Source organism: Paenibacillus piscarius (assembly GCF_022234545.1).
Classification (GTDB): Bacteria; Bacillota; Bacilli; order Paenibacillales; family Paenibacillaceae; genus Paenibacillus_AQ; species Paenibacillus_AQ piscarius.
This window is the reverse complement of the sequence record NZ_JAIEUI010000008.1, coordinates 172,162-229,229: the sequence shown is the minus strand read 5'-3', so window position 1 is coordinate 229,229 and position 57,068 is coordinate 172,162. Positions and strand designations below refer to the sequence as shown.

At 53.5% G+C, this 57,068-nt stretch carries 57 protein-coding genes and 5 tRNA genes (2 of these 62 only partly in view); 10 read left to right on the top strand and 52 right to left on the bottom strand.

The window, feature by feature from the left end; all coding sequences use genetic code 11:
- Nucleotides 1-395, top strand: the 3' end of a protein-coding gene (locus K1558_RS15655) for an ABC transporter permease (RefSeq protein ID WP_238652530.1). The gene continues 436 nt to the left of window position 1, outside the view; the window shows 395 of its 831 coding nt (coding positions 437-831); its start codon lies off the left edge, out of view; its stop codon occupies nt 393-395.
- 9 nt (nt 396-404) lie between these two features.
- Complete coding sequence (locus K1558_RS15650; protein WP_238652529.1) at nt 405-1,196, top strand: ABC transporter permease; 792 nt, start codon at nt 405-407, stop codon at nt 1,194-1,196.
- Nucleotides 1,197-1,265: 69 nt separating this feature from the next.
- Here K1558_RS15650 and ppnP read toward each other — a convergent pair whose 3' ends face one another.
- Entirely contained in the window at nt 1,266-1,583 is a 318-nt protein-coding gene (gene ppnP, locus K1558_RS15645; protein WP_238652528.1) for a pyrimidine/purine nucleoside phosphorylase, read from the bottom strand.
- Between the two features lie 35 nt (nt 1,584-1,618).
- The gene (gene tkt, locus K1558_RS15640) at nt 1,619-3,667 is read right to left on the bottom strand and encodes a transketolase (protein WP_238652527.1); all 2,049 of its coding nucleotides are present in this window, start codon (nt 3,665-3,667) and stop codon (nt 1,619-1,621) included.
- 238 nt (nt 3,668-3,905) lie between these two features.
- Here tkt and K1558_RS15635 point away from each other — a divergent pair, with 238 nt between their 5' ends.
- Nucleotides 3,906-4,547: a hypothetical protein gene (locus K1558_RS15635; RefSeq protein ID WP_238652526.1), complete on the top strand. Its 642-nt coding sequence runs from the start codon at nt 3,906-3,908 to the stop codon at nt 4,545-4,547.
- Nucleotides 4,548-4,570: 23 nt separating this feature from the next.
- Here K1558_RS15635 and K1558_RS15630 read toward each other — a convergent pair whose 3' ends face one another.
- The 14 genes from K1558_RS15630 to K1558_RS15565 all read right to left on the bottom strand — a co-directional run bounded on the left by K1558_RS15630 (nt 4,571) and on the right by K1558_RS15565 (nt 20,421).
- Nucleotides 4,571-7,723, bottom strand: a complete 3,153-nt coding sequence (locus K1558_RS15630; RefSeq protein ID WP_238652525.1) for a hypothetical protein — start codon at nt 7,721-7,723, stop codon at nt 4,571-4,573.
- A 745-nt stretch (nt 7,724-8,468) separates the two neighbouring features.
- Complete coding sequence (locus tag K1558_RS15625) at nt 8,469-10,127, bottom strand: hypothetical protein (protein WP_238652524.1); 1,659 nt, start codon at nt 10,125-10,127, stop codon at nt 8,469-8,471.
- A gap of 636 nt (nt 10,128-10,763) precedes the next feature.
- Nucleotides 10,764-11,420: a hypothetical protein gene (locus K1558_RS15620; protein WP_238652523.1), complete on the bottom strand. Its 657-nt coding sequence runs from the start codon at nt 11,418-11,420 to the stop codon at nt 10,764-10,766.
- 87 nt (nt 11,421-11,507) lie between these two features.
- Entirely contained in the window at nt 11,508-12,005 is a 498-nt protein-coding gene (locus tag K1558_RS15615; RefSeq protein WP_238652522.1) for a hypothetical protein, read from the bottom strand.
- 20 nt (nt 12,006-12,025) lie between these two features.
- On the bottom strand, nt 12,026-12,406 hold the full coding sequence (locus K1558_RS15610; RefSeq protein ID WP_238652521.1) for a hypothetical protein: 381 nt from the start codon (nt 12,404-12,406) through the stop codon (nt 12,026-12,028).
- A gap of 15 nt (nt 12,407-12,421) precedes the next feature.
- Complete coding sequence (locus K1558_RS15605) at nt 12,422-12,565, bottom strand: hypothetical protein (RefSeq protein ID WP_238652520.1); 144 nt, start codon at nt 12,563-12,565, stop codon at nt 12,422-12,424.
- A 5-nt stretch (nt 12,566-12,570) separates the two neighbouring features.
- Nucleotides 12,571-12,780, bottom strand: coding sequence for a hypothetical protein (locus tag K1558_RS15600; protein ID WP_238652519.1), 210 nt, complete (start codon nt 12,778-12,780; stop codon nt 12,571-12,573).
- A 100-nt stretch (nt 12,781-12,880) separates the two neighbouring features.
- Nucleotides 12,881-13,750 carry a hypothetical protein gene (locus tag K1558_RS15595; protein WP_238652518.1) on the bottom strand — a complete coding sequence of 290 codons (870 nt, stop codon included), beginning with the start codon at nt 13,748-13,750 and terminating at the stop codon, nt 12,881-12,883.
- Nucleotides 13,751-13,761: 11 nt separating this feature from the next.
- The gene (locus K1558_RS15590) at nt 13,762-14,811 is read right to left on the bottom strand and encodes a hypothetical protein (RefSeq protein WP_238652517.1); all 1,050 of its coding nucleotides are present in this window, start codon (nt 14,809-14,811) and stop codon (nt 13,762-13,764) included.
- 15 nt (nt 14,812-14,826) lie between these two features.
- Nucleotides 14,827-16,290 carry a P-loop NTPase family protein gene (locus tag K1558_RS15585; protein ID WP_238652516.1) on the bottom strand — a complete coding sequence of 488 codons (1,464 nt, stop codon included), beginning with the start codon at nt 16,288-16,290 and terminating at the stop codon, nt 14,827-14,829.
- Nucleotides 16,287-17,351, bottom strand: a complete 1,065-nt coding sequence (locus K1558_RS15580) for a CpaE/TadZ family protein (protein ID WP_238652515.1) — start codon at nt 17,349-17,351, stop codon at nt 16,287-16,289. Before K1558_RS15580 ends, K1558_RS15585 begins: the two co-directional genes overlap by 4 nt.
- Before the next feature lie 29 nt (nt 17,352-17,380).
- The gene (locus K1558_RS15575; protein WP_238652514.1) at nt 17,381-18,094 is read right to left on the bottom strand and encodes an SAF domain-containing protein; all 714 of its coding nucleotides are present in this window, start codon (nt 18,092-18,094) and stop codon (nt 17,381-17,383) included.
- Nucleotides 18,095-18,344: 250 nt separating this feature from the next.
- A complete protein-coding gene (gene purU, locus K1558_RS15570) occupies nt 18,345-19,241 on the bottom strand; it encodes a formyltetrahydrofolate deformylase (RefSeq protein WP_238652513.1) in 897 nt (298 codons plus the stop codon).
- A 52-nt stretch (nt 19,242-19,293) separates the two neighbouring features.
- Nucleotides 19,294-20,421 (bottom strand): deoxyribonuclease IV, encoded by a 1,128-nt coding sequence (locus K1558_RS15565; RefSeq protein ID WP_238652512.1) that lies wholly within the window; start codon nt 20,419-20,421, stop codon nt 19,294-19,296.
- A gap of 171 nt (nt 20,422-20,592) precedes the next feature.
- Between K1558_RS15565 and K1558_RS15560 the strand changes: the two genes are divergently transcribed.
- Together K1558_RS15560 and K1558_RS15555 are read left to right on the top strand one after the other, a co-directional pair.
- Complete coding sequence (locus K1558_RS15560) at nt 20,593-21,057, top strand: DUF2621 domain-containing protein (RefSeq protein ID WP_238652574.1); 465 nt, start codon at nt 20,593-20,595, stop codon at nt 21,055-21,057.
- Nucleotides 21,058-21,106: 49 nt separating this feature from the next.
- Entirely contained in the window at nt 21,107-22,009 is a 903-nt protein-coding gene (locus K1558_RS15555; protein WP_238652511.1) for a TIGR01777 family oxidoreductase, read from the top strand.
- Between the two features lies 1 nt (nt 22,010).
- Here the strand turns inward: K1558_RS15555 and K1558_RS15550 are convergent, their stop codons facing one another.
- From K1558_RS15550 to K1558_RS15490, 13 genes are all read right to left on the bottom strand, one after another.
- Nucleotides 22,011-23,735: a DUF6382 domain-containing protein gene (locus K1558_RS15550; protein WP_238652510.1), complete on the bottom strand. Its 1,725-nt coding sequence runs from the start codon at nt 23,733-23,735 to the stop codon at nt 22,011-22,013.
- Nucleotides 23,736-23,774: 39 nt separating this feature from the next.
- Nucleotides 23,775-24,287, bottom strand: coding sequence for an A24 family peptidase (locus K1558_RS15545; protein WP_238652509.1), 513 nt, complete (start codon nt 24,285-24,287; stop codon nt 23,775-23,777).
- Between the two features lie 24 nt (nt 24,288-24,311).
- Nucleotides 24,312-25,301: a TadE/TadG family type IV pilus assembly protein gene (locus tag K1558_RS15540; protein ID WP_238652508.1), complete on the bottom strand. Its 990-nt coding sequence runs from the start codon at nt 25,299-25,301 to the stop codon at nt 24,312-24,314.
- A 12-nt stretch (nt 25,302-25,313) separates the two neighbouring features.
- Complete coding sequence (locus K1558_RS15535; RefSeq protein ID WP_238652507.1) at nt 25,314-27,569, bottom strand: hypothetical protein; 2,256 nt, start codon at nt 27,567-27,569, stop codon at nt 25,314-25,316.
- An 81-nt stretch (nt 27,570-27,650) separates the two neighbouring features.
- Nucleotides 27,651-28,316, bottom strand: a complete 666-nt coding sequence (locus K1558_RS15530) for a TadE/TadG family type IV pilus assembly protein (RefSeq protein WP_238652506.1) — start codon at nt 28,314-28,316, stop codon at nt 27,651-27,653.
- Nucleotides 28,313-28,501, bottom strand: a complete 189-nt coding sequence (locus tag K1558_RS15525) for a Flp1 family type IVb pilin (protein WP_238652505.1) — start codon at nt 28,499-28,501, stop codon at nt 28,313-28,315. The genes K1558_RS15530 and K1558_RS15525 overlap by 4 nt, the downstream gene beginning before the upstream one ends.
- Nucleotides 28,502-28,513: 12 nt before the next feature.
- Nucleotides 28,514-29,386 carry a type II secretion system F family protein gene (locus K1558_RS15520; RefSeq protein WP_238652504.1) on the bottom strand — a complete coding sequence of 291 codons (873 nt, stop codon included), beginning with the start codon at nt 29,384-29,386 and terminating at the stop codon, nt 28,514-28,516.
- Nucleotides 29,387-29,407: 21 nt separating this feature from the next.
- On the bottom strand, nt 29,408-30,259 hold the full coding sequence (locus K1558_RS15515) for a type II secretion system F family protein (RefSeq protein WP_420800438.1): 852 nt from the start codon (nt 30,257-30,259) through the stop codon (nt 29,408-29,410).
- Nucleotides 30,260-30,264: 5 nt separating this feature from the next.
- Nucleotides 30,265-31,536: a TadA family conjugal transfer-associated ATPase gene (locus K1558_RS15510; RefSeq protein WP_238652503.1), complete on the bottom strand. Its 1,272-nt coding sequence runs from the start codon at nt 31,534-31,536 to the stop codon at nt 30,265-30,267.
- On the bottom strand, nt 31,533-32,690 hold the full coding sequence (locus K1558_RS15505) for a P-loop NTPase family protein (protein WP_238652502.1): 1,158 nt from the start codon (nt 32,688-32,690) through the stop codon (nt 31,533-31,535). Before K1558_RS15505 ends, K1558_RS15510 begins: the two co-directional genes overlap by 4 nt.
- Nucleotides 32,691-32,888: 198 nt before the next feature.
- Entirely contained in the window at nt 32,889-33,308 is a 420-nt protein-coding gene (locus K1558_RS15500; protein ID WP_238652501.1) for a thiol-disulfide oxidoreductase DCC family protein, read from the bottom strand.
- A 119-nt stretch (nt 33,309-33,427) separates the two neighbouring features.
- On the bottom strand, nt 33,428-33,706 hold the full coding sequence (locus K1558_RS15495) for a hypothetical protein (RefSeq protein ID WP_238652500.1): 279 nt from the start codon (nt 33,704-33,706) through the stop codon (nt 33,428-33,430).
- Between the two features lie 168 nt (nt 33,707-33,874).
- A complete protein-coding gene (locus K1558_RS15490; RefSeq protein ID WP_274528602.1) occupies nt 33,875-34,294 on the bottom strand; it encodes an organic hydroperoxide resistance protein in 420 nt (139 codons plus the stop codon).
- 186 nt (nt 34,295-34,480) lie between these two features.
- Between K1558_RS15490 and K1558_RS15485 the strand changes: the two genes are divergently transcribed.
- On the top strand, nt 34,481-34,960 hold the full coding sequence (locus K1558_RS15485; protein WP_238652498.1) for a glutathione peroxidase: 480 nt from the start codon (nt 34,481-34,483) through the stop codon (nt 34,958-34,960).
- Nucleotides 34,961-35,092: 132 nt separating this feature from the next.
- Here the strand turns inward: K1558_RS15485 and K1558_RS15480 are convergent.
- The 3 genes from K1558_RS15480 to K1558_RS15470 form a co-directional block, all read right to left on the bottom strand.
- Nucleotides 35,093-35,175, bottom strand: a tRNA-Leu gene (locus K1558_RS15480).
- Between the two features lie 83 nt (nt 35,176-35,258).
- Nucleotides 35,259-35,675 carry a helix-turn-helix domain-containing protein gene (locus tag K1558_RS15475; RefSeq protein ID WP_238652497.1) on the bottom strand — a complete coding sequence of 139 codons (417 nt, stop codon included), beginning with the start codon at nt 35,673-35,675 and terminating at the stop codon, nt 35,259-35,261.
- 28 nt (nt 35,676-35,703) lie between these two features.
- The gene (locus tag K1558_RS15470) at nt 35,704-36,102 is read right to left on the bottom strand and encodes a helix-turn-helix domain-containing protein (RefSeq protein ID WP_238652496.1); all 399 of its coding nucleotides are present in this window, start codon (nt 36,100-36,102) and stop codon (nt 35,704-35,706) included.
- Between the two features lie 146 nt (nt 36,103-36,248).
- Between K1558_RS15470 and K1558_RS15465 the strand changes: the two genes are divergently transcribed.
- Entirely contained in the window at nt 36,249-36,446 is a 198-nt protein-coding gene (locus K1558_RS15465; RefSeq protein ID WP_238652572.1) for an XRE family transcriptional regulator, read from the top strand.
- A gap of 199 nt (nt 36,447-36,645) precedes the next feature.
- On the opposite strand, the gene K1558_RS15460 is transcribed toward K1558_RS15465, so the two are convergent.
- The 14 genes from K1558_RS15460 to K1558_RS15395 form a co-directional block, all read right to left on the bottom strand.
- A complete protein-coding gene (locus tag K1558_RS15460) occupies nt 36,646-37,458 on the bottom strand; it encodes a carbohydrate ABC transporter permease (protein WP_238652495.1) in 813 nt (270 codons plus the stop codon).
- Entirely contained in the window at nt 37,455-38,387 is a 933-nt protein-coding gene (locus K1558_RS15455) for a carbohydrate ABC transporter permease (RefSeq protein ID WP_238652494.1), read from the bottom strand. The genes K1558_RS15460 and K1558_RS15455 overlap by 4 nt, the downstream gene beginning before the upstream one ends.
- On the bottom strand, nt 38,387-39,736 hold the full coding sequence (locus K1558_RS15450) for an ABC transporter substrate-binding protein (RefSeq protein WP_238652493.1): 1,350 nt from the start codon (nt 39,734-39,736) through the stop codon (nt 38,387-38,389). The genes K1558_RS15455 and K1558_RS15450 overlap by 1 nt, the downstream gene beginning before the upstream one ends.
- Nucleotides 39,737-39,879: 143 nt before the next feature.
- Nucleotides 39,880-41,610, bottom strand: a complete 1,731-nt coding sequence (locus K1558_RS15445) for a cache domain-containing sensor histidine kinase (RefSeq protein WP_238652492.1) — start codon at nt 41,608-41,610, stop codon at nt 39,880-39,882.
- Between the two features lie 2 nt (nt 41,611-41,612).
- Nucleotides 41,613-43,157, bottom strand: a complete 1,545-nt coding sequence (locus tag K1558_RS15440; RefSeq protein WP_238652491.1) for a response regulator — start codon at nt 43,155-43,157, stop codon at nt 41,613-41,615.
- A gap of 133 nt (nt 43,158-43,290) precedes the next feature.
- On the bottom strand, nt 43,291-43,563 hold the full coding sequence (locus tag K1558_RS15435) for a hypothetical protein (protein WP_238652490.1): 273 nt from the start codon (nt 43,561-43,563) through the stop codon (nt 43,291-43,293).
- 297 nt (nt 43,564-43,860) lie between these two features.
- A tRNA-Leu gene (locus K1558_RS15430) sits at nt 43,861-43,943 on the bottom strand.
- Between the two features lie 4 nt (nt 43,944-43,947).
- Nucleotides 43,948-44,022, bottom strand: a tRNA-Glu gene (locus K1558_RS15425).
- Nucleotides 44,023-44,179: 157 nt separating this feature from the next.
- Nucleotides 44,180-45,319 (bottom strand): alanine dehydrogenase, encoded by a 1,140-nt coding sequence (ald, locus tag K1558_RS15420; RefSeq protein ID WP_238652489.1) that lies wholly within the window; start codon nt 45,317-45,319, stop codon nt 44,180-44,182.
- Between the two features lie 51 nt (nt 45,320-45,370).
- Nucleotides 45,371-46,567, bottom strand: coding sequence for an ABC transporter substrate-binding protein (locus K1558_RS15415; protein WP_238652488.1), 1,197 nt, complete (start codon nt 46,565-46,567; stop codon nt 45,371-45,373).
- 80 nt (nt 46,568-46,647) lie between these two features.
- Nucleotides 46,648-47,349 (bottom strand): ABC transporter ATP-binding protein, encoded by a 702-nt coding sequence (locus tag K1558_RS15410; protein WP_238652487.1) that lies wholly within the window; start codon nt 47,347-47,349, stop codon nt 46,648-46,650.
- Between the two features lie 4 nt (nt 47,350-47,353).
- A complete protein-coding gene (locus K1558_RS15405; protein WP_238652486.1) occupies nt 47,354-48,136 on the bottom strand; it encodes an ABC transporter ATP-binding protein in 783 nt (260 codons plus the stop codon).
- A complete protein-coding gene (locus tag K1558_RS15400) occupies nt 48,105-49,076 on the bottom strand; it encodes a branched-chain amino acid ABC transporter permease (RefSeq protein WP_238652485.1) in 972 nt (323 codons plus the stop codon). Before K1558_RS15400 ends, K1558_RS15405 begins: the two co-directional genes overlap by 32 nt.
- A 12-nt stretch (nt 49,077-49,088) precedes the next feature.
- Nucleotides 49,089-49,994 (bottom strand): branched-chain amino acid ABC transporter permease, encoded by a 906-nt coding sequence (locus K1558_RS15395; RefSeq protein ID WP_238652571.1) that lies wholly within the window; start codon nt 49,992-49,994, stop codon nt 49,089-49,091.
- Nucleotides 49,995-50,542: 548 nt separating this feature from the next.
- Here K1558_RS15395 and K1558_RS15390 point away from each other — a divergent pair.
- A complete protein-coding gene (locus K1558_RS15390; RefSeq protein WP_238652484.1) occupies nt 50,543-51,373 on the top strand; it encodes a type II CAAX endopeptidase family protein in 831 nt (276 codons plus the stop codon).
- Nucleotides 51,374-51,636: 263 nt separating this feature from the next.
- On the opposite strand, the gene K1558_RS15385 is transcribed toward K1558_RS15390, so the two are convergent.
- The 6 genes from K1558_RS15385 to K1558_RS15360 form a co-directional block, all read right to left on the bottom strand.
- Nucleotides 51,637-52,719 carry a Gfo/Idh/MocA family protein gene (locus tag K1558_RS15385; protein WP_238652483.1) on the bottom strand — a complete coding sequence of 361 codons (1,083 nt, stop codon included), beginning with the start codon at nt 52,717-52,719 and terminating at the stop codon, nt 51,637-51,639.
- Nucleotides 52,720-52,732: 13 nt separating this feature from the next.
- Nucleotides 52,733-53,656, bottom strand: a complete 924-nt coding sequence (locus K1558_RS15380) for a helix-turn-helix domain-containing protein (protein WP_238652482.1) — start codon at nt 53,654-53,656, stop codon at nt 52,733-52,735.
- Between the two features lie 47 nt (nt 53,657-53,703).
- Nucleotides 53,704-54,708 carry a Gfo/Idh/MocA family protein gene (locus tag K1558_RS15375; protein WP_238652481.1) on the bottom strand — a complete coding sequence of 335 codons (1,005 nt, stop codon included), beginning with the start codon at nt 54,706-54,708 and terminating at the stop codon, nt 53,704-53,706.
- Between the two features lie 768 nt (nt 54,709-55,476).
- Nucleotides 55,477-55,565, bottom strand: a tRNA-Ser gene (locus K1558_RS15370).
- 6 nt (nt 55,566-55,571) lie between these two features.
- Nucleotides 55,572-55,647, bottom strand: a tRNA-Asn gene (locus K1558_RS15365).
- Nucleotides 55,648-55,732: 85 nt separating this feature from the next.
- Nucleotides 55,733-56,485, bottom strand: a complete 753-nt coding sequence (locus K1558_RS15360) for an MBL fold metallo-hydrolase (protein ID WP_238652570.1) — start codon at nt 56,483-56,485, stop codon at nt 55,733-55,735.
- Between the two features lie 138 nt (nt 56,486-56,623).
- Here K1558_RS15360 and K1558_RS15355 point away from each other — a divergent pair, with 138 nt between their 5' ends.
- Together K1558_RS15355 and K1558_RS15350 are read left to right on the top strand one after the other, a co-directional pair.
- Nucleotides 56,624-57,052, top strand: coding sequence for an Lrp/AsnC family transcriptional regulator (locus tag K1558_RS15355; protein ID WP_238652480.1), 429 nt, complete (start codon nt 56,624-56,626; stop codon nt 57,050-57,052).
- A gap of 10 nt (nt 57,053-57,062) precedes the next feature.
- A protein-coding gene (locus tag K1558_RS15350) for a pentapeptide repeat-containing protein (protein ID WP_238652479.1) crosses the window boundary here: on the top strand, nt 57,063-57,068 show its 5' portion. The gene runs 633 nt beyond the window's last position; only the first 6 of its 639 coding nucleotides appear in the window; it begins with the start codon at nt 57,063-57,065; its stop codon lies beyond the right edge, outside the window.

Below are 57,068 nucleotides of genomic sequence, written 5' to 3'. Positions count from 1 at the left end.
GCGGGCCGGCCTCCCTGCCGGCACTGTTTTGTTTTCTGCTGTCAGTGGTTATGGCGTTTGTGCTGTGCTCGGCCTTCGCCATGCTTGTGACCGCGATCCGCCTGAACATCACATGGGGTGACGGGCCAACCTATATGCTGCTGCTGGTGAGCGGGGTGTTGTCCGGCACCTATCTTCCCCTGAGGCTCTGGCCTGAATCCATGCAGACCTTCCTGTACCTGCAGCCGTTTGGCGGATTCGCCGACATCCCCCTGCAGCTCTATATAGGAAGCGTCGCTCCTGCCGCGGCACTTCCAGGTATAGGCATGCAGCTTCTCTGGAGCCTTATCTTCATCGCGGCGGGACGGATGATTATGAAACGCAGACTGCACAGCATTATCGTCCAGGGAGGGTGAGACTAGCGAATGCTCGCTGAAGGTAAAATCTATTGCAAATATATACGGATGCATCTGCTGTCCGGCATGGAGTATAAAGGCTGGTGGCTGATGCTGATTCAGGTGCTGACCGTAGTGGTCTCCGATCCCATAGCCACAGTCCTGTTATTCTCACGCTTCGGCAATGTCGGCGAATGGACCGTCGCTCATATCATTCTGGTCTACTCGCTGGCGGTGGCCTCCTTCGGACTCGCCGAGAGCTTATGCCGCGGCTTCGATTATTTCCCGTGGCATCTGCTGCGCTCCGGCGATTTCGACCGCCTGCTGCTCCGCCCGCGTTCCCTGTTCGTCCAGGTGGCCGCCTCCAGATTTCATCTGCACCGGCTGGTCCGGCCGGTTACCGGAATCTGTGCTGCGGGCTGGGCGCTGGGACAGCTCGGCGTCCCCCTGACGCCCGGCAGGCTCGGCATTCTGGGCATGGCGCTGGCCGGAGGCTGCCTGATGTACTGCGGAGTGTTTGTGCTGACCTCCGGTCTTGCTTTTTTCACCATCAAAGGGCTGGACTGGATCTTTCTGTTCACCAACGCCAGCTACCAGATCACCCGCTGCCCGGAGCCTTATATGCCCCGTGCCCTGAAATCTGTATTCAGCTTCGTGCTCCCGATGATGTTCATCAGCTTCTATCCGGCGGCCGCCGTCTGCGGCTGGGATTACCCCCGGTGGCTGGGCTTTCTCTCCCTTCCCGCCGGAGCGGGCTTCCTCGGGGTCTCCCTATTGATCTGGCGCATCGGCGTAAGGCATTATAAGAGCACCGGAAGCTGACTCCCGTTCACACAAATATCCCGTCAGCACAGGCTGACGGGATATTTGCATTGCGATAACCTTGCTATATTACAGCTTCGGGTAAGAACAGCAATAATCAGTTAAGGCGAAGACCTCCAGCGCAAACTTGGAGTTGCCGGGAACATGGAAGGTGTCGGCTCCATCAATATCCTTCCATACCTCAGTGCCGGGCAGCAGCACCTTGAGCTTACCGGAGAGAATTTCCATTGTCTCCGGGCCGTCTGTGCCGAATTCGTATACTCCAGGCAGCATAATACCCAGTGTCACCTTCGTGCCGTCCTCCAAAATAACGGTACGGCTGGTTACTTTTCCATCGTAATAGATGTTTGCTGCTTTTTGAACGGTTGCGTTGGTGAACTGACTCATTTGCTTATTCTCCCCTTTGTTCGTCGATCCGTCTATTATAGCAGCGCTTTAACGCGCTTGACTACATTTTCTACGGTGAAGCCATATTCTCTGATTACGGTGTCGCCAGGGGCGGATGCACCGAACGTAGTGATTCCGAGAATATCGCCCTGATCGCCGGTATAACGTTCCCAGCCGAAGGTCTGGGCCATTTCAATCGCCAGGCGGGCCTTCACCTCAGGCAGGATGACGGAATCGCGGTAAGCCTTGTCCTGCTTCTCGAACAGATCCCAGCTTGGCAAGCTGATAACACGAACATCGATACCTTCTTCAGCAAGTGCAGCCTGAGCCTTCACCGCGAGCTGAACTTCAGAGCCGGTAGCGATGATCTGAGCCTGCGGAGTACCATTCTTGGCATCGGAGATAACATAACCGCCGCGCTTGATGTTCTCGCGCACACCTTCCACGGTTCCGGCCAGGATCGGCAGATTCTGGCGGGTCAGCACCAGCGCTACCGGATTTGAGGTGTTCTCCATCGCATAAGCCCAGGCAGCCGAAGTCTCGTTAGCATCTGCCGGACGGATTACAGTAAGCCCTGGAATGATCCGCAGGGAAGCCAGCTGTTCAATCGGCTCATGGGTAGGACCGTCTTCACCAACTGCGATACTGTCGTGGGTCAGGACGTAAGTCACCGGAAGCTTCATGATCGAAGCCAGACGGACAGCCGGACGCAGGTAGTCGGTGAACACGAAGAATGTACCGCCGAATACCTTCAGACCGCTATGCAGGGCAATCCCGTTCATGGCAGCAGCCATACCGAATTCACGGACACCGAAATAAATATTGCGGCCGTCATAAGAATCAGGCGTGAACTGGGCCAGGCCGTTCAGGTGAGTCATGGTCGAGCTCTCCAGGTCAGCAGAACCCCCTACCAGCTGAGGAACACCGGCAGTCAGGCCGTTCAGCGCGTTACCGGAAGCTACACGGGTGGACACTGCTTTGTCTTCTGCTTTGTAGAATGGCAGATTAGCATCCCAGCCGGCAGGAAGCTCGCCGTTCAGTGCAGTTTCGAGCTGGGCAGCCAGCTCAGGGTAAGCTTGCTTGTAGACAGCGAATTTCTCATCCCAGGCTTTGTTGGCTGCGATCCCTTTAGCCTTCACTTCAGCGAAGCTGGCGCGGACTTCATCCGGCACATAGAAATCCTCTTCGTATACCCACTTGTAATATTCCTTCGTCAGCTTGGTTTCATCGGCACCCAGCGGGGAGCCGTGAGTACCGCCGTGGCCGCCTTTCCCCTGCTTGTTCGGGCTGCCGTAGCCGATCACAGTCTTCACTTCGATCAGTGTCGGCTTGCTGCTGTCAGCTTGTGCTTCCTCCAGCGCCTTAGCCAGAGCAGGAAGATCATTACCGTCTTCAACACGCAGTACCTGCCAGCCATACGCTTCAAAACGCTTCGCTACATTCTCGGAGAACGCCAGATTCAGCTTGCCGTCCAGGGAGATATCGTTGGAATCGTACATTACAATCAGTTTGCCGAGCTTCAGGTGACCGGCCAGCGAAGCGGATTCCGAGGAGATCCCTTCCATCAAGTCGCCATCGCCGCAGATCGCGTACGTATAGTGGTCAATCACGTTATGTCCGTCTTTATTGTAAGTGGCACCCAGCTGAGCTTCAGCCATTGCCATCCCTACCGCCATTCCGATCCCCTGTCCCAGCGGACCCGTAGTCGCATCTACACCGGCAGTGTGGCCGAATTCCGGGTGTCCCGGTGTCAGGCTGCCCCATTGGCGGAATTGCTTCAATTCTTCCATCGGAAGATCATAGCCGCTCAGGTGCAGCAGGCTGTAGAGCAGCATCGAGCCGTGTCCGGCAGACAATACGAAGCGGTCACGGTTAATCCAGGTCGGATGGTCCGGGTTATGAGTCATTGTCTTGGCGAACAGCTGGTAACCCATTGGAGCAGAGCCCATCGGCATCCCCGGGTGTCCGGAGTTCGCTTTTTCAATGGCATCGATGGCAAGTGTGCGGATGGTTGTGATGGCCAGGTTGTCCACCGTGGAGTTTTCTTCTTTATGAATGGCTTGATCTTTTGCTTGTTCAGTCATTACAATAATCCTCCTCAAATCAAGAATGTCATTTTGACTATTATTGTATCACGGAAGTGGAAGCATTTCCAATTGTTTTTGCAGGAAGCCTTGGAAGACGCGAAACTTAGCCTTAAGTCTAGTTTTTATTTAAGACTAAAGTTTGTTTTACGAACCGGTTTTATACAGTAAGATGAGATTATCTCAACAAGCGGCAACCGGATGATCCCATAACTTCCAGCAGAGAGGACAATGGAAGATGACTGCAAACAAAGATATTTATATTGTGCTGACCGGGACAGGCACGGCCTTCAGCGGACTGATTAAGTGGTTCACCAAGGCGGAGCTGAATCATGCCTCCATCGCCTTTGACTGTGAACTGCGTGAGGTCTACAGCTTCGGACGCAAAAAAGTACACAACCCTTTTATCGCCGGCCTCATCCATGAGAACTTTATTCATCCCTTCTACCGCAGCGCAGACTGTGCGATCTATCAGCTTAGAGTAACTACGGAACAGTATGAGAAGATGTATAACCATGTTCAGGGCATGATGCAGAATCAGGAGCGCTACAAATATCACCTGCTCGGCCTGATCGGTGTACTGCTGAATATCCGGTTCGACCGGGAAAATGCCTTCTTCTGCTCCCATTTCGTCGCCTCTGTGCTGGAGGAAACAGCGGTGCAGCCGGTCGCCAAGCCCTCCTGCTTCGTCACCCCGGAGGATTTCGCTTCATCCCTGTGCGCCCACAAAATCTTCAGCGGCAAGCTTTCCTATTATATGCGCCGGAGTCATCGTGCAGCCGCCTTCAGCTCAGGTCTACATAACACTGCTTCTCCAGTGCCTGCGGCCATTGCCGCCAGAAGGCATCTGATGGAAGAGCGGGCTGAGGGAGTCGTGTGACCGGCTGCCCCCGCCCTTGAACTTTATTTTACACGGTGATTCTGATAATACTCGGACCAGTCTCCCGCAATCGTGACCGTAACGGTATCCGTCTTGGTGTGGTACGCATTCGTAGCAGTAAAAGTGAAGCTCACCGGCCCGTCCGCCAGGTGCTCGAAGGAAGGATCGGACAGCTCACCGGTCCACTGCGTCTTGTCGCTTCCGGTTGGGCTAAGCTGCGCCGTGTACCCTCCGGTCATCGTAACCTGGACAGTATCCGGTAACCCGGTCGCTTTTCCCTTAAGCACGAACTTCTCGCCAGCCCAATACACATGGTACCCCCGGGGAGTCTCCGGGTCCCCGCTCTGCTTCAGATTGTAGGCCTGGCGGCTCTGGTTCCACTCCTCCGTATGCTGCACCGCCCCTTTGATTGACAGCAGATTAACCATCATGAATTTCCTTGGAGACACATTACTCCAGTCAAATCCGTCATAAGCCTCCACTTCGACAACATACTTTACGTTCTCCACAAGCCTGCCCGCCGGAACTTGCCATTGATGATTGCCTGAGTATTGCTCCCCAGAGCCAATCACCTGACCATTGGTCGAGTCGATGATCCGAACCTTAAAGCGTTGCTGCTCATCCCCGTCCCCATCCTGATAATCCCATTTGATAACAGGCGTCAACGTGCTCACAATGGTCGGATTGGCGGACACACTACTTGCCGGGTAAGTGATGTTCACAACAGGAAGCCGGTTTACGACCGTAATGTTCTGAATAAGCTCCCGGTATAAGCCCAAGGAGTCGGTGACGACCTGCCGCAGTGCGAAGGTGCCGTTAGTATTGAACTGTTTGGTGAACTCGCTTTGCATGTTGAGGAGCGCCTCTGCCCCGCCCGCCGGCTTCAAGTAATACTGATGGCTGATATTGTCCCCTTTCGGGATATCCTCATCCGTTGCCGTGCTGGCGATGTTCAAAACGTCCGTCCGGTAGACGGGCTGTTTAGCGGCATCTTTTCCAGTGTCGGTGGTTATAGTGAATCCTGGCTTCGGCGGATTGTCGATGATGAACAGCTTTCCATTGGAAATGTCAGACCAGGAGCCTTTGGAATAAGCACGCCCCAGTACGGTGAAATACTCGAAGCGTTTGAAGGTCAGATTGGGCACTTGATACTGGCGGATTGATCCGCTGCTGTCTGCATTCTCTGCCGTTTGCTCCAATAGCCCTTCTTTGGTGAAAAATTCAAGCCTGTACTTTTCCTGAGGATCATTCTCCGGATCGGAGTAGGTCCACTGAATCAAAGGGTCCCCCTGCTTCTCGGCATCAAGGACCGTAGGGCTCGCGGCTGTACCCGGAGGAGAAGTGATCGTCATGGACGGGGCTTCGTTTTGGATTACATTAACTTTTAACGTGTCGATGTTGGACTTCGCGCCGATCTGGTCCACCGCCCAGTGTTCCAGAGTGTATACTCCCGGTTCCGGGAAGCTGATTTCAATGCCCGGCGTCTTATATAATTTGGTGGTGCTGTCGCTGTCCGTCACCTTCCAAAAGTATTGCAGACTGGTCATGTCCGATGGATCTTCATCATAGTCAGACGATGTGTACTGCTTCGTATCAAATTGATACACCGCCCCTGGCCCGTTAATAGCCGCCGTTGGGACATGGTTCAGGACCTTGAACGTCCGTGTAGCGTTGGAGGATAGCGATCCATCCGAAGCGGTAAGGCGCATTTCCCAGCCATCTGAGATGGCTTGCTGTGGTGAAATACCGCTGCGCGCAATCAGGTCCCGGATGGTCATCACCTGGTTGCGGTTGCTGCCGGCATAATAATACGGGCTGCTATTGATCCGGGCGTTCCAGGCATAGCTTAGCCAATCTCCGTCCTCATCCGGGTCCGGTGTCAGATTTTCCATCGTAATGACCGTATCCCGGTACACTTCCACCGGCATATTAAAGGCGGCTGCCGGCGGGTGATTCAAGACCTGCACCGTTTGGCTGTAAGGCTGTGACCATAACCCCCGGTTATCATGGACCTGAAGGGTTAATTGATACGTCCCTACGCCGTAGGCTGCGATGTTTGGAGGCACCGCCGCTCCGCCCCAGTGGCTCCACACCTGCTGCCAGCCATCCTTAACCACCGTCCAGCTGTACAAATCGAGCGGATCATTGTCAGGGTCGTAAGATTTGTCCGTGATAACGGTGGCCTTGCGGTACGATACGATGTTTGGCTCTACGGTGAACAGAGCTACCGGCGGCAGGTTCACGGCCGCACCCACTGTCTGCTGTGACCAATCACTCCAGACACCGACACCGTTCTCGCCATCGATGTCCCGCACTCTCAGCCGGATATCATACTGGTCACTTGTCGGCAGCTGCGCCGGCGGATATCCATCCGTCCAGACTTGCCCTTCCGACTTTTTATATTGCCATTGCCAATCCATGATCCCTTTATTGGAGGCGGTGACATGATCCAGATCGTAGGAGCTGTCGGTGATTTGCAGCCATCCGCCTGACAGCCTGGCACTGAACAGGGCAATCGGCTTGCGGTGTACATGGAAGGTCATCGAAGACAGGTTATTACGGCTCCATTTCCGGTACACATCGAACCGGTCGTCATCCTTGGGATTGTCGCGGCCTTGGAACGTAGCTACATAGGTGCCGCTATACGGGAATGAGCTGTAAGGCGTGTTGCGCCATAAACCGGAATCCCAAATAATGCCCATCGAATTATCAAAAAAGTACGGATCATGATCGAACCGGTACCGTTCTTCCCGCCTTGGGTCACCTTCAGAGTCAAAGAATTTCGTTCTGGTTTCCACCGGTGTATTGACCAGGACAAACGACTTGTTCCTCATCTGCTGTCTGACATTGATCGTAAGCGCGGCCTTCGCCGTCATTCCCGAGGGGTCAGATGCTGTGATGCTCACAGTGTAGGTTCCCGGCGGGATCGAGTCTTGCAGTACATCCAGCGGGATACTGAATGGTTTGGACAGCTTGGCTTGAGGCACAACCGTCTTCTTGTAAAAGACACCAGGAATCTCGGCGGTTACAGTAACGTCCTCGTTATCGGGATCGCTGACATATCCCTCGATATTGATTCCGCTGAGGCCAGGAGCATTAACAAGGGTAATTCCATTTGCTGTTCCTACCGATAGGCTAGGGGCATAATTGGGTATCAATTGAGCTACTCTAGTCATGTAAGGCGACCACCAATAGGTTTTTGTCCAAGCCAACACTCGAATGCGGAACATTTCTGGATTTTTATCTAGTCCTGGAGTATATTCACTTGGCTGATAATAGTTATATCCTTGTGCATATTCATTAGGAGGGGTGTTCGCCATTAAGTTCCGTATGTTGGACATATCTAAATCAAGAACTGCGGGCATGTAAAATCCCGGAGAGGCTACTGCATTGATGTGTAACTTTCCCCAATCTGCTGACCAGTTATAATACTGACCATAATAATCAGGTGTTCTAGGATCATTACAGCTCCAGTTATTATCATCACCATAAGCATTTCTGTTTAATTCATACTGGTACGCCTCTTTGGTATAAATGGAACTACACATTTCGATTTCCATGGGCTCAGTATATCCGCCACCGTCAGGTCTTCCCGTTGTATAGGTGACATGTAAGTTGGATCCTGGAACAATATCATAGGTCATTCGTTTGGTAGTTTTATTAAATTTAAGATTGGTCACCTTCAAAGCTGGGAAATCAATCACAACCCTATCTTGTTGATTGGCATGTCCCCCTCGCCCAGCTTCAAAAACAATATCCCGGTAATAAATGAAATTGTCCTCTGCCGCCTGCACTGTACTGGCCAGTCTTGTCACTTCGACAACTGGCTGCGGCAGTGCGGGAATGAGCAGCAAATAGGCCATAAGCAAAATGATACTTCTCTGAAAAAGGCGGATTCTCTTCATGTTCTGCGTGCCTCCCTTACAAATCCCAATCGACTTCTGGCGCGCGGTTATCGATCTCTACCGTCCGCTCCACCAACGCTTGTTTGATGGGATCGGTATATGAATCTGCAGAACGCCGGTCCGCCTCCGTCACGTAATCCTCAATGGTCGGTTGGCCAAACTCTTCAAAGACTGTCAACCGGATCTCATATCTCCCCACCTGGTTTAACTCCAGTTTAGGAGCAATCTCATTTTCATTACTGAAGATCTCCCATCTCTCATCGGTAAACCGCCCGTCATTGTTGGAGTCATACCGGTACTCCCAGATCCGCCGGTTCAGAACGTCCTTGTCTGTGGAGAAGGATCTGTCCATAATTTGCAGGATTGCTTTGTTCCCCTTCTCCGGGTCACGGTACATTTTTTGGGGAATGTCAAAATACACACTTGGCACTTCATCCGGTGCAATATCGAACGTAATCTCCCCATCTGCAGCGTAACCGGCTGTATTCTCTACATGAATGGTCGCTCTATATTTGCCAGGCTTCCGGAAAAGAACATCCTTGCTCTCCAGCTCGGCCAGGCTGCCGCTGTACTTGATATCCGCGTTAGTTCCGCCGCTGACCGCGCTGATCGTGACCTGAGTCTTGGACTTAATGATTGGGAACCGGTTCGGACTTGTACTGCTGTTGGTGAGCGTGGTTTTCCGGTTCTGCTTCAGCGACCCGCTGATCTCCAGGCTGGCAGATGGGGTAGGCTCAATGACCGTTACCTCGATGCTGGTGCTCCCGGTCAGCCCGTCATTATCGACAACGGTCAGCATTATAGGATACGTCTGTCCCACCTGCTCCCGGGTATACCATATATAGCCTCTGGCTGTATTCCCAATCTCCCCTTGCGCTCCAGGGGTTCCCCAGGCATAGTCGGTGATATATCCGTCCGGATCGGAGGAAGCTCCTCCGTAGACCATCATGTCTGAACCGGCTTTGACGTATTTGGGTGCGCTGATCCGGGCAATCGGTGGCTTGCCTTCCGGCTTGGTTGGCGTGCCCGGTATGGAGGGATAAGTGATGGGATTGGTGGTCTTGTACACCCCGGCCGAGAGGTCCATCTTCTGTTCCAGAGAGGTTATCGGGCCGGCCTTAGTAATGACCGGATTCTTGAACCGGATGATTACCGTCAGCGCGTAATCCTGTTTGAAGCTGTCACTGGTCACCCGGCTGGCCGGGATTTGGAAGTCAAAGCTTTTCGTTGCAGTGAGCATTTTGCCGTATTCTTTCTTCATGTCAGCCTTGGCTGACCCATCCTTTTCGCGGACATAAAACACCCATTCTTCGATGTTAGAGGAATTGGTGTAACCAAGCAGCTCGCCTTTGACGTTGATCTTCACATCGACCTTGCTGCCCTCCAGCTTAATCGGGTTCGGGCTTGGCTTCTCCAGTGTAGCCGTTCCGTTCAGTGTAGGTTGGTCGGGTGGAGCGTAGTCGAAGGTGACCGTACCGGCGTAGCTGTAGGATGTAAGTTTGGCTTCGGCAGTGAAGTAGTATGGGAGGGTAATATAGTAAAGCCACCCCTTTGCATGACCACCTTTTCCAAACCCTTCTGATACTTCCTCTGGTACTCTATACTTGGACGGCACGGTGTACGTTATTATAAATTTACCGTTTTTAATGCTGACTGCTCCCGGATCATCTTTCAATTTCCCCGGATTAAGGCGAATACTCGATTGAATCACGCTGCTATATGAAACCGGAGTTTGATCCAGCTTATACCAAGTTGCTGAACTAGGATTCTTGGGATCTGACTTTGTTGAAACCGTAGTTTTAGGCGGCACTTCAGATGGCATTCCGTAATCTTCCGCATTCTTGTTGGAGCTTTCGTTATACCCCTTATCCTCTTTATAATCATTGATCTGCCATCGCCGCCCGTCTGAATAGCGCCAGATGGAATTGCCAGGAGTAGTCTCAAACGGATCTTCAAATCCACTCTTTGTCCCCTTCACAGGAAAGGTCTCATCCTTCACGTTACCCTTCAGCGTAACTTTGATCTTCCCATTCTCTACAGTGATGGCCCCTACAACACTGTTGTTTCCTGAATATTTCAGTGTCCCTGCCTTAATCGCGGGGCCAGTGACCCCGCTAGGCAGATATAGATTAAACGTCTTAGCACTATTTTCTGAGCCCGTTAACCCGGTTGTTACCGGTATGCTGATGCTGCCTTGCTTAGCCTGTGTACTCTCTGCAGAATAGGTTAAGGTTGGCCGAAGCAATCCAAAAACCAAGAGAGCAGCAATTGTGCCAATCCAAAATTGTTTAGTTTTCATCTGCTTGGTCACTTACACTCCCGGCTCTACGATATATTTTGAGACAAATTGACCTTTGCAATCTACACTCAGCTTAAAGTAATTAAGAGTGCCGGTGTAACGAAATCCTTGGTATGTACTGAGTTTTTCTCCAGGCTTCAAAACCCATGTCCACAAAGCACTTTTATTATTCACAGAATCATCCAACTTACCAGGCATTGCTGCAGAAGCTTCCCCCATATTTAAATCTCCGAAATTCAGACGCCACTTGTTACTCAAATCTTTAATATTCCTCTGTACAATGTTCCCCCCCTTATTTTCCACAGTAATCTTCGTCCATATAAAATACTCAGCACCATCCAGATCATAACCATATTGCTTAGCCAGCGCTAAAGCATCCTTCGACTTCACATCATAAATCATTATCTTCTCCAGCGTATAGCTCAGCCCCCCGGCCTCAACGGTGACCGGCAGCTCCACATCCTTCACCAATCCATACTTGGAGAGATTATCTCTCATAATCGGGGCAGAAGCTGCCTTCACTGTAGGAGCAGGCTGAGCAGACGGTGCTCCCGCCGCACTAACCGCCCCGCCACCCTGAACAATCGAACCCATGAGCAGAGCCCCCGTCAAAAAGAATTTCACTCCTGTTCTCCCCACTGTTGCCTTGCTTATCTTCCTATTCATCATAATCAACCTCTCCCTTTGTTTTAGTAGTCATATTCCCTCGCCATTGTACTTCCTCGCTATTGTAATTCACTCGCCTTCGCCGATCCCTCAGCGATTCAGCTTATACTCCTGAACCGCCGGGACCGTAATGGCTTCTTGTACCTTGTCTCTGGAGATGAGAACCGGATGCTGTGTCTGAATGACCGCAATGACCGATGGGCCTTGTATGTATTTGGTGATGCCGTAAGCACGGTCTTCATAGAGCATGGGAAAAGTAGCCCCCTTGCCCTCGTCCACAATATCGAACTTGACGATCTTCACTTGCGCCTGAAGGCGGCTCCCCGCTATGGGGGATAAGCCGTCATCCAGTCCAAGATTATTCTGCAGGGCTTGGCGGAAGGTAGCATATGCTAGAGCGGAGTCAATAACCAGACGGCCCTGTGCCCGCGCAGCTTCGTTCAATTCCTGAGACGCATCATGGACAGCCATATTATTGGCATCCTTAAGCATACTGCGCACCGTGTCCCACTCCTGATTCTGAATCTGAAAAAACCACGAATAGATAAAAATCAGCAGCACAAACGCCAGTTTAATCACATAATCCATAGGTTACCTTCATTCCTTAATCAATCGAGATATTCACTCATGATCGAGCTATGTCCATAGTACTGGGTTGGCTGGGATACGCCGGAGAAATTATAGGGAAACAGATTCACCCGGGGCGCAGTCACGTACACATCAATACGCTGCTTGCGCTCCAGAATCATTTCTGTTCCGCTTGTTATTTTAATCGAGTTCTCCGGGAAACCGACGGCCTTCAGGTTGGCAACGACTTCAGCTTTCATGGAGGCTGTGACTCTGCCTTCTGTCGCTGCCTTTTGTGTGATATAGGAGGTATTGGCTTTGACCTGCAGATCGAGCAAATAATCGATATACGAAAAAATCGGCTGCAGAATAATGAACAGCACCAGCCACATGAACAAGGCCCGGAGGACGGTTGCCTTCAAGCGCAGCGCCTCCTTTTAGTACTGCTCAACCGCTTTGACATGGGTAATGATCTCATCCTGGCTGCCGCCGATGATGCTCACAGCCCCAGCGATAAAAATCCCCGCAATCACAAAGCCAATCGCCAGAAACAGCGCAACGGAAATCGAATCCTTCTTCATCTCTGTTAGACCAGAGGCTGAACAAGAGTATCGTTTAATTCCGCTTCTCCAGAAGTCCCAGGCTGCACATAGCTCACTTTAGGAATCTCCGGTCTGTTGTCATCCGCCTTGTCAATCACGTCCCGCACCACAGGAATCAGGATCGCAATGACGATAGCCACACACAGGAATCCGATCGCGATGAACAAACCAGTCGAAATAGCATCTTTTTTCATTGTTAATATCTCCCTTTTGATTGTATATTTTAAAAGCCTGCTTGAATATAACAAAAATTTCACTTCCGGCACTTTCTTGCTGCTAAAGCGTATAACCCGCTCACTGAAACATGCCGACGCCGTTGAAATTGCCTTTGATCAGCATAATGTACTGCATTGCCAGCGAGACGATCATCAGGAAGGTAGCGATGGAGGGAATTACATTGATGATCGTCGAAATATCCCCGATAAAAGACCATTTCTTCAGATATTGGTCGCTTGAAATCTTAGTGATGATCTTGCCCTGCTCCCGCAAATATTTCGCCGCCTCATAGTCATCATCCATCCCTTCGGTTGCAAGCAGAATGGAGCGGATGTCGTTAATGAACGCATGATTCCCGGGGAATCTGCCGCAGAACCATTCAATCGCCCGCTCCGTCCCCTCATCCACCGCCCGTTCAGAGAGCTCATACAGATCCTGGCGGATATAATTGAAATGACTGGCGGTCCCGGCGCAAAAAGCTCCAAACTCCACATACCCGCGCTTGCGCAGCCGATTATTCTCGTAAAGGCGGATGAAGGAGATCAGCTCCCCGTCCTGTTGAATCAGCGTCCTCTGATGCAGCCAGGCCAGCAGCCAGCCTAGCGGCAGCACACGCTGTGGACTGGTAATCAGCAGGATCAGCAGGGCAATCAGCGGATCGTAGACCGACACAGGCTCAGAACGGATAAAGTCACCCGTTACCTGAACAACCAGATAGAGCAGCGCGGCTGCATAGCGGAAAAGTGTGATTTTGCCGGCCGAGACCGGTAGTCCGCTCCGGTTCAGCAGCTGCTGCAGCCGTTCATTGTGCAGACGCTCGCCGAAGGCTCTCCATGTGACACCAAGACGAAGCATATAGCGTTCCTGCCGGCTGCTGCTGCTTACGAACACCAGTAGGGCAAGATGTACAATCCCTGCAACAGCAATCAATAGTAGTACCCGGTTCATAAGTCATCACCTTAGTGGTAGTCCAGCTTAGGCCTGGCCAGGATGGTGCTGATCATGAACGAGATGAACAAGCCCGCAATGATCACCATCATGAACGCAAGTCCGATGGACGTCTCGAATTGTAGTTTGAAATAAACATCAGGCTTCAGCATGTACATGAATGTTCCCACCGAAGACACCAGCACAATCAGATTTCCGTACAGCCCCAGGCTGATCGCATCCCGGCTGCTTGCCTTAACCGTCAGAATCGTCTCCCGTTGCAGCTCCATGGTACGGCTCAGCGTCATGAGCGAGCTTTTGAGATAACGTGTCCCCTCCTTCTCGCAATACAGAAGATCCGAGACGAATTCAACGGCAAACGTCGTTCCAATCGCTCCGGCAAAACGCTCCGCTTCCCCATTCAGCTCCCGCTCATGGCTGTAATTGGCGAATGCCGCCCCAAGCAGCTTCAGAGGGGTCTTCAGCACATTGTCTGCGGGCAGCAAGTCACTGGTTCTCTGCAAAATCGAATCTGCGGACAGATGCGTAAATTTGGTGGCAATCTGAATCACATCGAGCAAATCGTAGCTCCCCCGCACCTTGCGCTGGGCATAGCTATATCTCATCCGCAGATAAGGGATACACGCCGCGAGAACCGCCAGGAACAGCGGAAGCCGCCAAGCGTGCTGAACCGGTGCGCCATCGTTTAACACCATTCCCTCCAAAAAAGGATTGCTGAAATTAAGCTGCCCCGGCAGCTCTTTGAGCGTTAACAGACATGACAGAAACACCCCCAGGAACAGCATTCCCGAACGGGAGGCGAAACGCAGTACACTGATTCCCGGCTCATATCGCTTCGCGGCAAAGTACAGCAGATTATCCAGATGACGGTACAGCCACATCGTTTGCCTGACCGTACTGACCTTCTGGCCAAACCGGCTCCTCCGCAGATTCCTCTGCGCATCCAGCTTGCGGCCCCATTGCTGCAAATGCCGTTCAATCAGCGGCCGCACCAGCAGCCACAGTCCACCGGCAACGAGTAAATGAAGAATTAACCGGATCATATACAGCAGCAGCTCCACAGGCTTCCCCTCCTCTTATTCGTTCAAGACCATTTTCGATTTCAGACTTTCCTTAAGCGGATCGGTCATCGGCTTCTGTGCGGCGAGATGGCCAAGCTCCTGCAGGAACATCCTTGCGGCTCTGGTGTTCTTTTTCTTCATCTTCAGCAACAGCCCTTCGGTCAGCTTGTCATTATAGCTCCAGCGCGATTGCTCCGCTTCCCAGCGCATTAGATCATTAGCAAATACCGAGTTGCCGGCTTCATCGTAAAAGACCTCGGAAATCCGCGTAAGCCGCTTTTTGCCCTCCGGCACACTCTCCAGAATGAATACCAGCTCGCATGATTTCAGTGCCGAGACCAAGTGCCCCTTCAGGCTGCCGCCGATCCGCGTGGATACCGCAAACGCCCCCTGATAAGGAATATCCTCCGCATCCACCGTATGAAAGGTTCCGGTAATGCCGTCATATCCCTTCTCGCCGCTCCACAGGTAGAATTCCCATTCGTGATAGCGCATCTCGGTCATATAGAGAATGTTCGGATCATGCCGCAGCGATTCCACCCCAACCTCCATTAACTCCTCATTAGAGGCCTGGATCGGGATGATCCGGTGACCTTTGATCTGATAGGGCAGAATCGACTCCGGGTGCTTCTCGATCATGACAACACCCATACAGGAGGACGAGCCGAGCAGCTGCTCCCCTACAATGGTATTGGCGAACGTAGTTTTGCCCGAGCCTACGGCGCCGGCAATAACCGTATTGCGGAATGTCCCGGTCAGCGCACGGATCAGATCAATCGCTTCCGCAGGAATGCATTCGGTACCCGCCTGGTCATCCAGATCCAGAAACTCAACAACCTGCCGCCGCAGCGAGATGGTGGTGAAGCCGGCCCAGACCCGCGGAGAGACCCAGATCGCCAGACGGATGAAGCGGCCCGGCCACAGGGGATCATCCATTTTGAATTCTACCGAAGGATTGTCCTTGTTCAGCTTCTTGCCCGGATCACTCTTCAGAAGCGAGCGCTTCAGCTGCTCCACCCGGTCCAGTGAGGGCATCTCATACGGATAAGCCACAAACCTGCCTTGATGGTTGTAGAAAATCTGCCGCCCGATAATCTGCATCCCGGTGGATTCACTGTAAGCCCGGTCTGTGAACCAGCGGTAGGCGGGACCAAAGCCCTTCCATTCGTGGAACAGCGCTTCGGCTGCTGTCCGGTAAGCCTCCGGCACTTGCCCGGTGAACGGGGTGCGGCGTAAGTACTTGTCAATCTCGTTCATGAAATAGCTGACCGCTTGCGGGTCTCCTATAAGCGCCTTTGCATTCAACTCAAAATAGCTGTCGTCCTCACGCTCCAGCCCGGTATTCATTTCACTTTTCATTTTGTTCAGGAAGCTGTAGAAATCCTCCTTCCCCGGCTTGCGGGTACGCAGTACGCTATCCTTGAGCGAGAACAGGCGGATAGCCGCCGCTTCACTCTTCTCCGCTGGAATACTCATCATTGAAAAATTCCCTTCTTTCGGACTTCCAGGGCCAGTCCCAGTGATACCAGCAGCGCGTGAACTTTGCTGTCCACCATCTGAAGCTCCTTTTTGCCCAGCGGGAGGCTCTCCGGGAATGACGGATAGTACGGAAGCTCCAGCAGCAGCTCGCTGCCAAAGCGCAGGGCCAGATTCTTCGGTGAAGTCAGCTCCTCCACATTGCTGCGGTTAATGATCCACTGGAAATCCTGCGGCTGCAGATCCATATGTCCGGCCAGCTCCATCAGGGGCTGGAGCCGGTACTCATGCCTTGGATGAGTGACCATCATACGCAGCGCGGATCTCTGCATGCCTACATACCAGGCGGCGCTCTCGGGAACCGATCCGAAGTCTGCGATCACTACATCGGCACTGCCGCCTGCTCTGTCCAGCAGGTATTCAATCTCCTCTTCCTGATAATCCTGAGCGCCCAGAATGTCGAAGTTACCGGGCAGATAAGTATAACCATCCTGCTTGATCCAACCGTCAAAATCCTCATCATGCAGCATCTTGCCGGTGATCCGCGGACGCAGCTTGTCCAGACTAACCGCCGCCCGCCGGTCATAACCGGGATCGTACAGATCAAGCCCCAGCAGAATTACCCGCAGCCCTGAAGCGGCTATTCTCCTGGCGAACAGCTTGGCTACACTGGTGCAGCCGATCCCCGGCCCGGAGCCAAAGAAGCCGACCAGATTGCTGCTCTCTTTATGCTCGTCCTCCAGCATATAGCGCAGCTTGTCTACGATAGCCGCTGAGGTGGAACGCGGGGGCATGAAGAAGATGCCCAGGCTCTCGCATTTCATATGAACGGCCTGGTACCCCCTCACTCCTTTGTGCAGATAGATATACAGGATCTGGGAATCAGGGTACCGCCTGCGCAGCTCATTTAAATCCTGCACCGGGACCTGCTCACTGGTAACCATCAGGAGATGTTCTCCGGCATGCTCAGGCTCCGGCAGCACATGTTGGGCAATCACGGTGAAGCCGGCAAGCTTAATCTCATTATTCGTCAGCTGATCCACACCCAGGCTGAATATTTTCATGCTTATCCTTCCTCCTTTCATCAGATCTTCTATTCAACCCGGACAATCCACAGCTTTTTGCCCTGCTCCAGGTATACTCCCAGCAGCTCGCCGTCGCTTTTCTTCAGCTTCAGCTCGGGGGCGGCCACTTTCCCGGTCGAAGTAAACCGGTTATTGTTGTTGCCGTTCTCTGAATCCAGCACATCGTTGTTATCTTCAGTACGCACATAGTTCACCGTTACGGCACTTAAGAAGACCTTACGGGCCGGAAGCTCCTGCGGAGTCCCCTCATCTGCCGGGGCTGCAGGCGCTGAACCAGCCGGCTCATCGACCAGATAAATATCGACCTTATCCCTGCTGCGCAGAGAGCCGTTAATGGCATAGATGGCATCCTTGGGAATGGGGAAAATCCCTTCATCCTGCTGCGGCTCCAGCTCATTGACATCGACCAGTGCTTCCGTCAGAATACTGCCATCCGTCAGGTTGACATTCGTTATCTTCCGCTCTACCTGATCCAGGCTGCGGATGTACCCTGCCGGAACATCCTTGGTCTGCACGGAATCCAGATAAAGATTATTCGCACTCAGCTCATGATTCTTCGGCAGAATGCCGCCGCCCTCCACCTTGATTTTGACCACAGTCTGCGACAGCACATAGGGCTTGAAATACAGATCATAACCGAGCAGCCCGCCGAAGCCGATGATCAGGATGAGAAAAGCAAAGATATAATTGCGTTTTAACAGTCGTCCGCGTTGCGTTGCCAAGCCTTTTACCCCCTTTGAATGTGATTTCTGCACATAGCAAAATACATCTTGGCGTCAGAGCCAAAATGTCCGGTAAAATGCTTTTTTACCTGTAGTGTTGAGAAGTGTATTAGATTATCATTGTGAGGTTGTCTTGCTTGAGGCTGCGGGAGGTGCTCCCGGCTGAAGTAGGGTTCCGGTAAAAGCCAGGCCGGCAGGCTGCTGTTAGCATCTGCATATGCCCTGGTTCCTGACTTCTACCGGAGTGGTATTAATTAAATACAACCGTCTTATTATGGTGGACGAGGATACGGTCCTCGATATGCCATTTCACGGCCCGGGCCAGAACCACCCGTTCAATCGTACGACCGATGCGCTTCAGTTCATTCACATCATCGCTGTGGCTTACACGCTGAACGTCCTGCTCGATAATCGGGCCGCCGTCCAGTTCCTCGGTCACATAGTGGGCGGTCGCGCCAATGATCTTGACCCCGCGCTGATACGCTTGGGCATAAGGCTTGCCGCCGACGAATGCGGGCAGGAACGAATGGTGGATATTGATGATCCGGTGACGGTAATGCTCAATGAACGATGGAGAGATAATCTGCATGTACCGGGCCAGAATGATGACATCAATGTCATCACCGATCACCGCGAGCTGGCGCGCTTCCGCTTCAGCCTTCGTCTCTGCTGTAACCGGAATATGGTGGAATGGAATCCCGAAAGACTCCACATAAGCCTTCATATCGATATGGTTGCTGACCACAAGAGCGATGTCCGCATCCAGATCTCCGGCCTGCCACTGCCAGAGCAGTTCGACCAGGCAATGATCCTCCTTGGAGACAAAGATCGCCAGCCGTTTCTTGTGGCTTACGCTGAAGATCTGCCATTCCATCTTGAAGCGTTCGGCAACCCCGCCGAAGATGGAACGCACTTCTTCAATCCGTTGATCCAAATTAGGCAGGTCAAACTCTACCCGCATGAAGAACATGCCGCCGTCCGGGTCCATGGTGTATTGATCAGACTGTACAATATTGGCTCCGTGCTGGTACAAAAAATGCGATACTGCCGCTACAATCCCCGGGCCGTCAGGACAGGAAATGAGCATACGCGCCCGGTCCGGATAATGGGTGCCTGTTGAATGATCCCTTTTTACATGTAATTCCATAATTCTCTGTCCATCCTCTCATCTGCTTAAGCAATCGGTTATCGGGTCAGTGCTACGCGTTCTGGAGCAGCTGCTTGCCTGCCAGCCAGGCGATCAGCCGTTGGTTAACGGCTTCCTCGCTAAGCTGAGGGAACAATCCGGCAGCCATCACCTGATCATACAGGCGCTCCAGGGGTTCGCGGGGATCTGCTTTTTTGGCCTTGGCGTCATTCTTCAGCAGCTCCCATACATCCAGCACATAACGGCGGGAATCCAGCTCCTGCTTGTCCATGAAGGAATGAAGCTCTTCCAGCTCCTGCAGGAATTCCGCTCCGAAGCGTTCCGCTACATTGCCGCGCAGCAGCGCAATCTCCACCTCGTACATCGGACGAAGCTTCTTGGCATCCTTGCCGATCCACGGGGTCTCCAGGATGAACGGCAAGCCCGCAAGCGCCTCATGGTGCACGACATTATGGATCGCCTCGTATCCAATATAGCCTGAACCAATCGGGGTATGACGGTCCTTGCCTGCCCCGCGCGGATTCTTGCTGTCATTGATATGAATAACGCCCAGCCGCTTAAGCCCGATGATATCATCGAATTGCTGAAGCACCCCGTCCAGATCATTTACAATGTCATAGCCCGCATCATGGATATGGCAGGTATCGAGGCAAACGGACAGCCGTTCATTAAATTCAACCTTATCTATAATAGCGGCAATCTCCTCAAAGCTCCGGCCTACCTCCGTTCCCTTGCCGGCCATCGTCTCCAGCGCAATATGCACTTCCGTCTCGCCGGTACCGCCCAGCACCTCGTTCAAGCCATCTGCAATCCGCTGAATGCCGAATGCAGCATCCTTATCGGTGTAAGCACCCGGATGGAGAACGATATGCTTCACCTCCAGCGCATGGGTGCGGCGGATCTCCTCCTGCAGGAAGTCTACAGCGAGCTGGTACGTGTTCTCCTTGTAGGAGCCCAGGTTAATAATGTATGGAGCGTGCACCACAATCTCTCTGACGCCGTTCTCCCGCATCGCCTGCTTCCCCTCCTCGGGGAACATCGATTGAATCGGCTTCCGGCGCGTATTCTGCGGCGCTCCCGTATATATCATAAACGAGGTAGATCCGTACTCATTGGCTTCATTAGCTGCGCTCAGCAGACCCTTGTCCGCACAGGACACATGAGAACCTATCTTCAGCATGTTTATTTCCCTCTTTCCCTCACGAATTAACCCTTATTCTACCGTGATCGGGAGAATAAATCTAGGCAGGTCCGGGAGGCCCGCTTCCGCTTCGCAAAACCGGGGAAATACGCTATACTCAAGAGGAGCAACAGGAACGTGACAATCATCATTGTCAAAGGCGGTGTATCTATGCATTACCATTTATCCTTAAGCTTATTATCCGCTTCGCCAAGCAACTGGTTTATGAATTCGATTGCATTCTGGACGTTTGTCCTGCTGGGCTGCATGTGCATCGGCGGCTTTTTCATGTTCCGCAAATTCCTGAAGGTGCTGCCCAAGGCAGACGGCAAATCCAAGCTGGACTGGCAGAACTACTGGGTCGAGCGGAGCCGTCCGCTGTGGAGCGATGAAATGAAGGCCTTCCTGGACCAGCTTGTCCAGCCGGTGCCCGGCCCCTTCCGTGATATCGCCAAGCATTCCATTGCTGCCGAGATCGGCAAGCTCGCTGTGGAGAGTGGGGCCACAGAGGTCACCCGTGAGCATTGCATCCAAGGATATATTCTCGCCACGCCCCGGCGCGACAACCGCTTCCTGGTCAATTTTCTGGAGAAGAACGGCATTGACTATACACCCTACAAACATCTGGTTAAATAATATAATATCTTCATTCGAATAAAAGTCATTCCAGAACAGGAGCATCCCTATGAAATATATCATTTGCGGGGGCAGCGGATTCATCGGCAAGGAGCTGACCGGATATTGGCTGCGCAGCGGCCACCAGGTGATCAGTGTCGGGCGGAAGCTCCCCGAAGGCAAGCCGGCGCACCCGAATCTTAGTTACCTTACTTGGGACAGCCTCGAAGATAACCCCGGAGCTGCCGAGGGCGCAGACGCGCTGGTTAATCTGGCCGGAGCCTCCCTCAGCCAGCGCTGGACGCCCGAGGGCAAGCGGGCCATTATGGAATCCCGGCTGGAGACGGTTGAAGCTGCCGGGAAGCTGCTGAATTCTCTTCAGCGTAAGCCTCCTGTTGTCGTCCAGTCTTCCGCTGTCGCCATCTATGGTACTTCTGAGCAGGATACGTATGACGAGAGCTCTCCTACCCGGGTAGTTGACTTCCCTTCAGAGGTCGTCAAAACCTGGGAAGAGGCGGCCGATGAGGCTTATCCGGGCATCCGGCTGATCAAGCTGCGCACAGGTGTGGTACTGGGTAATGAGAGCGGCGCTTTTCCCAAAATGAAGCTGCCTTATTCGCTTGGCTTCGGCGGCAGAATCGGCAGCGGGAAGCAGTGGCTGTCCTGGATTCACCTTACGGATATCGTCCGGCTGATCGAATTCTGTGTTCTGCATCCTGAGGTCGAAGGCCCTGTCAATGCCACGGCCCCGCAGCCGGTCACGAATGAACAATTCGGGAAGATGGTCGGCAAGGTCTACCACCGGCCGCACTGGTTTCCTGTTCCGGCATTTGTGCTGAAGACTGCTGTAGGCGAGCTATCTGAAATCCTGCTTAAGGGGCAGCGCGTACTTCCCTCCAAAGCGGTCAACCATGGCTTCATTTTCACCTACCCTACCTTACAGCCGGCGCTGGAACAGCTGAAGTCGGAGTAGCCTAAGCGCTGCGGAAGGTATAAGTACCCTTAACAATCTTGAACACAGCTCCTTCAGTTAAGGGATACTCTTTGTAAGGAACCATAGCCTCACCCGCAAAAAGTGTACCATTTCTGGAATCCAGGTCCTTCAGAATGTATCCGCCTGAGATTCTGGAGATTTCAACATGCACCCGTGAGGCTCCTTCGGAAGCCTCAACATACTGGGCCACCTCAGCAGAGCGTCCGATAATGAAGCTGGGGCGGTTCAGCTCGATCCGCTCAAAGGCTCCGCCCTCATCCGGGCTGGTTCGCTCCAGATAAGGCGTAGTCCGCCCGGGTTCAGACAATCTTCCTCCTGAATCCTGTACCGGCTCCCTTGTAAGCAGCGCTGTAGGCTTGACCGGCTCCATCGTCTGCGGGGTACTTACATCCAGGCTTATAGGTGCCTGTGTTCTCTTGGCAGGTCCCCCCGGGAAACCGCCCCCACCAAATGAAGCTTCTTGCTCTGAAGGTGCCGGCCGGGACGCAACCACCGGATTCCTGCCGAAATCCCATTCGGCTTCACTTCTAAGCCTCCGGTTCCAGGCTGTATTCCCCCGGTCCGCGATCTCATCTTCCAGTACTTCCCCCTCGTCCTCAGCTTCGCTGTGAAACAGCCTTCCGCTCCAGACCAGCCAGCTTAAGAATGCAAGCCCAACGGTAAGGGCTGCACAGACCACAAGCCTTATCAGCTTAGGCTCATCTAAATAAAGAAACTTCCACAGTAAGGCATCGCACAGCAGCGCACCAAGTAATACATAAATACGATACGGACCTGGCTCGTCCGCAGTCTGTATAGTTCTGTGCGGCATGTCCGACGTAGAAGGCTGTAGACCTGCCATCCCGTCTGTCAGCTTCTGCCCAAGTGTGGCCTTCATCCAAGGGGCCTTATCAAGGATAGAACCGTGAGGCTCTGACTCCCGCTCTCCCTGGCCCCAGGGGCGGGCTGCGTCCGGCGTGGGCCTTAATGCAGGTTCAGCCGCATCGCGGAGCGGAGGCGGCGCCTGACCTGTCCAAGAAGTCCGGATGGCCCGCTGATCCGGTGTAACCGCAGGGAATGCTGCTCCGGCCAATCGGCTGATTCCGGTATGCTCTGTATCATGAGCTTCTGTGAAGGCCCTCTGACTCTCACCACCCGTCAGCAATTCGGCCAGCAGCTCCTTCAGCCCGGCAGGACTGAAGGTCTCCTCATCGCAATACTGCAACAGCCTCTGTATCCCGTCCCCCGACAATTCACGGATTGCAGCCATGAAGACCATGATCAGCGATTTCATCGGCTCACCGGGTTTAAGGGCAGGTTCAAGGCCTTGCAGCGGAATGCAGGTCAGGAACACCCTGCCGCTGCCAAGCGGACCTTCAATGAAGATATAATCCTGATGCAGCGCATACTGCTCGGGACGCAGCATATACAGACGTCCTTCCTCCATACCCGCAGCAATCTGCAGCAGCAGACCGAAGAATTCCGTCATGCTCAGCCTCCCGCTTTTGAGCAGCGTCCCCAGCATTTTGCGCTTAGAAACCGTATATTCCAGTGTTACCTGCATATCTATCTCTCTGAGCAGCAAACGCAGATGATGCGGAATTCCGCTGTTCATCAGCATCCGGGCCTGTACCATATTCAGGTCCCCTGTGCTTAATCCTCCGGTTCTGCCCAGCAGCATCGTTATACCGTCCTGCTGAATGAAATCACGTTCTAGTCCAAACAAATCTCTCACCTCCTGAGCTGCATTGCAATAAGCTTCATATCAGAAATAGTAATAAGCACAGAGGAATCCCGGGAACACTGCCAGCATAAAAGGAAACCGCAGCAGCTCACCGTTCTGCCTGACAGCCGATAGCCCTATCTTGCGGAGCAGCAGGAAGCCTGCAGTTCTGCTGATCACGCTGCGCAGCCTGCGGCCAGTATCCCGCCGGGAGAGGATAAGCACCAAGCCTACTGCCGCTCCTAACAATACTGAATACACAATCACCTGAAGGGAGAAAAGCACTCCGGTCCAGGCTCCAATGGCGGCAAACAGCTTCACATCACCAGCCCCTACCGCTCCGATAAAATACATAATCAGCAGCAGCAGAAATCCCGCTCCGCTGCCGTACAGCGAGAACAAAAGCCCCTGCCAGCCATTGATGACAGCTTGTACAATTATTCCTGCAAGGAATGCAGGCAGTGTAATCCAGTTGGGGATCCGCATCCAGCGTATATCTGTGATTAATGCCGCCGTCAGAAACAGCAGGCATCCCCACAAGGCCCATTCTGTCATCTATGCCCCTCCTTCTCCGGCCTGTTATTTTTTCACTACAGTAAAGGTTGCCTCCATCGAAGTGCCATCCGCCAGAGCAACAACAAACGGCCAGGTTCCCGGGGTGGTATTGACCCCGATTTTCCATTCCCATTCAATAAACCCGTTCTCATCCGCCTGCTTCCAGCCCAGATACTTGGCCGTGCTCTGGCCGGTCTTGTAGAAAACCGACAGATTCGCCGAGGCTCCGGGAGGCACCTTGACCTTGATAACGCCCTGGCGGTTCGCTACCCCGGGGTTTGGCTTCTCCAGGATCAAGATCGCCCCGTCCTCCTCACCTGTTTCACCCGGATTTCCTTTCCCGGATTCATCAGTGTTGCCGATCCATAAGCGTTCAACCGCACTGGCTTCCAGTACAATCTTTTGATTCAGAAACGGGACACGCATTGGCAGATCATAGCTGACGACCAGGCCGAAATAAGGATGTTCCCCTTTCTTCAGGTCCGGCACCGTCACGTTGGATACATGAATCCGGCTATACTCAAGCCAGTCCGAGGATACATACGGACGCAGCATCGGCTTAAGCACCAGATCCAGCGCAGCTTCGGAAGCTTCCGCCTGAAGCTTCTGCAAAGGCCCTTCTCCCTCGCGGACTGCAGATTTGACCCAGGTGTCTATCGGCTGCGGAAGCTTCTCCACATAAGCCTCGCTCCATTCGGCCAGCGACAGCCTGGGAATACTCCATACGCTGCGCGAAGCAGAGTTCCCGGCGCTATCCGCCCCCTCAGCTTGTCCATCGCCCCCGCCAGCGGCATCCCGCTGCTGTGCAGCCAGAGCCGCCGGATACATATGGGTGGAGATCATTTTGACGGCGTCTGAAGCTGTGCTCTGGAGCGCTGTAGAATACAGTGTCATCTGAACAATGAAGATGAGGAACAAGATAAATAACAGGAACATAGGCAGGATCAGAGCTGCTTCCACCACCATGCTACCCTCATCCCGCTTGCCCGGCGGTGTCCGCGGCCAGCACTTCATTCTCCTGCCTCCTTAATAAGCAAAGTCAGCCCCGACTTGTCTAAAATAAAATTTGCCGCGAACATCGCCGGAGAGCCCAGCGCTGTAATCCACCAGCTTCACGACACCTGGGAGGAACCATAGCGGCATCCCCACCGTAAGCTCCGCAGAAGCGTATGTATATTGCTCCGCCGGATTACTTCCGGTATTCAGGCGGATCAGCGCCAGCATCCGGGCCAGCTGCTCATCACCCGCCCCATGAAGCAGAAGGAAGAGCCGCAGAAAGTCACGGTAGGTAAGCTGCGCCGTCATATACTTGGATAAGGGAATCTCCCCCTTCGTGCAGAGCAGGATCATGTCCTGCACCGCCTGCTCAATTCCGTACAGCAAGCCAGCTGCCAGAACAGCGAGCGGATTGCCAAGGCCGGACTTCTCAATCATGCCTTCCATCGTCCGCACAGCCAGCCGTATGCCAAAAATCTCCCCGTAAGCCGCGGCTACATTCCCGGCCGGATTATTAAATCCGTACAGAATATATTCCAGCTCTTGGGCCTGCGGCTGGAGCTGCTCTCCAAGCTGAGCTCCGGCTCCCTCACCACTTCCCGATACAATGGACGCCAGCGCGGACAGATCAAAATGCCGGAAATACATGGCTGAATACTCTGTCTGGTACATCCGGTCTCTGGCCCCTTCCAGCACACTGCCCACCGCCGCGTAGATGCCGTCCATACTCTTCATTGAAGATTTCCCGGCAGTATACTGGTTGTCTTCCATTTCGGCAGCCGGAGCTTCCTGTTCTGCACCTTCATTGAAAGAGACATTCTCCCGGTAGTATTGGCGCAGGATACGGTACTGCTCCATCGCCTCCTGCGCACTGCTTCCTAACTCGCGGATCTGATCCAGCAGCTTCATTGCATCGCCAAGTTTTGCCTTGGCCTGCTGTTCCGTCCGCCTGCGCCCGCTGTCAGCGGCACGGCGGTCCTCAATCTGTGCAGCTTCCACCGCTATCACACTGCCCTGCTGACCATAGTCCCTTATGTAGCCTGCAACGGTCCGGGAAGCGTTAAGCACACCGCTGCTCATTACAGAGTAAGATGCGTTCAGCCCGGTCGCCGTGATTAATAGAGCCGGAAGACCGGAGACCAGCGGGTCCACAGAGAGCGCAGCAGTCCGTTGTCCACTGATGTGATTTGCCATTTCATCAAGCTCTGCCTCAGGGAGGATAAGTCCCTCTACCTGCTCCCGCAGCTTCTTCAGAGGCTCAGAGCTGAGCTCACCCGCTGTCTCCGGGATATCCCAGCGGCTTGCCGGGTCACTCTCCGCTCCATCCGCTTCCGCCGCAGCCTGGTCAAGCACACTCCTCATCTGGAGATTCAATACCTTGGCTTCTTCAAGTGCTGACGCTGCTTCGTCCAATAGACGCCTATTCCCGGCCTCAAATTCCGCGAGAGCAGCCGGAATCCGGCCTGTCAAATCCTCGGTCTGATTCCTGTAACGTGATAGAGCAGTTGTGTACCTGGGCCAGCTCTTGGGATCACGGTAATAATCTTCATAGTATTTGTCCAAATAATCCGCGTACATCGCCGGAATATCTGCACTGGAGCTAAGCGTGCCAAGCGTAAGCGAAGGGATATAATCCGCAGGCGGATTCATCAGAAGCTGCCCCAGCTTCTGAGCACCTTCAGCAGCGTCCTTCCGCTTCTTCAGCATCAGGTCCAGCGCTTCCTCGCGCTGATCATATAAGGGCTGAAGATCTCCCAATATTTCCGTAGTCCGCGAGGCCTCGCCCATCGCTGCCGATAACGGCTTAAGCTTGCCTGCCAGCTCCAGCGCGAAATCAACCGGTGCTTTGTATTTCATCTCTTCAATAATCTGCCGCCGGAAGATATCATATCTGCCCAGCGGACGGCTCCAGCTAAGGGAAGAAGCATCGATCTTCAAGGGCAGCAGATTAAAAGCATCCACCCGCCCGCTCTCGTACAGATTATCATTCAGCACCTTCGATAACAGTTGGTTTCCGTCACCGCCGCCGTAGGCGAATAATCCGTAGTTCTCCCGCAGCTCAATATCATAAGCTGACATGACAGAGCGGATAGCAGTCCTCACCAGCCGTTCCTCCTGTACATTCACTGCGGCAATTCTTGCATAATCAATCAGCACAGACGTAAACAGAAAGACGAAGGCCAACACCATAATCAGAAAAATAGAAACTGAACCTTCGGCATAATCCTTGCAGATCCGGCAGCTCCGGGCAAGCCGCCTCCATAAGAACGCGCGGTGCTTGAACATACGTATCTGAACTCCCTCTTCCTGCGTGATCCCTGACAGTCTGTACCGGCCGGATCTGTTGCTGCCGGCTGCCGGCAGCCCTCAGCGCAGCTTCTCCAGCATATACGCTGCATCCTTCTTCTCCATGCCCGCGCCTTCCTTGTTGCCGGTTGAACTCTGCTTGAACCTGGCCCCATAATACCGCATCAGATCCACTGTCCTTATGAATTCAACCGGCTCTGTAACGAAAGAGCGGGCCAATACATCAGGAGCTGCACCATCGGCAAGAAAATGATCCAGTACAGGCAAGCGCAGCATTTTCTCCAGCTCCATACTGATCTTGCGGCCTGTGAGCCCATAGGCATAACGCATCTCGCCCTGAAGCCCAGCCGGGACCATCTGTGCTGCACGATGCAGCTTCACCACCGGCAATGGCCCTCCGCCGTTGGCATCACCGGGTAAGGCGACTCTTGTACTTCCATCCTCTGCCCCTACTCCAAAGAGTGAAGACAGCAAACCATCCTCACTGATTCTCCAGTACAGCGGATCATAGTTCCCCGCCTGGAACGCTCCGTCTGTTGCCCGGTTGCTATTCTCCCAATTGTAGGCGGCACGCTCCGTGGCAGCCGAGGCAATCTGCAGCAGCATCGACTTCTGGTAGGTGTACAGGGAGAAAAACAGCAGCAGCATGATAATGCCCATAATAATCGGCAGCAGAAGCGAAGCCTCCACCGTGAAGCTGCCCTCATCCTTCCCCAGCGGAATCACTCAAAAACTTCCTGGCTCTTATCTCCGGCAGTGCTGATCAGGCTCTTGACCACCTTCACAATCTCCTCGCGGAATACAAGAACTACTGCAATCAGCACAGCGATGATCAGGATCATCTCCAGTGTGCCGAGCCCCTCCTCATCCTTCCACAAGCCTCTTACCCCTTCTGTAATCTGTGTCAGCATAACAATCTCCTCCTACATTTTTAGCATCATAAGCGCCGGTGTGCCCACCAGCACAATCACAATCAGAAAGATGACAACCATCGGAAAAACCAGCTTCGACGATGCCTGTTCCCCGCGTGTGCGGCTGATCGCCTTCCGCTTCTCCCAGAGCATCCGTGACAAGTCGCGCAAAGACAGAACAAAGTCGGCTCCGCCTCTGCGGTAATTAAGCAGTACTGTCGTTGTGAAAATAGACACCTCCTGCACCGCACAGCGCTTACTGAAGTTCTCAAAGGCCTGCTGGAAGGAGTAGCCCCCTTCCCATTCCGCTGTCATCTTCCGCAGCTCAGCATACAGCGGATGAGAAGCATCCCCTTGGCGGCTGTTCACACAGCGGATAATGGCCCGCTGCACCGTCTCACCCGCCCCAACCAGCAGCACGATACTGTTCAGCAGCTCAGGCAGCTCAAGCATGATATTCTGCTCCCGCAGCCGCACCTTCTTGTGCAGATCACTGACCATTGCCACCGGAATAGCCACTGCAAGGCCAACGCCGATGATGATGCCAGCCTGCTCTCCCGTAAGCAGTGTCAATGCGCTTCCGCCTGTAATCAGCAGCCAGCTGAAGGCGAGCATCTCTCCCATGAAGAGCAGGGTGCGCTCCGCACTGTAGCGCATTCCATAGAGCCGCTGCACCGAGCGCTGAATTCTGAACATCACCGCCGGAAGGCAGCTGGCGATTCTGCCCCTCTCTGCGAGCAGCAGCAAGGGCTCACCCAGCCGCCGCAGCCGTAATCCTTCCATAGGCAGCTCCCGCAGTGCAGTATAGCGGCCGCCGCATCTGATACGCAGAAATAGCCAGAACCCGCTGCACAGGAGCAGAATGGCCCCGCAGATGAACAACATCTTTCCCTCACTCCTCTTCCGTCACAGCGGAATATCCATGATCTTGTTGGTCCAGAGGTAGCAGAGGAACAGAGCAATCAACGCCAGTGTAGAGACCGCGATGCCTGCCCCAGTGTACATTGGCTGCATGTAGTCCCCGGCGCTCAGGCTCATGAACATCACCATCATCAGCGGGGAGACCAGCAGCGCCTTGGCCTCGAATTTCTTCTGGGCAATGCTGACTGCTATATCCTGCTGGATATCCAGCTTCTCGCCGATAATGGACGACGTGCGGCGTACGATCTCCACCAGATCGCCGCCCGTCCGCTTGCAGACCATGAACACATCTGCGAAGCGCTCCACATCCTCCATCCCTGCCCTCTTGCTGAATTCATACAGCGCATCTTCTATGGGTTCGCCATTCTCCATCCGGGCACAGATAATATTCAGCTCAGAGATCATGTCACCAGCCCCCTCCGGGTCTAACATCCGCAGATCCTGTACAGCCTCCCGAAAGGCATTCTCCACCGAACGGCCGGCTGAGAGCGATGAGGAGAGCGAGAACAGCATTTGCTTGAACTGCAGATTCAGCGAGGCCCGGCGGCGCTGCAGCAGATACCGCCGCAGCAGCCGCGGACCATAGGCGCTGCCGGGGACCAGTAATACGGCCAGCAGCAGCCGGTGGTAGAACAAGTAACCGATCCCCAGCAATACAATTCCCGCGCAGAGGGTAACTGCCACTCTCTGGAGTGAGGTTAATTCGTATACGGTATAATCCGGCAAAAGCACTTGTTCTCCCGCTACGGCTGTCCCGGCCGTCTGAACCGGCGGTGATCTCTTTACAGAGCCACTTCCCCGCTGTTCTGCCTGAGAACGCGCCCCCCTCTTCTTCACAATGCTCAAGGTACAATCACCTCCTTCCGGGCACTGGTCTGATCATACCTGCGCAGCGGATAGTCACCGATAGCAGCCATGCGCAGCTTGTCCGTATGCAGAAGCGGGTTGCCGCAGGCCGTAAGCCTCCCCTGTACTCTGCCGTCCTTCTCCCCCGATTCCAGGAATTCATAGAGCGGATTCAGGATGACCTCACCGTCCCGGATGCCGGCAACCTCGCTGATCTCCATCACCCGCCGCGAGCGGTCACGCAGCCGGGAGAGATGCACGAAGATATCGATCGCCGAGGCGATCTGCTGGCGGACAACAGCTACCGGCAAGTCTGCCCCGCTAAGGACCATGGTCTCCAGGCGGCTAAGCATGTCCAGCGCGCTGTTGGAATGACCCGTTGATAAGCTACCGTCATGGCCCGTGTTCATCGCCTGAAGCATATCCAGACATTCGGCGCCGCGTACCTCGCCGACCACGATACGGTTCGGGCGCATCCGCAGCGATGTGCGGATCAGATCACGGATCGTAATCTCGCCCCGGCCCTCGGTGTTGGCGTTCCGCGTCTCCAGCGACACCAGATTGGGTACTGTGACGATCTGCAGCTCTGCGGAATCCTCTACCGTAATGACACGCTCCTGCGGCGGAATGAACTGGGACAGGGCGTTCAGAAAGGTCGTCTTGCCGGAGCCGGTACCGCCGCTGATGAAGATGTTGTATTGGGCAGCGACCAGAAGCTGGAGGAGCTCAGCCGCCTCCCCGCTGAGGGCTTCACGCCTCACCAGCTCCTCCATCGTCATCGGGGTCTCAGGGAACTTGCGGATCGTCATCGCCGGGCCCTTCAGCGCCGCCGGCGGCAGAACGATATTGACACGCGAGCCGTCCGGCAGGCGCGCATCAACAATCGGCGAGGATTCATTGACCACCCGGTTCACCCCCGAGACGATCACCTGGATGATATCCTCCAGCCTGCTTCCGGATTCAAAAGCCAGCGGCAGCCTGCGGATCATCCCCTCCTCTTCAATAAAAATCTCCTCATGGCTATTGATCATGATCTCCGTAATGGCCGGATTGTCCACCAGCGGCTGCAGAATATCCAGCCCGCGGAAGGAATCGAACAGCCTCTTCACGAGCTCATGCTTCTCCTGGGCGGTAAGGAGACGCAGCTGTTCCCGCTCCAGGATCGTCCGCTCGATGAAAGAGGCCAGCTCCCGGTTCCCGATAACCGATGTAACATCCAGCCCCGCCCGGATATCGCTGCGCAGCGCCCTGAACAGATCATCATTCATGCCGGCGTTCCGGTGAATACCACGGGCAATGCCGGTTCCACTACCGTCCGGCAGAGCTGCTGAACAGCGGCGATGAATAGCGGAGAGCTTAGGCAGAGTTCTCCGCCATGCTGCGTCCCCCAGGAAGGAACAGACGGAAGAACAGCATCCGGCCTGGGTCCAGCCGCTGCCGGCAGCGGTTCATTCTCTGCTCCGGCCCAGCCGTTCATCACGATTCTGCTCCGGCCCGCAAGCTCCGGCGGCATGTCCGAATGCGGACTTGCCATATAATCCATCCAGCGTTCTGTCTTCATGAGACTGACCTGCTCCTGCTTCATCACCCACAGCAGGACTCCGCATCTGTTCAGAACTGCCTGCGTCCGCTCTTCCTCTATACTGCCGGTATCCACAATAATCACATCATAGCTGCCGGCGCCGGCCAGCCCCTCTAATAGATCCAGCGTGTCCTGCCGCGACATCTGGAGCATCTCCTTGAAGTTCTCAACAGGCCGGAAGGCATCGCAGCGCATACTGTCATGTCTGAATACATATTTGCCCCATTCCAGCTGCCCTCCCTCCCCTTTGCCTCCTGCACTTTTAAGCTCATAGAGCAGCCGCTCCAGCCCCGGAATATTGCCGCATGGCATCCGCACATACAGCCCGCTGCTGTCCACACTCTCCAGGTTCAGATAGAATACGGACAAGCCAAGTGCACCAAGCTGCTTCGCCATGTTCAGCGCAACCGTTGTCTTGCCGCTGCCGCCGCTGGCTGAGACGATCCCGAGCAGCAGCGTCTCTTCCTTAGGCAGTGCAGCCGTCCTGACCCGCTTCAGATCTCCCAGCTGCAGTATCGCCTCCAGCAGGGAAGGCAGCGCCTGATATTTGGCGATTCTCCGGCCCCCTGCGAGGCCGCCTCCGCCCGGCAGCTCATCATCTCCGCTTAACACTGCCCACGGAACGGACGCTCTTCCTTCAACCAGCCAGGCCTCAATGAAAGAGCGGTCTCCGGCAACCGCATCCGGCAGCTCATCGCCTGTCATAAATTCCATGAAGGCTTCCAATTTGCTGAAAGCCGTGATCCGCATCAGCTCCCCGTATTCGCTGTGATGCAGATAATGAAGCAGCGGCTCTATGTACTCACTCTCCCGTACCGCCACCACGATTCTTGCCGCCATGAACTCTTCCTCCTCCCGGAATGCACAGAAAAGAACAGCAAAAAAGCACCGCCAATAACCGTGAATACGGTTATCGAACGGTGCTTCCGTTACTGTTCCTGTAATTTACTGCTATAGTAGCATATATATACGCGTGCAGCAATAGCTTTTTTCCATAATTCGACTGATCCTCCCAGAATCCGCCTCCCAGGTCTGCGTCTATAAGAACCTCCGCTTCAGCTCCGGTGTCGGGACCATACACTGATCGTCCTTGCCGAACCAGCGGTAGCGGTTCCTCGCCACCCACCTGTACACAGCGTTACGCAGCGGCCCGGGAATGAGGATGAACATATAGAGGACAGGCCACGGAAACCGCAGACGGCGGGCAATCCGCAGCGCAGCAGCCGATTCCGTATAATACTTGCCGTCCTCTACCAGTACCACAGTATCCAATTGATGCTCCGGCAGTCCTCCGGCTCTCAGCAATTCTTGACCGGTATCACTCTGCAGCGAAGCAAATTTGAAGCTCGCCCGGGGATCGCGGGGAATGATGAACCGGACCAGCCCCTGGCACAGATGGCAGACCCCGTCCATCAGCACGACCGCTTCCTTCTGCTCTCCCTTGTCCGCTCCGTCCATACCATCATCCCCTTTCTTTTGATCCCAGTGTACCCTAAATAACCATACAGCGTCAGTATAGCACGCAAAAATAAAAAACGCGGGATTGCTCCCGCGCCTACAATGGTCCGTTCGTCTATTTATTCTGCAATTGCCTTGTTGATCCACTCGTCCCCGACCATTTGCTCCTCGAAATCAGCAGTGAACGATTCCATACATCTGCAGATGAAATCCTTGCGGCATACCGGACAAGGCGTCTTGAGCAGGCGGCTGATGTTCGTCATTTTCCATTCCGGAAACCGATTGTAGAACGCGCGGCACTCCGTTCCGTCAGCAAGCTTAATAATGAACTCGTACAAGCCTTCCTTATCGTTGCTGCTGGCTTTGGTTACATTCGTAATATTCGGTCTGTAGGACATCTTCATCACCCATTATTTAAATTTTTGGTAGTTAATTGCACGCGCGACATTAACAGATACTTAGACATATTAAAGAATTTCCCGGGTGATGTCAACCAAAGCGTGAGGCGCATGAGTGTACACAGCTTAAGACCGGACATTTGCTGCCCGGCCCTAAGCGCTTTTAACTTACAGTACGTTCAGCTCAACCTCAATGTTTCCGCGTGTCGCCTTGGAATAAGGGCAGAAATCATGGGCTTTCTTCGCCAGATCTTCGGCAACAGAACGCTCAATGCCCGGCAGATGCACATCCAGCTTCACAGCCAGCTTGAACCCTCCGTCGCTCTCATCCTTCCCGATCAGCACATTCGAGGTAATCTCGACATCTTGCAGCTTCACGCCCTCTTTGCGGGCAATATTGGCAAGAGCACTTTCATAGCAGGCACCGAAGCCCGCCGCGAACAGCTGCTCCGGATTCGTACCGGCACCTCCCGGGCCTCCAAGCTCCTTAGGGATTTTCAGATCGTGCTTCAGCGCCCCGTCCGACGATTCCACCGAACCCTCACGGCCTCCGCGGACCTTGGCTGTTGCCGTATACAGTGCCTTCAGTTTCAATGCAGTCATCTTTGATCTACTCCTTTTCCAAGTAAATTTTGTAAGGACTCTACCATTAACTTAAACACCCCCGGGTATTTGAAACGAACGAACGCATCCATTCATCCTCCGGGGCTTGCTTCTGACGCTAAATGGTGTACAATTAAATTGTGTTAAATCAATGTTCGGGAGGGAATATCCATGAGTGTCTATGACTATGAAGCCAACACCCTGCGGGGCGAGAAAGAATCACTCTCCAAGCACAAAGGTAAGGTACTGCTCGTTGTCAACACGGCCAGCAAATGCGGATTCACCCCGCAGTATAAGGGTCTCCAAGAGGTGTACGATAAATTCAAGGACCGCGGATTTGAGGTGCTGGGGTTCCCAAGCAACCAGTTTGCCGGGCAGGAGCCGGGCGAGAGCGAGGATATCGCGGAGTTCTGCGAGATTAATTACGGGGTCACCTTCCCGATGTACGAGAAGATCAATGTGAAGGGCAGCGACGCCCATCCCCTGTTCAAGTACCTGTCTAGTGAAGCACCTGGAGTTCTAGGCTCAAAAAGCGTGAAATGGAACTTCACCAAGTTCCTGGTCGATCAGGAAGGCCGTGTCCTCAAGCGCTTCTCCCCTCAGACCACACCGGATCAGATTGAAGAGGATATCGCGAAGCTGCTGGATTAGAGCGTGCAATCATTTCCCATGATCAAAAAACAAAAACCCTTCATGCCCCGAGCAACGGGTGAAGGGTTTTTGAGCGTAAACGGCAAAACAAAAACCCTTGAATCATCAAGGGTTCCGGCCAATCCAATATGATGCGGTAGAGAGGACTCGAACCTCCACGGGTATACACCCACTACCCCCTCAAGATAGCGTGTCTGCCATTCCACCACTACCGCGCGGTGTACTACATGGTTAATGCATTGTTTGAGGCCAACATTCAATATTATAAATCGGTTCCGCTCAAAAGTAAAGATGGCCCTTAAGAATTCTCATCCTCATCTTCGTCCTGTTCCTCTACCTGCTTCTCACTCTGTTCCACAGCCCGGTTCTTGTCCATCCGTTTCCGGTAATCTGTGAACGCCAGATATTCCTTAATGAAGCTCTTCTCTTCCGGCAGCAGCTCCCCGGTGTGGCAATTCAGTTGCCGTATTTCCTCAAAAAAATAATCCTCGCCGCTCTCTTGCACAGTCAGTGCCTGCTTGCCAAGCACCAGCCAGTCAAGGCTCACCTGAAAGAATCCGGCAATCTCAATCAGCTTGTGTGTACCGGGAGTCGATTTGCCGCGCTTCCAGTCCCCCAGGTTCCCCGTGCTGATTCCTAGCTGCTTACAGAAGGATTTCTTGGTCATGCCCTGCCGTTTAATCAGAAGCTCAATACGATCGTAGATAGATTGCATCCGCAAACCGCCTTCCCCTGGAAATTAACTATGTATTCTCATCTTCATCCTGCTTCTCTTCCGGCACGCCGTCCCGGTTCTTGTCCAACCGTTTCCGGTATTCTGTGAACGCCAAATATTCCTTAATGAAATTCTTCTGTTCCGGCAGCAGCTCTGTTGGGTGGCAACTGGGTTGCCGTATTTCGTCAAAAAAATAATCCCCGCCGCTTTCTTGCACAGTCATAGTCTGCTTGCCAAGCACCAGCCAATCGAGGCTGACCTGAAAGAATCCGGCAATCTCGATCAGTTTGTGTGTGCCGGGCGTTGATTTGCCGCGCTTCCAATCTCCCATATTCCCGGTGCTGATTCCCAGCTGCGCACAGAAGGATTTCTTGGTCATGCCCTGCTTTTTGATCAGAAATTCAATTCGTTCGTAGATTGATTGCATCTGCAAACCGCCTTCCACCGAAAATAAGCACGTAAAAAAGTTATTTTTTATTGAAAAATGACGTAAAAAAGTATATAATTAACTATTATTATATCTTTACCTATTTTATATCATAACGGCTGGATAGTCGATACGAGGTGAGCAATCTGAACAGCAAACGCCCCATAACTTCCTTTGGCTGGGCCATCAAGCAACGTCTGGCTGAACTGCACTTGGATCAGAAGAAATTCTGTGAGCTGCATGACATTCCACCCTATCGGCTGTCCAACCTGATTCACGGCACCCGCAAGGCCGACCGTTACCGCCGCCAGGTAGCCGAGCTGCTGGACCTGCCTCCATCCTAGTTCCGGGCACCCGAACACATAGAGCGGTACTTTTCACCTGACACTAAAATGTATTCCACCTGTTTTAGCAATTTCCTTCTTTTCTGCACACTCTATTAATACACCAAGAAACCTCTCAGGTAAGATGGCTGATTACACCATCTGACCGCATGAGAGGTTTCTTTAAGGTTCGTTCCGGTTGGTTATCGGTTCAGTAAGCTCAGCCCTTGACCGCTCCGCCGGTAAGTCCTCTGACCAGGGTCTTCGAGCCGAACAGGAAGAGAATAATCAGCGGCAGGGTGCCCAGGGTAAGCCCCAGAATACTGGCTGAATAATCCGTGCGGAAGACCGTAGACAGATTTGCAATGCCCAGTGGCAGCGTATACAGCTCGGGCTTGTTGATCGTCACCAGCGGCAGCAGATAACCATTCCAGGACCCGAGGAACGAGATGAGACCCAGCGTACTGATCGCAGGCATTAGAAAGGGAACAACGATTCTTGTAAGAATACCCGGCTCCGAGCAGCCGTCGATTCTTGCGCTCTCAATGACCTCTGTCGGGACAGAGGAACGGATGAACTGGGTCATGAAAAATACACCGAAGGCATTATTCAGTCCGGCCAGAATCAGCGGCGCATGAGTGTTGTTAAGGTGGAACCACTTCATCTCCATCACATATGCAATCAGACCGAGGTGACCGGGGATCATCATCGTCAGAAGAATGAAGCCATACAGTGCATTTTTACCCTTGAATTCATATTTGGCAAAAGCAAATCCGGTAATCGAAGCCACGCCAACCGTCACCAGAGTAAACAATACCGCAACATAGAAGCTGTTCCAATAATTCCGCAGGAAGCTGGCAGACATGATCGTCTTCAGATTCTCCAGCAGATAACCGCTGGGCAGAATCGGAAGCTGCTTGAACAAGTCTTCAGAATAATAGGTTCCCATCACAATCATCATGTAGAACGGGAAGAGGAACGCGATAGCGATCAGGCTAAGCAGCAATACGGTGAAGAATCTTTTCGCTCTCATTTGTCTTCACCGTCCCTGTTGATCCATTTCATTCCAACCACCGAGAACAAGGCGATGAACAGGAAGGTGCCGTAAGCTATAGCTGCCCCTTTACCGTACTTGAACGCACTGCCGTTGAACGAAGCGTCGAACATATACCAGATGGGTGTGAAGGTGGAGCCATCAGGCCCTCCTACCATACTGGAGCCCGAAGACCAGCCGCTGAACAGCAGCATCGGTTCTTCCACCAGCTGCAGTCCGCTGATAATGGAAGTAATAATCAGGAACAGGTTGATCGGCTTCAACAGCGGAATCGTAATACGCAGGAACACATTTTTGGAGGAAGCCCCGTCGATCACAGCCGCCTCATAGATAGAAGTATCAATGCTGGCCATCCCCGCCGTATAGAACATCACGAAATATCCAAGGTTTTTCCAGAATACCATCAGTATAACTACCCAGCGGGAGGAACTGACCGAGCCCAGCCAATTGATCTTCTCCTGGATGAGTCCCAGCTCCATCAGCATATTATTGAAGAACCCGCCCTGCCAGTCGAACAACAGGGAGAAGATAATCCCGACCGCGACCGGCGTCGTCATATAGGCACTGAATACGCTGAGCCGGAAAAAGGTTTTGCGGCGGATCAGCTTACTCTCGATCAGGCTGGCTACCAGCATACCCATAAGGACAAGGGCCGGGAGGTAGACCGCCATGAAGATAATGACATTCAGCAGTGATTTCCAGAAGAAGGCGTCATGAAAAAACAGCTGTGTGTAATTACCAAGTCCGATGAAATTACGGTTACCGTACAAATCCCAGTCTGTAAGACTAATGTATAGCGTAAACAGGATGGGGAACAAACTCAGTACAGCATAGGACAAGAAATAAGGGGTAATGAACAGATACGGCCATTTGTTTTTACTGCTGATTCCATTGGATTTCTGCATCATTATTCAAATGTCAGCTCTGGGTGGTTCTTCTTCAGCTGCTCTTCCCACTTATCCAATGCCTGCTTGGCATCGAAGCTGTTGTCCTGTGCCATGACCTGCAGCACCAGCTCCGACGAGCTGTAAATATCCTGATCATACTTCGTCACCGCTTTGGACTTCATGTTCGGGAATACCTTCTCGACCCAGAACTTCCCGAGATCCTGTCCGCCGAAGTATTCATCCGCCCCGGAAGACAGCTTGGAGGTATCCTTGAAGAAGGATTTCAACGGTAAAATGTAATCAGAGACAGCGAAGTTGGCTTCAGCGCCTTCGTCCGTGCCTAACAGCCAGTTGAGATAGGTCCAGGCCGCCGCTTTATTCTTGCTGTCCTTCCAGATCCCGATGGTCGTCCCGCCGTATGGATATCCGCCTTCCGGAGGCACCATCAGCCCCCAACGCCCACTGCTGGCCTTGTCATTAGGCTTAATTACGAATTCTGGAGACCAGTTCGCCGCCGGATAGAAAATCACATTGTCTTGCGAGTACGAAGCATTCCAGGTCGGGGACCACATCGCCAGCTTGCCCTCAGTGTTATTATCACGGATGGACTGCAGCTTAGTGAAGATCCTAAGCAGCTCTTCTGTGTTCACCTTGGTTCCGTCTACAACTGCCGTTGTTCCCTGGTTGGAGAGGATGGTATAGGCATCCATCAGACTTCCCAGCATGAATGTCTTCCCGCCGCTTTGCTCATAGACTTCCTTGCCCTTGGCAATAAAGGCATCCCAGTCGGTGAACATTGCAGTTAGTGCATCAGGATCATCTGTTCCGAAGTATTGTTTCGCCAGATCACGCTTGTAAGCCAGTGCTCCAGGCGAACCGGATTGCTCCAGACCGACAAGCTCCCCCTTGCTGTTCGTCAGCAGCGGAAGCTCGAAGTCCAGCAGATTGGAGGTGTCAAATTTGTAGGGCTCTTCGGACAGGCTTTGCAGTACGTTAAGTTCATACAGAGCGCCGCGGAAGGCCGCTTCTCCCCAGATAATATCCGGCAGACCGGAGCCGGCAGCGATGGAGGTCTGGATTTTCTTCAGATAATCCCCCGCTGAGACTTCAACGAATTCCAGCTTGATATTCGGGAACTTCTCATTGAATTTCGCTGCTGTGCCCTCGAACCAGGCTTTATCCCAGCCCCATACCGTCAAATTACCGGAAGCCTCCGCAGGCTCGCTGGAGCCATTCGCAGGATTGGCGCTGCTTGAGCCTCCGGCTGCATTATTGCCGTTGCTGCTGCCGCAGCCGGCCAGCACCAGGGTGAGGCATAAGGTCAGAACAAATGTGATGATCGGTGCTTTTTTACTGAATAGATTGTGCAATCTAAGGTCCCCCTTGCATCTGTTGTGACAGCGGACAGTTCCTGTAATGTCTTCCGTCCATCTGTATAGTAGAACTATAAGCTTGAAGGGATCACCCAACAATTAGACAATCCGATGATTTTGTATAAATAATGATAGTGCTTTCACTCGGACGGTTGCTGCCGGGAGGGCAGGAGAACCGATACCTTCGTGCCTCTCCCCTCACTGGAGCGGATGACCATGCGGCCTTCCTGCCCGTACAGATACTCGATCCGTTCGCGGATATTCCAGAGTCCGATCTGCTTCATCGCCCCAGAAGGCAGCCGGGCCGGAGGCAGGGTTCCATTCGTAATCGCCTGCGCTTTCTCCCGGCTCATGCCGCACCCGTCATCTCTGACCGAGAGCAGCAGTCTTCCGCTGCGCTTGCGCATTATGATCTCTATACGGCCCGCAGACTCTTTCTCCGAGAATCCATGAAATATAGCATTTTCCACCAGCGGCTGAATCAGGCTTTTCGGAATATAATCGTCTTTCGCCTCTTCCGCTACGCTCCAGACTACCTCGAACCGGCCGGCATATCTGTACTGTTGAATCGTGACGAAGTGATTGATAATGCTCATCTCCTGTTCAACCGTGATATACAGACCGGCATCGCCGATATTAACCGCATCATGCAGAATGCCAATGAAGGATTCAACCATGTCTTCGATCGCCGTATAGTTCTGTTTGCGGGCCAGATACACTACTGTGTTCAGGGTATTGTAAATAAAATGGGGGTTGATCTGGGCGAACAGCAGCTCTGCCGTCATTTTACGTTTCCAGCGCTCCTGCTCCGCCCGTTCGCTCATCTGCCGCTCAATATCGCCAAGCATCGTCTCAAAGCCATTCTTCAGCACAGACAGCTCATCATTACTGCGGAACGACAGCTGAACATTATAGTTGCCCATGGATACCTGCTTCATCGCTTTGGTCATCTGCAGGATCGGCCGGATAATACTGGAGATGATCGGAAGGAACAGCAGGAAGCAGAGCACCAGGCACAAGGCGAGAAAAATGGCCCAGTAGCGGACGATATAGCCAACCCATTCATAGAACCGTTCATTGGAGGTGAACGTGACGACGGACCAGTCCGTTTTCTCAAAAGCACTGGCCAGATAGTACCCCTTGTCATGCTTAACCACTTGAATATCCGGGCTGCCTGCGGTCAGCATCCGGGCCGGAAGCTCAGCAGCGTCCACTTGCCCATAGAGCAGCGAATGCTCCGGGCCGAGCCAGGCCACCTGATCAAAGGACTGGCCTAAATACTGGAACAGGCTCTCAAACGCAGCATAATCAATATTCAGCAGCAGTACGCCGCCATACTCGGGAGCGAAGCGGATGAAGAAGCTGACAATTTTTTTGTTCTCGGGGTCTTGGATCATATGGGGGGCTGTGAACCCGCTTTTGGTATTGTTCTTCATAGCATCCTGATACCAGTCCTCTTGCAGCAGCCGTTCAAAATACGGGTCAATATACAGGGAGGACCAGAAGATCTTGCCGTCCGAGCGGATGATGGCCGAGCTCTCAAGGTAGTCACGCAATACATTGAATTTGGTCAGCTGGACGACGACATCACGGTAAGCGCTTAGCTCATCATACGTGGAGGGGTAGTTCAATCTTGCAGCAAACCGCTGCAGCAGCTCATCATTGACCATATTGGCGGCATATTTCTGTACATCGTCGATCATGTGGTTCATCTGATTCGTTGTCTGCTCCAGGTGGATGGTATCTTCACGCAGAGCCTGCGTTTCGAGAATTGAAGAGAACTGCTCATACGCCAGTGCACTGATGGCTGTTACAGACAGAGTAACGATTAGTATAACGCTGCCAAGGATTTTATTCTTAATTTTCCGCATAGCTATTCGCTGCCTCTCTGCTGCTGGAAGTCCTTCGGCTGTATACCTGTGGTCTTTTTGAATACCTGGCTGAAGTACTGGCTGGTTTTGTACCCTACCTTCTCCGATACCTCGTAGATCTTGTACTCACCACTCAGCAGGAGCTGCTTCGCCAGCCCTATCCGGTATTCTGTGGTATAGTCCAGCAGGGACTGGCCCGTCTCCCGCTTGAAGGTGGTCCGCAGATGGATGCTGCTGATCTGCAGATGGCCGGCAACCGTCTCCAGAGACAAGTCGGGGTCTGCATAATTCACGGCAACATACTCCATAGCTTTGTTGACCCAGCGGGAGTACTGCTTCCGGGGCTGATTCCGCAGTAAATAGTCATCCAGAATCCGGTACAGGCTGTTAACGATTTGCCGCGCGTCTGTGCCCAGCACCTGATCAGAGCCGGGGCTTCCATCCTTGCGGATTGCAGCCTGAATCTCACCCATGACGGCGCGCAAATCTCCCAGATAGGCCTGAGCAGCAATGTGATCCAGACCGGTCTTCAGCCGCTCCAACAGGCTCGGTTCGGGGGACCGCAGGTATTGTCTCGCCTCTAAGGCGATACTGGTAGCTTCTCTGGAAGAGGCGGCTTGCTCCAGCAAAAATACAGCACCCGGCGGCAAAAACACAGAATAATCATAGGCCAGCCTCATCGCTGCATATCTGCGGTCCGGCAGTTCTGCGCCATTGCCTGCGGATAGGATCACTCTGGGAAGCTCCCCATCATAAGCGGTCTCCAGGCAGGCCAGCAGCTGCGCTGCGGCCTGCCGCAAATTGTAGTGCTGAAGCAACAGACTGCTGGACGAGGATAACTTCAGCAGCCCGATGTATCCGCCTTCATCCATCTCCAGAAATCGAAGCTCCTCTACATCCGAGGACTGAAGACGGATCTCTTCTTCGATATTCTTCCATACGAGGGCTGGGGCACTGCGCGCATTACTCCGGCTGCCGTCCAGCTTCATTGCGGCCTCCAGCTCGAAATACAGCAGCCCTGGCTGACCCTGCTGATAATCTGCAACGAGCCGGTGCAGCCGGGATTCCTGATTCCCTGCAGGAGCCTGATATTTACCCTCCAGCATATCCTTAAGCAGAATATCGAGCGCATGTCCCTGCCCTTCTTCCTCAGCGGCTTCTGCTGCCAGACCTTCCTTCAGCAGCTTCAGCTGTTCCAGCAGACGGTTACGGCTGATCTCATGCTTAAGCAGATAATGGGCCGCGCGCAGCTCCAGCGCCTGGCGGGCATAATCAAAGTCACGGTAAGCGGTCAGAAAGATCAGGCGGGTCCTCGGGGCAAGCTGAACCACATGACGTCCCAGCTCCAGCCCGTCCATAGGAGACATGGAGATGTCGGTAATAACAATCTGCGGCCGCAGCTCCTCGAATTTCCGCAGTGCCATGCGCCCGCTGGTCGCTTGGGCAACTACCTGGAAGCCGTTCTCTTCCCAGGCTACCGAGTGATAGACATGATCTAGTGCAAGCGGCTCATCGTCCACCAGCATGACCGAAATGAATGAATTCATGGTAGAACTTCCCCCGTCCCTGTCGAATCTAATATATATGCAGGTATAACGGAACATGGAGGGGCTGTCAATGGAAGGGCTTCCCTGACGGGGCGCCGCTTCAGCATGAGAATCAAAAAAGCTCACAGGCGGGTTATCCGGTAACCCCGTCCTGTGAGCCGCTATAATCTTGCTTTTGATTGAAATACGTTTCAGAGCACCACCTGATCAGGTCGCCCCGCTCTTTCTCATGAATCTTGACTAACTGGTTCAGGACAAAGATCCGCTGCACCATATCCTCCGCAAACCGCAGCTGATTCGTGTAGTAATCAATTTCCGCTTGATAAACCGAGTAGTCTTGGTTGTTAAGCGCACTGTATGCCTTGAGTAACTGAAGATGAAGATCATAGACCTCGGAGTAATTCATTACCGTAACTACCTCCTAATTAAGGCGTTTACTAGTATTGTCTCCAAGATTGATAGGATTATACGGTAGAATTCCACTCTTCATTTAGAATCGCATACTGGTAAGCATCATGCCATACAGGCTTTGCTGGTATCCATATGAACAATTCACCCTGCAACTGAAGGCTACTGATGTCTTCTCTCACTGGCCGCTTGTATAGAGAATTATTGCATTTTCTGCAGGATTTCTCTAGATTTCCTATATCATAAAAAAAGCAGAGACCCTTGAATCATCAAAGGTCTCTGCTCATTCATGTTATGCGGTAGAGAGGACTCGAACCTCCACGGGTATACACCCACTACCCCCTCAAGATAGCGTGTCTGCCATTCCACCACTACCGCATATTGGTGACTCGTATGGGATTCGAACCCATGTTACCTCCGTGAAAGGGAGGTGTCTTAACCCCTTGACCAACGAGCCATATTGTCATTGTTGTGTTTGTCACAACAAAAATGAGTATATCAAACCTTGTCCGATTTGACAAGCATTATTTCTGACAAAAAAAGCGGGGAGAACCGCAGGCGATTAGCCCCTGATTCTCCCCCAACCTGCCCCACCTTCCCGCAGGGCAAATTAGTCATTCACTGTCCCCGCCAACCTCCGCCAACGCCGCGACTCCATCCGCATACGCATACCCCAAACTCTCAGCCACAGCAGCATTGGTCACCTGCCCAGCCACCACATTCAGGCCGCGCGCCAGCGCCGCGTTATTCACCGCAGCGTCGCGGATGCCCAGATTAGCGATCTGGAGCGCGTAGGGAATCGTCACATTGGTCAGCGCCAGGGTGGAGGTCCGGGCGACGGCACCGGGCATGTTGGCAACAGCGTAATGAACTACGCCATGCTTCACATACGTTGGATTCTCATGCGTCGTAATCCGGTCGATGGTCTCCACGGAGCCACCCTGATCAATTGCCACATCCACAATAACAGAGCCTTCGGCCATCTGCTCTACCATATACTCTTTGACGATCTTCGGGGCACGGGCTCCCGGGATCAGCACCGCCCCGATCAGCAGATCGGCCCGGCGCACGGCCTGCTCCAGATGGTAGGAATCCGACATGACTGTCACCAGCCGTCCGCCAAAAATATCGTCCAGCGCCCGCAGCCGGTCCGCATTGAGATCCAGCACCGTCACGCGCGCTCCCATCCCGAGGGCGATCTTCGCCGCATTCGTGCCGACAATGCCGCCCCCGACAATAACGACCTCTCCCGGCTGTACTCCCGGCACCCCGCTGAGCAGCACCCCTTTGCCCCCATGCGGCTTCTCCAGCAGCGAGGCTCCGATCTGCACCGCCATCCGTCCGGCAACCTCGCTCATCGGAATGAGCAGCGGCAGCGAGCCATCCTCCAACTGGATTGTCTCATACCCGACTGCGGTGACCCCGCTCTCCACCAGCTCCCGGGTCAGAGCCGCTTCAGGCGCGAGATGCAGATAGGTGAACAGGATCAGACCCTGCCGGAAAAAAGCGTACTCCTCCGGCAGCGGCTCCTTCACCTTAATGATCATCTCCGCCCGGCTCCAGACCTCGGCAGCGGTATCCAGCACGGTTGCACCTTTGTCCGAATATTCGCGGTCCTCGAAGCCGCTGCCGGTACCGGCAGCACGCTGAATCAGCACCTCATGCCCTGCCTTCCGCAGCGCTTCTACCCCGGCCGGAGTGATGGCGACACGGTTCTCGTTATTCTTGATTTCTGCGGGTATGCCAACAATCATACGGATTCCTCCCTAGATCTTCTCATTCCTTATTATATGCGAATGAGCCTCTTAAGGGTTAACTTTGGTCTCAAAGGTCTGTTTGCCGTCAACGAATTTCAGGACAACCGCGGCTTTGACCGGGTCATGCTTATCGTTCAGTGTAATCTTGCCTGTAGCGAGCTGCAGGTCCTTGGTGGCAGCGAGTGCTTCAGTGATCTTGGCCGGATCAGCTTCACCGGCGCGTCCAATCGCATCGGCTACCAGCTTCAGCGCATCGTAACCGAGAGCAGCCATCCCGTCGGGAACTGCGCCGCCGTTGGCTTCTTTGTAAGCATCCACGAAGCTGGTGACTTCAGGCGCTGTATCTTCAGGCGAATAGTGATTGGACATGAACGTATTCTCCAGCGCCTTGGCACCGGCAATCTCCGCCAGCTGCGGCGAATCCCAGCCGTCGCCGCCGAGGAACGGAACCGTGATGCCCATCTCGCGGGCCTGTTTGACGATTTTACCTACTTCTTCATAATAGCCCGGCAGGTAGATTACATCAGGATTCGCTGCCTTGATTCGGGTCAGCACCGCCTTGAAGTCCGAATCCTTCTGCTGGTAGGACTCCTGGCTCAGCACCTCACCGCCCTTGGCCTTGAAGGTCTCTTCGAAGAACTTCTGCAGGCCCTTGGAATAGTCAGAGGAAGTATCGGTATAGATCACAGCCGTCTTCGCCTTCAGGGAATCGAGCGCAAAGTTCGCCATAACCTCACCCTGGAACGGATCGATGAACGCGGCGCGGAACACATATTCATTCACATTGCCGCTGCGCTCATCCACGGTCACCTTCGGATTCGTAGCACCTACCGAGACCAGCGGGATCTTCTTCTCCGTAGCTACCGGAACAATCCCCAGCGTGTTGGTCGAAGTCGATGCGCCGATGATGGTCACGACCTTGTCATTGGTGATCAGCTTCTGCGCAGCCTGGGTCGCTTCTTCTGACTTCGAAGCATTATCGGCCACTACCAGCTCAAGCTTCTTGCCGAGTACGCCGCCCGCCGCATTGATCTGGTCCACCGCCAGCTTCGCGCCCTTGGAGGCGGAGTCACCGAAAGAAGCCTGACCGCCTGTAAGCTCCAGGTCAGCCCCGATTTTGATGGTGCCTCCGGCCGAGTTCCCGCCGCTTGCAGAATTCCCGCTGTCCTCTGTTTTGTTGCCGCAGCCGGATGCTAATACCGCCGTCAATAGTGTTGACAAGATAATGGCCCCAATTTTCTTCATAGTTTCTCCCAGCCTCCTAATGAATGATTTATATATATGTTGTTTCTGTGATGCTGCTGCCAAGCGCCTATCCGGCTCAATTAGTGCCCCAGATAAGCCAGTTTGATCTCATCGGAGTCGGCCAGTTCCTCGGCATCTCCTTCAAGAACTACGCGGCCGGTCTCCAGGACATAGGCGCGGTCGGCAATTTTGAGCGCCTGGTGGGCGTTCTGCTCGACCAATAGCACGGTGGTTCCGGCATCGTTGACCTCTTTGATAATCCGAAAAATATCCTGAACCAGCAGCGGCGCCAGCCCCATCGAAGGTTCGTCCAGCAGCAGCAGCTTCGGGTGGCCCATCAAGGCGCGTCCCATCGCCAGCATCTGCTGCTCGCCGCCGGACAGCGTTCCGGCCTGCTGCTTCTTGCGCTCCAGGAGCCGCGGGAAGGTACGGTAGACATGCTCGAAGTCCGCAGCCAGGCTGCTTCCATCCTGCAGATACGCGCCGAGTTCGAGGTTCTCCTCAACCGACATATTCGCGAATACGCGCCGTCCTTCAGGGCAATGGATCAGCCCTTCCTTCACAATTGCCTGAACGCTTTGATTCACAATTGATTTATCCAGAAAAGCAATGCTGCCCGTCTTCGGCTTCAGCAGCCCCGAGAGCGTCTTGAGCAGCGTAGACTTGCCTGCGCCGTTAGCGCCGATCAAGGTCACGATCTCCCCCTGCTTCACGGTGATGCTGAGATCCTTCAAGGCATGTATGGCTCCGTAATATACGTTAATCCCCTGTACTGTAAGCATGGCGCTACGCCTCCTGTCCCAGATACGCTTCGATGACCTTCGGATTGTTGCGGATCTCCGCCGGAGTGCCGTCAGCAATCAGGATTCCGCGGTCCAGGACGTAGATCCGGTTGCAGACGCCCATCACCAGCGACATATCATGCTCGATCAGCAGAATGGTCAGGTCGAACTCCTCGCGGATCCAGGCGATCAGATTCATCAGATCACGCGTCTCATTCGGGTTCATTCCGGCCGCCGGCTCATCGAGCAGCAGCAGCTTCGGTCCGGCCGCCAGCGCCCGGGCAATCTCCAGCCGGCGCTGATTTCCGTAGCTCAGGTTGCTCGCCACCTCATCGCGCTGATCCGCAAGATTGAAGATTTTGAGGATATCCAGCGCCTTGCGGGTAATGTCGTCCTCCCCCTTGAAGTGCTTCGGCAGGCGTAACATCGAAGAGAACAACGAGTGGCGGGCGTGCTGATGGAAGGCGATTTTGACATTCTCCAGAACCGTCATCGCGGTGAACAAACGGATATTCTGAAAAGTACGCGCAGCCCCCTTATGATTAATCTTGTAAGGCTTCATCCCGCCGATTGATTCCTGATTAAGTAGGATGCTGCCCGAGGAAGGCGGGTACACGCCGGTCAGCAGGTTGAACAGTGTGGTTTTGCCTGCACCGTTGGGCCCGATCAGGCCGATCAGCTCGCCTTTATTAATATGAAGGGACACTTCACTGACCGCCTTCAGTCCGCCAAAAGCCCGGCTCGCCTCCTTCACCTCAAGGAGTACTGCTGGTTTCGACTGTGTCATGCGCCTTCGCCTCCTTTTTGCCGCCGAGCTTGCCCAGTGAGAACTTGGTTACGCCAAGCAGGCCGCTTGGACGGAAAATCATCATCAGAATAAGCACGATCGAGTAAATAATCATCCGCCATTCCGGGAATTCGCGTAAGTACGTGTACAGCAGGGTGACAAACACCGCGCCTACGATAGAGCCCGCTGTGCTGCCCAGCCCCCCGAGCACCACCATCACGATGATCTCGAACGACTTCAGGAAGTTGAAGCTGCCCGGTGTAATGACATAGAACGTATGGGCCGACAAGCCCCCTGCCATCCCGGCGAACAGTGCCCCGATAGTAAAAGCAATAATCTTATACCTTGTCGTGTTAATCCCCATCGCCTCAGCGGCAATCTCATTCTCGCGGATCGCAATACAGGCCCGGCCGTGGGTAGAGCGGATGAAGTTATTAATCAGTACGACGGAGACCAGGGTGAAGAGGAACAGCATCGTCCAGGTGGTTTTGGCCGGAATACCGCTCAGCCCCGAAGCCCCGCCCACATATTCCGTGTTCAGCATAATGATGCGGATAATCTCGCCGAAGCCCAGCGTCGCAATCGCCAGATAGTCCCCGTTGAGCCGCAGTGTCGGCATTCCGATCAGGACCCCGAACACCGCTGCCAGCAGGCCGCCCGCCAGAATCGCCGGAACGAACGGCACATTGTAATCCAGGGTCAGGATCGCCGAGGTGTACGCGCCAACAGACATGAATCCAGCATGCCCGATGGAGAACTGCCCGGTAATCCCGGTAATGAGATTCAGCGATACGGCCAGCATGATATTGACTCCGATCAGCAGCAGCATCGACTGGTTTACATCACTAAGGACACCCGTTGTTAGGAGAACTTTAACGATTCCATAGAACGCACAGGCAGCGAGAATGCCCAGCCAGAATTTTTTATTAAGCTTGCTCATGGCCCCCTCCACCTACACTTTCTCCCGGACATTCTTGCCGAACAGCCCGGATGGTCTGAAGATCAGGATTAGAATCAGTACTGCGAAGGCTACTCCATCACGCCAGGAGGAGAACCCGAGGGAGGAAATCTCCGTCTCCACTGTACCCAGCAGCAGCCCGCCGACCAGCGCACCCGGAATACTTCCAATGCCTCCAAGCACCGCTGCGACAAAAGCCTTCAGCCCGGGCATAACCCCCATCAGCGGATCTACCGAGTTGTACGTCATGCCGAAAATCACGCCGGCTGCGGCAGCAAGCGCCGAACCGATGGCGAAGGTCGCTGAAATGGTACGGTCCACGTTGATGCCCATCAGCCGTGCTGCTTCCACATCGAAGGATACGGCCCGCATGGCTTTGCCTGTCCGGGTGTACCGCACGATATATTGCAGCACAAGCATAAGAATTATCGTTGTTAGCAGAATCATGATCTGATTGGATTCGACCTGAATGGAGGAACCGAACAGGTGGTATTGCTTCTTATCCATAATATCCGGGAAGCCCTTGGCCTGCGGCCCGAGAATCAGCACTCCGGTATATTCGAGCAGGAAGGAGACCCCGATGGCTGTAATCAGCGCGGCAATCCGGGTGGACCTGCGCAGCGGCTTGTAGGCCAGACGTTCGATGCTGATCCCCAGCAAGGCACTGATCGTCATCGAGATCATGAGCGACAGAAGCAGCACCACAATCGGCGGCAGTCCGGCGCTGGCCAGATATTTGGCACTATACAGTCCAATGAAGGACCCGACCATAAACACATCGCCATGTGCAAAATTAATCAGCTTGATAATCCCGTACACCATCGTGTAACCAAGGGCGATCAGAGCGTAAATGCTGCCTACCGAGATTCCGTTAATGAGCTGCTGAATGAAATACTCCATCGCCATCCCCTTTTCCCCATATTCATTTTTGATAACCCCTTTCTCTGTGCTGTTTCTTGCTTCTTGGATTATGATGTCATTTATATTAACACAAGGCCTACGAATCGTCACTAATTTTTGTGCATATTAAAATAAAATTCAATAGTTGGTGTTATATTACATAACATGGTATATGTAGGATTGGATAGGTTCCAGTAGGTTTTTGAAAAATGCGTAGAAAACAGGAGTAAAACAGAGGATTTTGGAGCAGGAACGTTTTAGAAGATGTTTCCTATTCTTATACAATACTTTTTTTCTGCGGAATTAATATAACATTTGTCTCTTTACAGCATCATTCCTTCAATTTATTAAAGGGGTAACGGGTTGCACTAATAGTGTGCGGCGGGAGGTCTGGCTTAAGCGTATAAAAGTCTCCGCTCCGTCTACAGACTCATGGATCACTGGGCCAAGGTCCCGGCGGAAGGCTGGGCTGCGGGTTGTTTTTCTCATGAGGGTGCGTTGCTATACTCTATCAGGGAACAAAACACAATTAAAGGAGTGGAATGCAAATGAGTACAGATGACAGCAAGGGGACGGTCCAGTCTGCCAGAAGAGGATTGCTGGTGTTCTTCATGTTCCTGATTCCGCTGACGGCGCTCAGTTACATATTGGCTCTTACAGTCACACCCGTGTTCGGCTTGCTGCTGATGTGGGCCCCTGGGATTTCCTCGATCCTTGCCCGCCTGCTGCTGCGTGAGGGCTTCGCGGATATCTCGCTGAGGTTCGGAGGCCGGCGCACCTTGAAGGCGATTCCGTTCATCTTGCTATTGCCGGTGGCGGTAGGACTGCTGGCTTATGGGGCCGCCTGGATGACGGGGCTGGCGGAGTATACGGGGCACAATGGTAATGTGATCGGGGCGTTAGCCGGGGCGATTCTGATTCAAATGTCTGTCGGTACCGCAATGGGGATCATCAGCAGCACGGGTGAGGAATTAGGCTGGCGAGGCTACATGCTGACCCGGCTCATCCAGGCCCGCGTCCCGAAGCCTATTCTGATGAGCGGACTAATCTGGGGCATGTGGCATATCCCAGCCATTCTGATCGGGAGTTACTATTCCGGGCCTTCGCTGGCGGTATCGGTGGTCGTATTCATGGTGACGATAAGCTCGTTCAATGTCATTATCAGCCTGCTGCGCTTAAGCACGGGCAGCGTGTGGCCGGCGGTTCTGCTCCACGCCTCCTGGAATGCGATCATCCAGGACGCCTTCGACCGGTTCACCAGCGGGCAGAATGCTTATCTCTGGACAGGTGAGTCCGGGATACTGGTGGCGGTTACGCTTGTGATCGCAGCTTGGTTCTTTTGCAGACAATCTGCGTCATTACAAGATGCCCGGTTATAAATGGCCATGCGGCAGCAACCCGGATGGCGTGAGGCCTGAATGTATGCGGAAAACAACATACATTTGCTGTCGCGCAGGTAATAACATCGATGGGAACAACGTTCTGTTGCGGAGCGCCCCCTCCCCAAAGTACTCACGCTGAATTTACTCCAGCATAAAGAGCTATCCCAAGCAGCCGTTTCATGGCTCCTGGGACAGCACTTTCTCACTGAACTGGAGTGCAGGTCATCGTATCCGAACCCTCGTCACTCAACAATGATCACCTAGTCCAAATATACCGCCTTCCCCGTCCGGGCCGATTCATAGATGGCCTCCAGAATGCGGGAGACTACATAAGCCTGTTCAGGAGTGACGACCGGATCTTTATCCTCTTCGATCGCTTCGAGCCACTTTCTTAATTCGATATCCGTAGCTTTCTCCTCTTTGCCATCATAGAAGGCTACTCCCCCGGCACCAAGCTCAATTTTATTCGTGTACAGTTTGCTGTGCTTCTCCCCGTTAATCCGCAGACCATCCTTCATGTCCGCACCCGCTTCGGTTCCGCTTAAGCTGCACTTGGCTTCGTCCACATCCAGCGAATTCAGCGCCCAGCTTGCCTCCAGCGTAATCGTTGCCCCGTTCTCCATCACAATCATCCCGAACGCCGAGTCTTCCACGGTGAATTTCTTCGGGTCCCAGGGTCCCCAGGCGTTGGCAGCGTCTTCTTTTTGGGAGAGCTCGTGGTATTTCGTTCCCAGCACAACCTTCGGCTTGTAGTTATCCATCATCCAGAGCGTCAGATCGAGCGCATGGGTTCCGATATCAATCAGCGGGCCGCCCCCCTGCTTCTCCTCATCCAGGAATACTCCCCAGGTAGGGACCGCTCTGCGCCGGATGGCATGAGCTTTGGCATAATAGATATGGCCGAGCTCGCCTGCTTCGCAGACTTTTTTCAGATACAAGCTGTCCTGCCGGAACCGGTTATCATACCCGATGGTCAGCTTCTTCCCTGTACGCTTCGCAGCTTCAGCCATACGTTTGGCGTCTGCCGCTGTTTTGGCCATGGGCTTCTCACACATTACATGCTTGCCCGCTTCCAGACCCGCAATGGATATTTCCGCATGCGCATCATTGGGAGTAAGCACATGAACAATATCAATGGAAGCATCCTTCAATAATTCCCGGTAATCCGTATAGACAGCAGCTTCCGCACTGCCGTATTGTTCAGCAGCCGCCTCAGCCCGTTCCTTAATAATATCGCAAAAAGCCACCACCTGAACCTTATCCTGTCTGCTTAAAGCAGGCAGATGCTTCCCGTTCGCAATTCCTCCACAGCCGATCACGCCAACACGATACACTTTGCTCATCGTCATCTCATCCTCACTGTTCATGTAGTTTTCGGGCCTTGCGGTATGCCGCCGGGGTCATGCCCAGCCGCTTGCGGAATACCGAATGCAGATACGTCGCATTGGTGAACCCTTCGGACTCCGCGATCTGTTCGATGGACAGGTTACTGGCTTCAAGCTTGCTGCACACCGCCTGGAGCCGGATCTCTTCAAGAATACGGCTGAAGGTTTGCTCCGGATCAATCTGCTTAAATATCCGCTGTAGCTGTCTTGCGCTGATGTTCAGCTTCTCCGCCACATTCTCCAGCGTCACAGCTGCTGAATAATTCGCTTCCATGTACTGAACAGCATATTGGTAACGGGAGGTCACCATATCCCGAACAGGTGCCGCAGCTCCCATCCCGCCTGTATCATAAGCTCTGGTTACCTTCAGCAGGATGCTGATTACGAGATGCTTGATGGAGGTGTAATATCCCGCAAGCTTGCCGTCACAGGCTTCATAGGCTTCCAGAAAACACTTCATCGCCCTGTGATAATCCTGCGCCGGGACAAGCGGCAGCTTCCTCAGCTTCTCCACACATTCCTCCGCTTCCGCAACCTCCCACGGATCTGCATCGTCCCTCTGCTTCTCCGTAATATGGACATGCAGACACAGCTCCTCCATCGACTCTTCCGCATCTGCTTCCTGACGGTGCATCACTCCCGGTCCGGTCAGATAGAGCATTCCCTCCGCTAAAGGATACTGCTGATCGCCAAGAATGACCGTTCCCTTGCCCCGCGGGATGAAATGAAATTCAAATTCAGCATGGTTATGGAAATCAATGACCCTCCCCGGCGGAAAAGAGGTCAAATGAAACCGGAGCACGGAAATTTCATAATGTCCCCACAGGATGGAAATATCCAGTCTTTCCAGTAGATCCGTCTTCTCAAACATTATCTCGAAGGGAAAAGGGCTCATGTTAACCTCCTGCTCAAGCTACGCTCTGTACCGGATAAGATAATTGATCAAGACTTCAGCTCGGCTAACCGGACCACCCGTCCTGCCTTTGCCGAGAGATTCGCCGCCTCCATTAACCGGGTAAGCTCCGTTGCCGCTTGAATATTGTCGGAAGCAACCGTGTTATCCCGGATGTGGGCAACCCACTGTGTAAAAGCGCTATCACGATTGGCCAGCACAGGCGTATCGCTCCAGGAGGCCCCTTGATCTGCCGCTTTATTGCTTCTGACGAGCAGCTTCGCTTCAGGCGTTCCATAGAGCAGAGTTCCTTCCGTTCCATGCACTTCAATGGTAAAAGGCGAGTAGCTGTTCACGAAGCCGGCTTCCACCACACCAATTGCTCCAGAATCCGTATAGAGCGTCGCTACTGCGTTGTCTTCTACTTCCTTGCCCGTCACATATCCGAAGCCCGCGCTTACCCCGGTCACCTCTTGACCCAGGAACAGTCTCGTCAGGTACATAGGATGACAGCCCAGATCAATCAAAGCCCCGCCCTGGCATTGCTCAAGGCTATAGAAATGCTCGGGAAGCCAGTTAGCCGTTGCACCGTTATGAGATAAGCGGACTCTGACATAAGTGATCTCCCCAAGCAGTCCCTGGCTTAGAATGTCGGTAACCGATAACGTATAACCGTCATTCAGCCGCGGCAGCGACACGGTTAGCTTCACTCCATGCTCCGCGACCTCTGAGAGGATCTCGTTAACCTCACTCAGTGTTGCAGCGACAACCTTTTCGGTGAAAATGTGCTTGCCGGCTCTGGCCGCTGCAATCATAACCTCCCGGTGCATCCGGGTTGGCGCGTCGACAATCACAGCATCGATATCCTTCCGGGCAAGCATGTCCTCCAGAGAATCATAAAACGGGACATTCAAGCTCTCTGCCGCCTTCCTGCCCCGCTCCGCGTCCTCGTCCCATACCGCTACGATCTCCGTATCGCTATGCTCCTGAGCCTGCTTCGTATAATCCCAGGCATGTACATGCCAATAGCTAATCTTGCCAATCCTGATGCTCACCCGCCTGCACCTCCATATACATTATTCTGACATCACCTATAAAGTATCATATAATAAGCAGGATTATTAGTAGATAAATGCGACATTAATTATATGGAATTACGACATCAGACAGGTGAATCGTATCGTTCAGAGGTTTAGATGTTCCCGCAAAAAGAACGCAAAACACCCCCACAAAGCAGGTACTTAGCGGGGGTCCCAAACATATCAACTCTTATATTTAAAACAAAATGCCTGCTGTATCGCCATTGTGGTCGGTTTTTCGACTACATTCCGCCCACACGCCTCTGCCGCACCGAATGTGGTCGGTTTTTCGACCATATCCCACCCATACGCCTCTGCCGTACCGAATGTGGTCGGTTTTTCGACCATATCCCGCCCACACGCCTCTGCCGTACCGAATGTGGTCGGTTTTTCGACTACATCCCGCCCACACGCCTCTGCCGTACCGAATGTGGTCGGTTTTTCGACCATATCCCGCCCACACGCCTCTGCCGTACCGAATGTGGTCGGTTTTTCGACTACATCCATCTCTGGCCCAAATGACCACGCGCTGCCCATTGTGTTCGTTGAATCCACATCAGACTAAAATTATAATTCCTAATCAATAATAAAAGGAGCTCGTTATGAGCTCCTTTTGTGTTAATTAAAGAACGGAGAGAGAGGGATACTCTCGCTGCGCGAGAGATTGCGATGCCATTGCTAACGAAGCTTATGCTCCAACGAACCACTGAGGGTTCTCATCCCTGGCAGGGAAGTTTAATCAAACGGAGAGAGAGGGATTCGAACCCTCGCACCGCTTACGCAGTCTAACCCCTTAGCAGAGGGTCCCCTTATAGCCACTTGGGTATCTCTCCAAGTAATGGCTCCCCGAACAGGACTCGAACCTGTGACAACTCGATTAACAGTCGAGTGCTCTACCAACTGAGCTATCAGGGAACATTCACATGAACTAAGGATTAATTTATCATGATTCTTCAGGTTAGTCAAGCGGGAAACGAGAGATTGTGAGATCGTTTACAATTCAGACCCACTCCCCATCCAGCGGCACGGCAACACGGCTGGACAAGCCTACCTGTTCCAGACGCTGCTTCAGCAGGTCCCGGGTCACATGGCAGTGGTTAATCGTATCCATGTGCACGGCAATCACAGAGGCGGACGGAGCGGCATAACACACCTCCACAATATCCTGTTCATTCATGGTAATCGGTCCTCCGCTCAGGAACTGTGCCCCTCCGGCATTGACGATAATCACCTCAGGTGCCTGTCCGTCAATTGCCTGCTGAACCTCTTCGCACCAGATCGTATCTCCCGCCAGGTACAGCACAGGCTCGCCCTCTGCCCGGAAGACGAAGCCGGAGACCTTACCCATTAATTCCCCGATCTCCCCGGTCCCGTGATGTCCGCCTGTACGTATCAGGGTCACCCCGCCATAGGACGCAGAGCCGCTGTCCTCGATCTCTGTAACATGCCCATAGCCTTGGGCTGCAATAATCTCACCGTCGCCTTCCTGGCAATACACCGGCAGCTCCTTGGACAGCTGCTCTGCTGCCGCAGCATCCCAGTGATCGGGATGCAGATGCGTAACCAGCACCACATCCGGCTCCAGCCACTGCTGAACAGGGCCCGGCAGGGGCACCAACGGATTCCGGCGGTCATCGCCCGAATTCATAATCGGCGGATTCACACCCTGCGCACTCAGCATCGGATCGATCAGGAACGTTACACCGCCGTATTCCAGCCATAGGGTGGCGTGGCGGATCAGCTTTATTTTCATCATATGCACCTCTTCCCGGATGTCTACCTTAAGATCAATTTCTGATACAATAAGTATAAATCAGGGCAAGAATAGAAGACATTGTGCCGCGAAAGAGATTCTTATGTTCTGCTTTCAGCCGGAAAGGAAATCAAGGAAATGACCCCACACCTCATCGACAATACCGATTACCGCATCCTCCAGCTGCTTATCGAAGACTCCACCCTAAGCCATAAGGATATCGGGGCGTTGGTCCATCTGACCGGCCAGGCCGTAGGCGCACGTGTCCGCAGAATGCGGGAGCTTGGCATTATTGAAGGCTACACTATCCGGTGGAACCCGCTGCGGATCGGCCAGAATATTCACGCTTTTATAGCTGTTTTTCTCAGCAGCAATAATGCTCATCAGCCATTCCAGGCGTTTGCGAAGGCCAATGCGAGTGTTACCGAGCTATACCGCATCAGCGGGGAAGGCTGTTACTGGATGCGTGTGCGCACGGCGGATCAGGAGGCACTGAATGTATTTCTGGACGAGCTATTGAAGTATGGGAATTACCGGCTCAGCCTGGACATGGGCCAGATCAAATAAGGAGGCCAAGATGAGC

Excerpts from the sequence above, each read along its gene's own strand:
- K1558_RS15650 (WP_238652529.1), top strand. The coding sequence starts at position 405 with ATGCTCGCTGAAGGTAAAATCTATTGCAAATATATACGGATGCATCTG.
- ppnP (WP_238652528.1), bottom strand. The coding sequence starts at position 1,583 with ATGAGTCAGTTCACCAACGCAACCGTTCAAAAAGCAGCAAACATCTAT.
- tkt (WP_238652527.1), bottom strand. The coding sequence starts at position 3,667 with ATGACTGAACAAGCAAAAGATCAAGCCATTCATAAAGAAGAAAACTCC.
- K1558_RS15635 (WP_238652526.1), top strand. The coding sequence starts at position 3,906 with ATGACTGCAAACAAAGATATTTATATTGTGCTGACCGGGACAGGCACG.
- K1558_RS15630 (WP_238652525.1), bottom strand. The coding sequence starts at position 7,723 with ATGACTAGAGTAGCTCAATTGATACCCAATTATGCCCCTAGCCTATCG.
- K1558_RS15620 (WP_238652523.1), bottom strand. The coding sequence starts at position 11,420 with ATGATGAATAGGAAGATAAGCAAGGCAACAGTGGGGAGAACAGGAGTG.
- K1558_RS15615 (WP_238652522.1), bottom strand. The coding sequence starts at position 12,005 with ATGGATTATGTGATTAAACTGGCGTTTGTGCTGCTGATTTTTATCTAT.
- K1558_RS15605 (WP_238652520.1), bottom strand. The coding sequence starts at position 12,565 with ATGAAGAAGGATTCGATTTCCGTTGCGCTGTTTCTGGCGATTGGCTTT.
- K1558_RS15600 (WP_238652519.1), bottom strand. The coding sequence starts at position 12,780 with ATGAAAAAAGATGCTATTTCGACTGGTTTGTTCATCGCGATCGGATTC.
- K1558_RS15595 (WP_238652518.1), bottom strand. The coding sequence starts at position 13,750 with ATGAACCGGGTACTACTATTGATTGCTGTTGCAGGGATTGTACATCTT.
- K1558_RS15585 (WP_238652516.1), bottom strand. The coding sequence starts at position 16,290 with ATGATGAGTATTCCAGCGGAGAAGAGTGAAGCGGCGGCTATCCGCCTG.
- K1558_RS15580 (WP_238652515.1), bottom strand. The coding sequence starts at position 17,351 with ATGAAAATATTCAGCCTGGGTGTGGATCAGCTGACGAATAATGAGATT.
- purU (WP_238652513.1), bottom strand. The coding sequence starts at position 19,241 with ATGGAATTACATGTAAAAAGGGATCATTCAACAGGCACCCATTATCCG.
- K1558_RS15565 (WP_238652512.1), bottom strand. The coding sequence starts at position 20,421 with ATGCTGAAGATAGGTTCTCATGTGTCCTGTGCGGACAAGGGTCTGCTG.
- K1558_RS15560 (WP_238652574.1), top strand. The coding sequence starts at position 20,593 with ATGCATTACCATTTATCCTTAAGCTTATTATCCGCTTCGCCAAGCAAC.
- K1558_RS15555 (WP_238652511.1), top strand. The coding sequence starts at position 21,107 with ATGAAATATATCATTTGCGGGGGCAGCGGATTCATCGGCAAGGAGCTG.
- K1558_RS15545 (WP_238652509.1), bottom strand. The coding sequence starts at position 24,287 with ATGACAGAATGGGCCTTGTGGGGATGCCTGCTGTTTCTGACGGCGGCA.
- K1558_RS15540 (WP_238652508.1), bottom strand. The coding sequence starts at position 25,301 with ATGAAGTGCTGGCCGCGGACACCGCCGGGCAAGCGGGATGAGGGTAGC.
- K1558_RS15535 (WP_238652507.1), bottom strand. The coding sequence starts at position 27,569 with ATGTTCAAGCACCGCGCGTTCTTATGGAGGCGGCTTGCCCGGAGCTGC.
- K1558_RS15525 (WP_238652505.1), bottom strand. The coding sequence starts at position 28,501 with ATGCTGACACAGATTACAGAAGGGGTAAGAGGCTTGTGGAAGGATGAG.
- K1558_RS15520 (WP_238652504.1), bottom strand. The coding sequence starts at position 29,386 with ATGTTGTTCATCTGCGGGGCCATTCTGCTCCTGTGCAGCGGGTTCTGG.
- K1558_RS15510 (WP_238652503.1), bottom strand. The coding sequence starts at position 31,536 with ATGAATGATGATCTGTTCAGGGCGCTGCGCAGCGATATCCGGGCGGGG.
- K1558_RS15505 (WP_238652502.1), bottom strand. The coding sequence starts at position 32,690 with ATGGCGGCAAGAATCGTGGTGGCGGTACGGGAGAGTGAGTACATAGAG.
- K1558_RS15500 (WP_238652501.1), bottom strand. The coding sequence starts at position 33,308 with ATGGACGGAGCGGACAAGGGAGAGCAGAAGGAAGCGGTCGTGCTGATG.
- K1558_RS15495 (WP_238652500.1), bottom strand. The coding sequence starts at position 33,706 with ATGTCCTACAGACCGAATATTACGAATGTAACCAAAGCCAGCAGCAAC.
- K1558_RS15485 (WP_238652498.1), top strand. The coding sequence starts at position 34,481 with ATGAGTGTCTATGACTATGAAGCCAACACCCTGCGGGGCGAGAAAGAA.
- K1558_RS15475 (WP_238652497.1), bottom strand. The coding sequence starts at position 35,675 with ATGCAATCTATCTACGATCGTATTGAGCTTCTGATTAAACGGCAGGGC.
- K1558_RS15470 (WP_238652496.1), bottom strand. The coding sequence starts at position 36,102 with ATGCAATCAATCTACGAACGAATTGAATTTCTGATCAAAAAGCAGGGC.
- K1558_RS15460 (WP_238652495.1), bottom strand. The coding sequence starts at position 37,458 with ATGAGAGCGAAAAGATTCTTCACCGTATTGCTGCTTAGCCTGATCGCT.
- K1558_RS15455 (WP_238652494.1), bottom strand. The coding sequence starts at position 38,387 with ATGATGCAGAAATCCAATGGAATCAGCAGTAAAAACAAATGGCCGTAT.
- K1558_RS15445 (WP_238652492.1), bottom strand. The coding sequence starts at position 41,610 with ATGCGGAAAATTAAGAATAAAATCCTTGGCAGCGTTATACTAATCGTT.
- K1558_RS15440 (WP_238652491.1), bottom strand. The coding sequence starts at position 43,157 with ATGAATTCATTCATTTCGGTCATGCTGGTGGACGATGAGCCGCTTGCA.
- K1558_RS15435 (WP_238652490.1), bottom strand. The coding sequence starts at position 43,563 with ATGAATTACTCCGAGGTCTATGATCTTCATCTTCAGTTACTCAAGGCA.
- ald (WP_238652489.1), bottom strand. The coding sequence starts at position 45,319 with ATGATTGTTGGCATACCCGCAGAAATCAAGAATAACGAGAACCGTGTC.
- K1558_RS15415 (WP_238652488.1), bottom strand. The coding sequence starts at position 46,567 with ATGAAGAAAATTGGGGCCATTATCTTGTCAACACTATTGACGGCGGTA.
- K1558_RS15410 (WP_238652487.1), bottom strand. The coding sequence starts at position 47,349 with ATGCTTACAGTACAGGGGATTAACGTATATTACGGAGCCATACATGCC.
- K1558_RS15405 (WP_238652486.1), bottom strand. The coding sequence starts at position 48,136 with ATGACACAGTCGAAACCAGCAGTACTCCTTGAGGTGAAGGAGGCGAGC.
- K1558_RS15400 (WP_238652485.1), bottom strand. The coding sequence starts at position 49,076 with ATGAGCAAGCTTAATAAAAAATTCTGGCTGGGCATTCTCGCTGCCTGT.
- K1558_RS15395 (WP_238652571.1), bottom strand. The coding sequence starts at position 49,994 with ATGGAGTATTTCATTCAGCAGCTCATTAACGGAATCTCGGTAGGCAGC.
- K1558_RS15390 (WP_238652484.1), top strand. The coding sequence starts at position 50,543 with ATGAGTACAGATGACAGCAAGGGGACGGTCCAGTCTGCCAGAAGAGGA.
- K1558_RS15385 (WP_238652483.1), bottom strand. The coding sequence starts at position 52,719 with ATGAGCAAAGTGTATCGTGTTGGCGTGATCGGCTGTGGAGGAATTGCG.
- K1558_RS15380 (WP_238652482.1), bottom strand. The coding sequence starts at position 53,656 with ATGAGCCCTTTTCCCTTCGAGATAATGTTTGAGAAGACGGATCTACTG.
- K1558_RS15360 (WP_238652570.1), bottom strand. The coding sequence starts at position 56,485 with ATGAAAATAAAGCTGATCCGCCACGCCACCCTATGGCTGGAATACGGC.
- K1558_RS15355 (WP_238652480.1), top strand. The coding sequence starts at position 56,624 with ATGACCCCACACCTCATCGACAATACCGATTACCGCATCCTCCAGCTG.